At 46.1% G+C, this 57,671-nt stretch carries 41 protein-coding genes and 16 tRNA genes (1 of these 57 running past the window's edge); 53 read left to right on the top strand and 4 right to left on the bottom strand.

The window, feature by feature from the left end; genetic code table 11:
* Positions 1-227: 227 nt before the first annotated feature.
* From ACFQ2I_RS17215 to ACFQ2I_RS17385, 35 genes are all read left to right on the top strand, one after another.
* Positions 228-303: transfer RNA gene (locus ACFQ2I_RS17215), tRNA-Asn, on the top strand.
* Between the two features lie 3 nt (positions 304-306).
* A tRNA-Ser gene (locus ACFQ2I_RS17220) sits at positions 307-394 on the top strand.
* 40 nt (positions 395-434) lie between these two features.
* Positions 435-509 (top strand) — tRNA-Glu (locus tag ACFQ2I_RS17225).
* Positions 510-587: 78 nt separating this feature from the next.
* Positions 588-663: transfer RNA gene (locus ACFQ2I_RS17230), tRNA-Val, on the top strand.
* A 12-nt stretch (positions 664-675) separates the two neighbouring features.
* Positions 676-752 (top strand) — tRNA-Met (locus tag ACFQ2I_RS17235).
* Between the two features lie 35 nt (positions 753-787).
* Positions 788-864 (top strand) — tRNA-Asp (locus ACFQ2I_RS17240).
* Positions 865-934: 70 nt separating this feature from the next.
* Positions 935-1,010 (top strand) — tRNA-Phe (locus tag ACFQ2I_RS17245).
* A 15-nt stretch (positions 1,011-1,025) separates the two neighbouring features.
* A tRNA-Thr gene (locus ACFQ2I_RS17250) sits at positions 1,026-1,101 on the top strand.
* A gap of 3 nt (positions 1,102-1,104) precedes the next feature.
* Positions 1,105-1,188: transfer RNA gene (locus tag ACFQ2I_RS17255), tRNA-Tyr, on the top strand.
* Positions 1,189-1,194: 6 nt separating this feature from the next.
* Positions 1,195-1,268: transfer RNA gene (locus tag ACFQ2I_RS17260), tRNA-Trp, on the top strand.
* A gap of 23 nt (positions 1,269-1,291) precedes the next feature.
* Positions 1,292-1,367, top strand: a tRNA-His gene (locus ACFQ2I_RS17265).
* Between the two features lie 28 nt (positions 1,368-1,395).
* Positions 1,396-1,470 (top strand) — tRNA-Gln (locus tag ACFQ2I_RS17270).
* Between the two features lie 5 nt (positions 1,471-1,475).
* Positions 1,476-1,550 (top strand) — tRNA-Gly (locus ACFQ2I_RS17275).
* Between the two features lie 6 nt (positions 1,551-1,556).
* Positions 1,557-1,630: transfer RNA gene (locus ACFQ2I_RS17280), tRNA-Cys, on the top strand.
* Positions 1,631-1,644: 14 nt separating this feature from the next.
* A tRNA-Arg gene (locus tag ACFQ2I_RS17285) sits at positions 1,645-1,721 on the top strand.
* Positions 1,722-1,743: 22 nt separating this feature from the next.
* Positions 1,744-1,827 (top strand) — tRNA-Leu (locus tag ACFQ2I_RS17290).
* Positions 1,828-2,032: 205 nt separating this feature from the next.
* The gene (locus tag ACFQ2I_RS17295) at positions 2,033-2,251 is read left to right on the top strand and encodes a TetR family transcriptional regulator (RefSeq protein WP_377566361.1); all 219 of its coding nucleotides are present in this window, start codon (positions 2,033-2,035) and stop codon (positions 2,249-2,251) included.
* A 170-nt stretch (positions 2,252-2,421) separates the two neighbouring features.
* Positions 2,422-4,653 (top strand): helix-turn-helix domain-containing protein, encoded by a 2,232-nt coding sequence (locus ACFQ2I_RS17300; RefSeq protein ID WP_377566363.1) that lies wholly within the window; start codon positions 2,422-2,424, stop codon positions 4,651-4,653.
* A 173-nt stretch (positions 4,654-4,826) separates the two neighbouring features.
* Entirely contained in the window at positions 4,827-6,452 is a 1,626-nt protein-coding gene (locus ACFQ2I_RS17305) for an extracellular solute-binding protein (RefSeq protein ID WP_377566365.1), read from the top strand.
* Positions 6,453-6,547: 95 nt separating this feature from the next.
* The gene (locus ACFQ2I_RS17310) at positions 6,548-7,465 is read left to right on the top strand and encodes an ABC transporter permease (protein WP_377566367.1); all 918 of its coding nucleotides are present in this window, start codon (positions 6,548-6,550) and stop codon (positions 7,463-7,465) included.
* Positions 7,466-7,497: 32 nt separating this feature from the next.
* Positions 7,498-8,370, top strand: a complete 873-nt coding sequence (locus ACFQ2I_RS17315) for a carbohydrate ABC transporter permease (RefSeq protein WP_377566369.1) — start codon at positions 7,498-7,500, stop codon at positions 8,368-8,370.
* A 26-nt stretch (positions 8,371-8,396) separates the two neighbouring features.
* Positions 8,397-9,932 (top strand): CehA/McbA family metallohydrolase, encoded by a 1,536-nt coding sequence (locus ACFQ2I_RS17320; protein ID WP_377566371.1) that lies wholly within the window; start codon positions 8,397-8,399, stop codon positions 9,930-9,932.
* Complete coding sequence (locus ACFQ2I_RS17325) at positions 9,929-10,498, top strand: histidine phosphatase family protein (protein ID WP_377566373.1); 570 nt, start codon at positions 9,929-9,931, stop codon at positions 10,496-10,498. The genes ACFQ2I_RS17320 and ACFQ2I_RS17325 overlap by 4 nt, the downstream gene beginning before the upstream one ends.
* Positions 10,495-11,013 carry a DUF2179 domain-containing protein gene (locus tag ACFQ2I_RS17330; protein WP_377566376.1) on the top strand — a complete coding sequence of 173 codons (519 nt, stop codon included), beginning with the start codon at positions 10,495-10,497 and terminating at the stop codon, positions 11,011-11,013. The genes ACFQ2I_RS17325 and ACFQ2I_RS17330 overlap by 4 nt, the downstream gene beginning before the upstream one ends.
* Before the next feature lie 52 nt (positions 11,014-11,065).
* Positions 11,066-11,719 (top strand): transaldolase family protein, encoded by a 654-nt coding sequence (locus ACFQ2I_RS17335; protein WP_377566377.1) that lies wholly within the window; start codon positions 11,066-11,068, stop codon positions 11,717-11,719.
* A gap of 21 nt (positions 11,720-11,740) precedes the next feature.
* The gene (locus ACFQ2I_RS17340; protein WP_377566379.1) at positions 11,741-12,670 is read left to right on the top strand and encodes an ROK family protein; all 930 of its coding nucleotides are present in this window, start codon (positions 11,741-11,743) and stop codon (positions 12,668-12,670) included.
* Positions 12,671-13,145: 475 nt separating this feature from the next.
* Positions 13,146-14,705, top strand: coding sequence for an extracellular solute-binding protein (locus ACFQ2I_RS17345; protein ID WP_377566381.1), 1,560 nt, complete (start codon positions 13,146-13,148; stop codon positions 14,703-14,705).
* A gap of 84 nt (positions 14,706-14,789) precedes the next feature.
* Entirely contained in the window at positions 14,790-15,725 is a 936-nt protein-coding gene (locus tag ACFQ2I_RS17350) for an ABC transporter permease (protein ID WP_377566711.1), read from the top strand.
* 1 nt (position 15,726) lies between these two features.
* Positions 15,727-16,599 (top strand): carbohydrate ABC transporter permease, encoded by an 873-nt coding sequence (locus tag ACFQ2I_RS17355; RefSeq protein ID WP_377566383.1) that lies wholly within the window; start codon positions 15,727-15,729, stop codon positions 16,597-16,599.
* A gap of 62 nt (positions 16,600-16,661) precedes the next feature.
* Positions 16,662-18,176 (top strand): hypothetical protein, encoded by a 1,515-nt coding sequence (locus tag ACFQ2I_RS17360; protein WP_377566385.1) that lies wholly within the window; start codon positions 16,662-16,664, stop codon positions 18,174-18,176.
* Positions 18,177-18,193: 17 nt separating this feature from the next.
* Positions 18,194-19,291 carry a GNAT family N-acetyltransferase gene (locus ACFQ2I_RS17365; RefSeq protein WP_377566387.1) on the top strand — a complete coding sequence of 366 codons (1,098 nt, stop codon included), beginning with the start codon at positions 18,194-18,196 and terminating at the stop codon, positions 19,289-19,291.
* 29 nt (positions 19,292-19,320) lie between these two features.
* Positions 19,321-20,784, top strand: a complete 1,464-nt coding sequence (locus ACFQ2I_RS17370; protein WP_377566389.1) for a hypothetical protein — start codon at positions 19,321-19,323, stop codon at positions 20,782-20,784.
* A 14-nt stretch (positions 20,785-20,798) separates the two neighbouring features.
* The gene (locus ACFQ2I_RS17375) at positions 20,799-22,754 is read left to right on the top strand and encodes an FAD-dependent oxidoreductase (RefSeq protein ID WP_377566391.1); all 1,956 of its coding nucleotides are present in this window, start codon (positions 20,799-20,801) and stop codon (positions 22,752-22,754) included.
* A gap of 129 nt (positions 22,755-22,883) precedes the next feature.
* Entirely contained in the window at positions 22,884-25,085 is a 2,202-nt protein-coding gene (locus tag ACFQ2I_RS17380; RefSeq protein WP_377566393.1) for a helix-turn-helix transcriptional regulator, read from the top strand.
* A gap of 133 nt (positions 25,086-25,218) precedes the next feature.
* Complete coding sequence (locus tag ACFQ2I_RS17385; RefSeq protein WP_377566395.1) at positions 25,219-28,647, top strand: discoidin domain-containing protein; 3,429 nt, start codon at positions 25,219-25,221, stop codon at positions 28,645-28,647.
* Positions 28,648-28,823: 176 nt separating this feature from the next.
* Here the strand turns inward: ACFQ2I_RS17385 and ACFQ2I_RS17390 are convergent, their stop codons facing one another.
* Positions 28,824-29,492, bottom strand: a complete 669-nt coding sequence (locus ACFQ2I_RS17390; RefSeq protein ID WP_377566397.1) for an ArsR/SmtB family transcription factor — start codon at positions 29,490-29,492, stop codon at positions 28,824-28,826.
* 27 nt (positions 29,493-29,519) lie between these two features.
* Positions 29,520-29,858 (bottom strand): bacillithiol system redox-active protein YtxJ, encoded by a 339-nt coding sequence (gene ytxJ, locus ACFQ2I_RS17395; protein ID WP_377566399.1) that lies wholly within the window; start codon positions 29,856-29,858, stop codon positions 29,520-29,522.
* A gap of 237 nt (positions 29,859-30,095) precedes the next feature.
* Here ytxJ and ACFQ2I_RS17400 point away from each other — a divergent pair, with 237 nt between their 5' ends.
* The 8 genes from ACFQ2I_RS17400 (at position 30,096) to ACFQ2I_RS17435 (ending at position 48,435) form a co-directional block, all read left to right on the top strand.
* Entirely contained in the window at positions 30,096-30,812 is a 717-nt protein-coding gene (locus ACFQ2I_RS17400) for a class A sortase (protein ID WP_377566401.1), read from the top strand.
* A gap of 21 nt (positions 30,813-30,833) precedes the next feature.
* A complete protein-coding gene (locus ACFQ2I_RS17405) occupies positions 30,834-31,265 on the top strand; it encodes a DUF6526 family protein (RefSeq protein ID WP_377566712.1) in 432 nt (143 codons plus the stop codon).
* Between the two features lie 182 nt (positions 31,266-31,447).
* On the top strand, positions 31,448-32,197 hold the full coding sequence (locus ACFQ2I_RS17410; RefSeq protein WP_377566403.1) for a response regulator transcription factor: 750 nt from the start codon (positions 31,448-31,450) through the stop codon (positions 32,195-32,197).
* A gap of 13 nt (positions 32,198-32,210) precedes the next feature.
* The gene (locus ACFQ2I_RS17415) at positions 32,211-35,519 is read left to right on the top strand and encodes an ATP-binding protein (protein WP_377566405.1); all 3,309 of its coding nucleotides are present in this window, start codon (positions 32,211-32,213) and stop codon (positions 35,517-35,519) included.
* 103 nt (positions 35,520-35,622) lie between these two features.
* On the top strand, positions 35,623-36,042 hold the full coding sequence (locus ACFQ2I_RS17420; protein WP_377566407.1) for a DUF4870 domain-containing protein: 420 nt from the start codon (positions 35,623-35,625) through the stop codon (positions 36,040-36,042).
* Between the two features lie 159 nt (positions 36,043-36,201).
* The gene (locus ACFQ2I_RS17425; protein WP_377566408.1) at positions 36,202-36,945 is read left to right on the top strand and encodes a stalk domain-containing protein; all 744 of its coding nucleotides are present in this window, start codon (positions 36,202-36,204) and stop codon (positions 36,943-36,945) included.
* A gap of 98 nt (positions 36,946-37,043) precedes the next feature.
* Positions 37,044-45,170 carry an S-layer homology domain-containing protein gene (locus tag ACFQ2I_RS17430; protein WP_377566410.1) on the top strand — a complete coding sequence of 2,709 codons (8,127 nt, stop codon included), beginning with the start codon at positions 37,044-37,046 and terminating at the stop codon, positions 45,168-45,170.
* 172 nt (positions 45,171-45,342) lie between these two features.
* Positions 45,343-48,435 carry an S-layer homology domain-containing protein gene (locus tag ACFQ2I_RS17435; protein ID WP_377566412.1) on the top strand — a complete coding sequence of 1,031 codons (3,093 nt, stop codon included), beginning with the start codon at positions 45,343-45,345 and terminating at the stop codon, positions 48,433-48,435.
* A 72-nt stretch (positions 48,436-48,507) separates the two neighbouring features.
* Here the strand turns inward: ACFQ2I_RS17435 and ACFQ2I_RS17440 are convergent, their stop codons facing one another.
* The gene (locus ACFQ2I_RS17440; protein ID WP_377566414.1) at positions 48,508-49,341 is read right to left on the bottom strand and encodes a hypothetical protein; all 834 of its coding nucleotides are present in this window, start codon (positions 49,339-49,341) and stop codon (positions 48,508-48,510) included.
* A 249-nt stretch (positions 49,342-49,590) separates the two neighbouring features.
* Between ACFQ2I_RS17440 and ACFQ2I_RS17445 the strand changes: the two genes are divergently transcribed.
* Genes ACFQ2I_RS17445 through ACFQ2I_RS17475 form a run of 7 tightly spaced genes read left to right on the top strand, consistent with a single transcriptional unit; the run spans position 49,591 to position 55,603 of the window.
* A complete protein-coding gene (locus ACFQ2I_RS17445) occupies positions 49,591-49,977 on the top strand; it encodes a hypothetical protein (protein WP_377566416.1) in 387 nt (128 codons plus the stop codon).
* Entirely contained in the window at positions 49,977-51,323 is a 1,347-nt protein-coding gene (locus ACFQ2I_RS17450) for a right-handed parallel beta-helix repeat-containing protein (RefSeq protein WP_377566418.1), read from the top strand. The genes ACFQ2I_RS17445 and ACFQ2I_RS17450 overlap by 1 nt, the downstream gene beginning before the upstream one ends.
* Positions 51,320-51,901, top strand: coding sequence for a nitrous oxide reductase accessory protein NosL (locus tag ACFQ2I_RS17455; protein ID WP_377566420.1), 582 nt, complete (start codon positions 51,320-51,322; stop codon positions 51,899-51,901). Before ACFQ2I_RS17450 ends, ACFQ2I_RS17455 begins: the two co-directional genes overlap by 4 nt.
* The gene (locus tag ACFQ2I_RS17460; RefSeq protein WP_377566422.1) at positions 51,901-52,722 is read left to right on the top strand and encodes an ABC transporter permease; all 822 of its coding nucleotides are present in this window, start codon (positions 51,901-51,903) and stop codon (positions 52,720-52,722) included. The genes ACFQ2I_RS17455 and ACFQ2I_RS17460 overlap by 1 nt, the downstream gene beginning before the upstream one ends.
* On the top strand, positions 52,715-53,467 hold the full coding sequence (locus ACFQ2I_RS17465; RefSeq protein WP_377566424.1) for an ABC transporter ATP-binding protein: 753 nt from the start codon (positions 52,715-52,717) through the stop codon (positions 53,465-53,467). Before ACFQ2I_RS17460 ends, ACFQ2I_RS17465 begins: the two co-directional genes overlap by 8 nt.
* Entirely contained in the window at positions 53,460-53,999 is a 540-nt protein-coding gene (locus ACFQ2I_RS17470; RefSeq protein ID WP_377566426.1) for a redoxin domain-containing protein, read from the top strand. Before ACFQ2I_RS17465 ends, ACFQ2I_RS17470 begins: the two co-directional genes overlap by 8 nt.
* A gap of 35 nt (positions 54,000-54,034) precedes the next feature.
* Positions 54,035-55,603 carry a hypothetical protein gene (locus ACFQ2I_RS17475; protein WP_377566428.1) on the top strand — a complete coding sequence of 523 codons (1,569 nt, stop codon included), beginning with the start codon at positions 54,035-54,037 and terminating at the stop codon, positions 55,601-55,603.
* Positions 55,604-55,652: 49 nt separating this feature from the next.
* Here ACFQ2I_RS17475 and ACFQ2I_RS17480 read toward each other — a convergent pair whose 3' ends face one another.
* Positions 55,653-56,225 (bottom strand): C40 family peptidase, encoded by a 573-nt coding sequence (locus tag ACFQ2I_RS17480; RefSeq protein ID WP_377566430.1) that lies wholly within the window; start codon positions 56,223-56,225, stop codon positions 55,653-55,655.
* A gap of 262 nt (positions 56,226-56,487) precedes the next feature.
* Here ACFQ2I_RS17480 and ACFQ2I_RS17485 point away from each other — a divergent pair, with 262 nt between their 5' ends.
* The 3 genes in view from ACFQ2I_RS17485 to ACFQ2I_RS17495 are tightly spaced (at most 16 nt apart) and all read left to right on the top strand, a layout consistent with a single transcriptional unit that may run on beyond the window.
* Complete coding sequence (locus ACFQ2I_RS17485; protein ID WP_377566432.1) at positions 56,488-56,793, top strand: LiaF transmembrane domain-containing protein; 306 nt, start codon at positions 56,488-56,490, stop codon at positions 56,791-56,793.
* A gap of 16 nt (positions 56,794-56,809) precedes the next feature.
* Positions 56,810-57,493, top strand: coding sequence for a PspA/IM30 family protein (locus ACFQ2I_RS17490; protein WP_377566434.1), 684 nt, complete (start codon positions 56,810-56,812; stop codon positions 57,491-57,493).
* Positions 57,481-57,671, top strand: the beginning of a protein-coding gene (locus tag ACFQ2I_RS17495; protein WP_377566436.1) for a PspC domain-containing protein. The gene runs 301 nt beyond the window's last position; the window shows 191 of its 492 coding nt (coding positions 1-191); the start codon lies at positions 57,481-57,483; its stop codon lies beyond the right edge, outside the window. The genes ACFQ2I_RS17490 and ACFQ2I_RS17495 overlap by 13 nt, the downstream gene beginning before the upstream one ends.

Below are 57,671 nucleotides of genomic sequence, written 5' to 3' on the forward strand. Positions count from 1 at the left end.
CGAGGTTGATAGGTTCGAGGTGGAAGCACAGCAATGTGTGGAGCTGACGAATACTAATCGGTCGAGGGCTTATCCTACCTGCTTTCCGGTACTAATCGGGAGCAACCAGCTAAAGTAAGTAAGCAACTTTCGTATCCAGTTTTCAGGGTGCAAGCCTTGAACATCAATTGCATGGTTCAGTCTTTTCTGATGCGAGTCGAGAAGCCGAATCTGCGAAAAACTGTTATTCCCTGATAGCTCAGTTGGTAGAGCACACGGCTGTTAACCGTGTTGTCACAGGTTCGAGTCCTGTTCGGGGAGCCATATAGAGAGGTGTCCGAGTGGTCGAAGGAGCACGATTGGAAATCGTGTATACGGCAACGTATCGAGGGTTCGAATCCCTTCCTCTCTGCCAGTTACATTCAAGAAACAGCTTTTACTTTGCAACACTTTGAGGCCCGTTGGTCAAGGGGTTAAGACACCTCCCTTTCACGGAGGTAACAGGGGTTCGAATCCCCTACGGGTCACCAAAATCCCATTTAGTATTACTAAAAAAGAGTTGACGAATCAACTGAGAATGTGATAAAGTATAAAAGTCGCTCGATCATGGAGGATTAGCTCAGCTGGGAGAGCATCTGCCTTACAAGCAGAGGGTCGGCGGTTCGATCCCGTCATCCTCCACCATTAATTTAACGACGCGGGGTGGAGCAGCTCGGTAGCTCGTCGGGCTCATAACCCGAAGGTCGCAGGTTCAAATCCTGCCCCCGCAACCAAATCTTCTCGGACAAATAATCTGAGAGCAATACGTGGAGCTGTGGTGTAGAGGCCTAACATGCCTGCCTGTCACGCAGGAGACCGCGGGTTCGAATCCCGTCAGCTCCGCCACTGTACCCCAGGATATAGTGAGCCGAAGTGATGCTAATCATCATAAAGTAAGCTATTCATAAGGGCGTACGGCTCGGTAGCTCAGTTGGTAGAGCAGAGGACTGAAAATCCTCGTGTCGGCGGTTCGATTCCGTCCCGAGCCACCATTCAGTAATTTATATGCCGGTGTAGCTCAATTGGTAGAGCAACTGACTTGTAATCAGTAGGTTGGGGGTTCAAGTCCTCTCGCCGGCACCATGTGGAGGATTAGCGAAGTGGCCAAACGCGGGAGACTGTAAATCTCTTCCTTCGGGTTCGGTGGTTCAAATCCATCATCCTCCACCATTATGTAGGGGCATAGTTTAAAGGTAGAACAAAGGTCTCCAAAACCTTTGGTGTGGGTTCGATTCCTGCTGCCCCTGCCATTTCAATCGCATATGCGTTCATGGCGGTCGTGGCGAAGGGGTTAACGCACCGGATTGTGGCTCCGGCATTCGTGGGTTCAAGTCCCATCGATCGCCCCATTAACACATGAGATTGATACACAATTGTTGGGGATTAGCCAAGCGGTAAGGCAACGGACTTTGACTCCGTCATGCATAGGTTCGAATCCTATATCCCCAGCCATTTAAGCGGAAGTGGCTCAGCGGTAGAGCATCGCCTTGCCAAGGCGAGGGTCGCGGGTTCGATTCCCGTCTTCCGCTCCATAATACGGCGCCATAGCCAAGTGGTAAGGCAAAGCTCTGCAAAAGCTTTATCCCCAGTTCAAATCTGGGTGGCGCCTCCAGAATGAAATAGTGTGCGCCCTTAGCTCAGCTGGATAGAGCGTTTGACTACGAATCAAAAGGTCAGGAGTTCGAATCTCTTAGGGCGTGCCACCTTTCTTCAATTGAATAATGTGCCGGTGTGGCGGAATGGCAGACGCGTTCGACTCAAAATCGAATGGGGAGACCCGTGGAGGTTCGAGTCCTCTCACCGGTACCACTTACAAATCAAGGGTTCATTAGATGTTTTCATCTACTGAGCTTTTTTTGTTTTGTTCTGCTTTATTGTGATGACCGCATTGTGATCGTGTATTATTCAAATTGAAAAAAGCATATCACCCACACCTAAATAATACTATCGTATTATCTCGTTGTGAGTAATGAGAGCCTTTGCTACAATGGAGATATGACAAAAATTGTAGATCATGATCAAAGAAGATTACGGATTGCCGAGGCTGCTTTTGCGAAATATTGCCCGAGAGTCGGGATTGTCGCTAGGTGCTTTGTACCATTATTTCTCGACTCAGTATGATCTGATTGACTTCTTCATGAGGTTGGTGAAAGAGCGTGTGACATCCCGTATTAATGAACTAATCAGCATAGACATGCCGCTGTTTCAAAAGGTGCTAAAGATATTGCTATAGCTATTGCCTACGAATGAAATTAAGCTGGCAGAAATGGAGGGATTTCCGAGCATTTCTCCGCATCAGTTTCAACTAACCAGCGTGATCGACCTACTTTTCTTCCCAAATTCCCCCAACGACTATTTTCCGACTTATATGTGACGCATATAACAGCTTGGAAGGAGACTTCTATGAGGAATAAATGGCAACTGAGGCTATTATTTTCTTATATACCGGTATTCTTGATCATCGTATTATTTATTATGGCCATGGTATACTTAGTACTAATTGAAATATCCAAAAACCAAACCAGACGATCGCATGAAGTATTTACGAATCAAGTTATGCAATCGATTGACTTTCAATTAAAGGCAATCGATCAGCTGATGATGAAGGAAATAAGAAATAATAATCAGTTTCGCCAATTCCTCCAGGGAAATAATATGGATGATCCATATACTATATACGAAGTATCACGCGATTTAACTGCCATCGTACAAAGCACAAACTTAATTGATTCTATTTACATTGTTCGCTTATCTGATTGGATGGTCATCAGTGATCAACAAATGATTCCGAATATACATTTATTTGATGATGCTGATTATATCGAAGGAATGATAGAGCATTTGAATGTACACTCATGGAGTGGAGCCAGATCATACAAAGGCTATGTCGGAAGCGGTGAACGAAATGTAGTGACTTTAGTCCGGCAAGCGCCGCTATTTAGCGGTACGCAAGGAGTAGTAGCCATTAACGTAAACATCCGCTCGCTTCAACAATTAATAAATGAAATGTCCGGAACCAGATTTAGTTATGTACAATTGCAGGACGATAAGAGTCAAACCATTATTTTAACTAACAGAAGCGATAATCTATTAGACCATCGCGGCAAAACAGGTGAGGCCTATTCGACGTATACAGGCTGGATATTGATTTCCGGTTTTCAAGAATCAGGTATATTTGATTTCATGACAACGATATCTTATGTTTGGATTGGTTTAATCCTCAGTTCATTGCTAATAGGGGTTTATTGGTTTTGGTATTCAGTTAGGCGCAATTACAAGCCGATTAAGTCATTGCTCGATCGTATAGATTCTGAAGAGTTGTTCAATAAACAGGATTTCGGTATTGCACAGTCCCGCGATGAATTTTATACCATTGAATCATCTTTAAGCTATCTAGTTGATAAATATAATCATATCGAGAAAAAGTATGCCGAAGATAGCGTCTATAAAAAGAATCATATGTTTCTTCAATATATGCTTGGGAATGCAGATAGTATAAACAATGAGACGTTAACGGAATTAGGATTTAATAGTGACGAAGGTCGTTTTTGCTGCATTGTAGTCGAGATCGATCAATATACAAATTTTGTGAGTTGTTTCAACAGTAAAGATCAGGAGCTATTGAAGTATGTATTAAAGAAAACGACTGAAGAATCGGCAGAATCCTTTCATATTCCCAATTGGTCTGAATGGTTGGATCCTTTAAGGCTAGGCATCATTATTGAGCTGCAACAAGGGGGTTCAGAGGAGTCGATTGAGCATCTGCTGATTTGTGAACAAATTTCAAAATGGTGTAAAACCAATCTGAAATTTACAGTTACGATTGGTTTAGGCAACGAGGTGAATCAATTCAGTCAAGTTTCACAATCTGCTCATGAAGCTATAGAGTCTTTGGAATACAAAGCTATACTAGGTGATAATCGGATTATTCTATACAGCGAAATAGAACCAAAACGCTCTAATGGATCCCATGATCATATTCAACGGATTGTAGAGGCGATCGAAGCTTTTAAGCTGCGCGTTGAGCATTGGCAGACAAAGGTTCATGAAATGTTCGAGGGATTCCGTAATGATGTATTATCAAAAACAGAGCTCTTGCGCTACCTCAATTATTTTAATGTGCAACTAGATAATGAGATGATTCATCTGTCAAATGATATTCGGCATTACTGGAAAAACGGACCCATGCTACAACTATACGAATCGCTGGATAAGCTTGATGATTTATGGGAAGTTGAGCAGAGGCTAGTTGTTATCTTGCAGGATGTCGCGGAAAACATTATGAGGATAAACAATTCCCGTATTATTAATGATAAACATATTCGGATTAAAATGTTTATCGAAGATCATTTTTCAGATCCGAATATGTCGCTTCATATGGTTAGCGTACAATTTAATTTAAATCCAAGTCATTTAAGCCGATTATTCAAAGAAGAATTTAATGTGCGCTTTATAGACTACTTGACTAGCCTGCGCATAAATCGTGCAAAGCAGCTTTTAATAGAGACTGATCTCCCCATCAATGATATTGCTGAGAAAGTGGGATATATGCACGCATTTTCATTTATAAGAGCATTCAAGAAAAGCGAGAAACTCACACCTGGATATTATAGGAAAGTCAAAAATGGTGAATAGATAATTTTTGTGCAAAGGAGCTGGTAAAAGCTTCTTTTTTTTGTCCAAATAATTGTGTATAGGCGAAAAATTTATGTGGATTGACGATGTTAACGTTTGAAGGTTATAACAGGTATACATCGGTGGCCACCTGATGAACCCAAAAAGGACTAAACTTATGAGGGGGAAACAATGTGCTAAATTTTGTTAAGAAGAGCAATCTTATTATTTTATTATGCTTCCTCGTTACATTAGCAGCTTGCTCAAACAATTCAAATTCAACAGCAAAATCAGATCATGAAACGCCTGCAACACATACAGATGCTAAAGCAAATACAGAAACTAAAACGGAAGACTCGGAACCTTACTCATTTTCACTTGCACTCTCTAATGATAACTGGGATTATGCAAGGAATTTATCCAAGGATGATGTCTATACGAGCCGGTTAGCTGAATTAAGCGGCGTGCAGGTGGATTGGCAGTTCTTTGAAGGCGCAGACCGTAATGTAACGCTTGCTACTCGGCTTGCATCAAACGATATGCCGGATGTATTTCAATTGGATAGCTCCATCTTAATTCCCGAATTGGCAGGAGCAATTGATGGAGGAGCTATTCTGGCGCTGAATGATTTATTAAATGAGTACGGGAAAAACATTTTGGCAGCTTTTCCTGAGGAAGCTTGGAACAGTCCTAATGTAAGTAAGGACGGTAAAATTTTCGCAATTCCGAGAGAGGCGCCATCTTCACAACCTAGAGGGCTATATGTTCGCCAGGATTATCTGGATAAACTCAAGATGGACGCTCCACAAACAATGGATGAGTACTTGGCCTTTTTTGAAGCGGTGAAGAACACCGATTTGAATGGGAATGGCAAGAACGATGAAATCCCATTAGTTTTAACGAAAGAGCTTACTTTTTATAATTGGGTATTCGAAGGTTATTTTGGAGTGTTCCCAGATCAATGGCAATGGATGGACGGTCAAGCGTTACCAGATTTGATAAATCCGAAAATGATGGAAGTCGTGGCATTTTACAAGATGTTATATGATGAGGGTTATATAAACCAAGACATGTTTACTTTTACACTGGCTCAACGCGGAAGTTTTGTATTATCTCAGCCCGTGGCCTCTTACGTTCATGATTTCCATCACAGCGGGAAACTAGGTTATTATGGAAACCCTAACAATTACACGGAAGAAGGCGCTGAGATAACAGTATTGACAGGTCCGACAACATCGGAAGGCACAAAGCGCTTTGCGCCAGCAAGACTCCCATTTGTATATTTGTATATTATCAACTCCAAAGCAGATAGGCCTGAAGAAATCATTAAATATTTCGATTGGTTTTACTCGCAGGATCCAGAGGTGCGCGAATTTTTCCTTCATGGAGTTGAAGGGCACAATTTCACCAGAAATAGTGATGGTAGCATCAATTGGGACCCCAACGCGGAGCCTAACCCGGCTGAAAGAGGAGTTCATCAAGCTCTATTCTCACTGATTCGCGGCGACTTAAGGGCAAGCGAGGATTCCCTGGCTTTTGATCCAAACGCAGAGAAGGTTATCCAAGCCAGACGTGATACATTAGCAGCTGCAGACGATCGAGGAATATTCAAATATTTGCCTAAAATCAATGCATTAGTTGAAAATCCTCAATTGGGATATGGCGATGGCTCGTTATATGCCGATATGTTTGCGAAAGTTGTACTTGGCCGAGAGCCTATTGATAAAGCCTTTAATGAATTTGTTGATAAATGGAAGTCACAAGGCGGGGATGTTGCTATAAAAGAAGTAACAGAATGGTATAAGACAAATAGCAAGTAATGTTTCAGGAGAATCAGCTGTCGGTATATCTTTCAACCTCCGGATATACCGACTTGCTTTGCTGATGAGAATGAAAACTGAATGGAGCGAATGGAATGAATCGTTCAAGTATATGGAATAGAATTACATCGAATTCAAAGTTGAGCATCTTTATTATTGCTTTACCGGGAATGATTTATTTCTTGATGTTTAAATATTATCCTTTGATGGGAAATATCATTGTCTTTAAAAACTATGATTTATTTCAAGGTATTTGGGGCAGCCAGTGGATCGGATTCAACAACTTCGTTCGGATGTTTAGCTATGGAGAGTTTGTTGATGTACTTTCCAACACACTAATCATTAGTTTTTATATGTTGGTTTTTGGTTTTCCCGTACCGTTGATTTTGGCCTTGTTTATTAATGAAGTCCGTTCAATATGGTTTAAGCGAACGACTCAAACGATGTTGTATTTGCCTCATTTCTTATCATGGATTATTGTCGGCGGCCTATTTATCGAATTACTCGCGCCAAAGGGGATTCTTAACACAGTAGTGCTGAGTTGGTTAGGAATCGATCCGATTTACTGGTTGACGGACCCTCGATATTTCAGAGGTATACTGGTTATCGTTGGCATATGGAAGGAAGTCGGATGGGGTATGATCATTTATCTCGCTGCATTAGCCAGCATCAATCCCAATTTGTATGAAGCAGCGGTTGTCGATGGCGCAAACAGGTGGAAGCAAATGATTTATATTACACTGCCTGCTCTATTGCCTGCTATTGTCATCTTATTTTTACTGCGTATCGGAAATTTATTGGATCATAATGTTGAGCAGGTGCTTGTCTTTTTGAATCCGCTGGTTAGAGATGCGGGCGAAGTTATAGATACTTATATTTATCGCATCGGTCTTCAAGGCGCGCAGTATAGTTATTCGACAGCTATTGGGATCTTCAAATCTTTAATCGGTCTTATTCTGATCGTATCGGTAAATCAATTAAGCAAAAAAACCACAGGCGAGAGCATTTATTGACTCCGTTTGAATGCCTGAAAGGGGAAATCTTTATGCCTACTTATAAGTCAGAAAGATTATTTCTATTCATTAATAGTATGTGCATACTGGGGATAAGTCTGACGATGTTATTGCCCATGTTCCATTTGCTTTCCGTTTCCTTAAGCTCAAGTCAATATATTAGTTTGAATGAAGTTTTCTTGTTACCCAAAGGCTTTAATCTGAATGCGTATGAATATATTGCATCTCAGAATAGAATTTGGCGTTCGATGGGCGTGAGCATCTATATTACAGTTGTTGGTACATTAGTCTCATTATTGATTACAACGACAATGTCGTATGCGCTTTCGCGTTCCTATATGCCAGCGAGAAGCTTGATTTTAAAGCTGGTCCTGATAACCTTTATTTTTTCGATTCCATTAATCCCCTTTTTTCTGGTTGTCAGAGATTTTGGTTTTCTGAATTCACTTTGGTCCCTCATTATTCCAGCTGCATCCGGCGCGTATTACGTTATCATTATGAAAACTTTTTTTCAAGGATTATCTGCCGAGCTATTTGATGCAGGGAGAATAGACGGATGCAATGAGTTCGTCATGTTTGCGCGAATTGCGGTTCCTATGTCTATACCGGTCATTGCAACCATAGGTTTGTTTCATGCTGTTTATCAATGGAATTCATATTTCTACGCTATTATATTTATTCGTGACTCGTCCTTGTATCCAATTCAGATGCTGGTAAGGGAGATCGTTATATTAGAAAATTTGCAATCCAACTTAAGTAATTTTGGCTCAATGAATGAATTGACTCTTCCGGACCAGATCAAATCAAGTGTTATCTTGTTCGCGACGCTCCCCATTCTGATCGTATACCCTTTTATCCAAAAGTATTTTGTTAAAGGCGCGATGCTTGGTTCAATTAAAGAGTAAATGAGATAGAAAGTGGGGGAAACAATATGAAGCAGAAGAAAATCTATCATGATATCCATCCTGATGATAGCAATATTTTATTCGAAGTTGAGGCAAATAGCGATTGGATGGTATTTCGTTTTGATTTTGAAGAAAGTACAACCTACGGCGAGGTTCGATTCACAGACCCTAATGGACAGCAACGGTTTCTTTATTGGGATGTGTATTCGCCAAGAGAAGGGATTGTACACAAACATTTGCTGTACAACAGCTATTTAAGTGTCCCGGGAACAATTCCCGCCGGACATTGGGAAGTTGAATTTATCAAATTTCTTCCCAAACGTTTTGTATTGGAATGGGAGTTTGGAAATGGTGAGTTGCCCCAAAATATTCAATCGCCAAAGGCTGATCGTGATTATTGGACGGACGGCGCAAGTCCAGACGGGAAACATTTTACAATCAATCTATTCGACTGGAACCAATGTCATGATTCCAGGGCTGGTTGGTATAAAGGCGATTTTCATACGCACACCACACTATCTGATGGGAAGATGACACCGGAAGAACAAACAAAATTAGCGGAACAATTGGGGCTTGATTTCTTCGTCGTTACAGATCATAATCTACTGCCGTCTTCCTGGCCGAAAAGTCGTGTGCTTGTTATACCTGGTTCTGAGGTGACCTCTCATGGCAGAGGAGATTGGAATCTGCTCGGATTAACGCAGTCGCTTGATTTTTGGAGTATATTAGCCTTCGGAGAGAAAAAGCCTTCCGATCGTCAGTATCTAAAAAACCATAAACGTCTAAGGGAAATAACTGGACAATTGGGTGTAATCCGTTCTCTTAACCATCCTTTGATTGGCAAACACGGTTGGAACGCGCCGGATACATTGTTATCGATGGTTGATGCATTGGAGGTGTGGCAAAGCCCCTCAATGAGCAGACACATTAAGGCTAATGAAGGTTCATTATTGCTATGGACGTTGCTATGGAACGAAGGATACACGATAGTCGGTATCGGAGGATCGGATACGCATTATTATCCGGACGAACCCTTCGAAGAAGAAGATCTTCCTCAAGTTATAGGTGATCCCGCCAATTATGTGTTAGCCGATGAATTATCCCCGCGAGCCATCTTGAATGGCGTTAGCAAAAGACGCGTAATCGTATCCCGCGGACCTGAAGTAATGGCAACATATCAAGTTGGAAAGCAATTATTCCAAGTTGGTGATGACTTGTCTGAGGCGGTGCAATCGTCCGGAGAAATCGTCATTTGTCATATACAAATTAATAACGCGTTGGGAAGTACTGTGAATGTGATCGTAAACGGCACAGTGTTCATGCATGATGTAATTGTCAGTGACACTTATGTGCAAAAGTTTGAGCTATCCTGGCAGGATGATGCTTATAACTGGTGCAGATTTGATATTCGTGACATGCAAGGCAGATTGTTAGCTTTTACTAATCCCATATTCTCTGGATATAAACAACCGGACATCTTCACATGGCAGCACCTCTTGGACAAAGCGGATAAGATTGATACAACGATTAAAAAAATGTTGGATAAGGGGGCTGGGAAATGACAACAATTGGATTCATTAGACATGGGATAACGGATTGGAATATAGAGAAGAGAGATCAAGGGCAAATGGATATACCCTTAAACCAGGCAGGAATTCATCAGGCGCGTTCATTATCTGAACGTTTAAAGGGAGAAAGCTGGGATTTCCTGTATGCAAGCGATTTATCCCGCGCCAAACAAACCGCACAAATAATAGCCGATGTTTTGGGTATACAGGTGCAAACAGATGTTAGATTACGTGAGATTCACTGCGGTGAAAGGGAGGGGACTACTTTAGAAGATAGAATTTCGAAATGGGGGCCACACTGTGAAGCGATGGACCTAGGTGTCGAAACGCATGAATCCGTCATTAATCGCGGCTTGGCGGCCATAAAGGATATCATTGAAAGCCATCCTGATAAGCGGATCTTAATCGTTAGTCACGGGACTATGATTGAGTTGCTTTTGACACAGTTGATTCCACAGCAAGCTGCGGAAGAGATTAAAAATACGGCGTTGACGATGATTACTCAAATGAATGGCGGCTGGAAATGTGTGTTATACAACTGCATCGAACATATAGGATGAACGATGTGCTTATCACGATTATAGTTATTCTTATCATCAATTCGGCGTATATGTCTATTTTTACAATGCGTATTATGCTCGTAATGAAAGGTTATCGCTTCGGAGCTTCTATTCTCAGTGTGGTTGAGGTTTATATTTATGTTATGGGGTTAAAAATCGTATTGGACAATATCGATAAGCCATTAAATCTGTTGGCTTATTGTATAGGCTGGGGCGGTGGTGTTTATGTCGGATCAAAGATAGAGGAATTACTTGCACTGGGTTATGTTTCGATGCAGATTGTAGTAGATAGCGTATCGAACAGAGTTCCAATTATTCTTAGAGAGGGAGGATTTGGAGTTACAAGCTGGGTGGCTGACGGCAAAGAAGGTCAGCGTCTTGTTATGCAAGTATTGGCGAAACGCAGTGATGAAAAAAAACTGTTCAAGGTCATCGAAGAAAACGCACCTAAAGCTTTTGTGATCTCATATGAAGCTAAAAATTTAAAAGGCGGGTTCTGGACGAAACGGTTGTAAAAAGTTCTCCATTTTGCTTGGAATAAAAAATGTTAATGGATGGGGTGTAGAGATGAAATTGTGGATATGTGGGAATGATCTGCAGGAGATGAAGCGGTGGATGGACTATGGCATTTTCGAGGGTATCTTGACCAATCCGGATATTGTTGCGGCTTCCGGCATTAATCGCAAGGCTTATTTCAAGAAGCTATGTGCAATTTCTGATGGGCCAGTCTTCTACCAACTGGAAACAACGACAGAGGAAGATATGCATAAAGATGCGATAAGCATGTTGCAAGTGGACGAGAAAATTAAAATTAAAGTACCTGCTTCTCGCGCAGGAATGGGGGTTATGTCCACGCTTGCACGCGATGGCCATGATGTTCTTGCGACCTGTGTGCCGGATTTATCGACACTGTTGTTAAGTGTTAAGTTTGGTGCAAAGTGGATTACGCCTTACGGTTCACTATGGAATCCATTTGTTCAAGAGGATAAAGAATCCCTTTTGCGAGAGTTACAAGCTGTTGTATTGGAGAAAAATCTGGAAGCGGAAATTATCGTGGGTATCAAGGATCCTTCAGAGCTAAGACGGTTCGCATTAGCGGGAATTTCTTCTTTCTTTATTTGGGTGCAGGATTTACCGGGATTTTTTGATTTGCCGATGGTAATACGAGCAGAAGAGAGCTTTGCAAACAGTTGGTTGTCTATTCATGAATTCGGATTATAGGATTCATAGGGAGGTATCGGTATGGCATACTTAGGGTTCGAAAGCGGTGGAACCAAGCTTGTGGTTACACTGTCCATTAATGGCTCCGATATCGTTGAATCAAGAGTGATTAAACGTCCTCATGACGCGCAAGCCTTAGATAGCCTGCAAGCATTGATGCAAACCGGGCAAGCATTGCTTCGGGATCACCAGATTTCTGACCTTGCGGCAATCGGTTTCGGATTTGGCGGTAATGTGAATCAGCTATTGAATCAACCTTCTTTGTGTATGCATGAAGCAGGTTGGGAGTCTCTGTCAGCACGTGAAGTTCTTGAGGAAGCTTTTAGCGTGCCTGTATATGTCTTGAATGATTGTGATGCCGCGGCATTAGCTGAAGCGAAAGCGGAGTTGAATCGTAATGTCCAGCATTTCTATTATGTGACCCTTGGTACAGGAGTCGGAGGAGCGTTCTATACAAATGGTGATATATTCCACACTTCACCTGCCGGCAATGCGGAAATCGGGCATATCATGGTAGACGAAAGCGGGAATATTGCTTGCCCGTGCGGTAATAAGGGTTGCTTGGAAGCGGTTTGCTCCGGACCGGGATTGCTCCAGTTATCCAAGCTTCTTTATCCAAGAGCAGGGATTTCACGTGCGGAGGAAGTTACGCAAGGCTATGTTGAAAATGATGAGGCTTGTATTGCCATAATGGATAAGTATACAGAGTATCTTGGCAAGGGGATGGCTGCAGTCATTACGTTGTTTCATCCTGAACGGATTATACTTGGGGGTGGACTGGGGAGCTTCGTATCGACCGTGTTGCACGATAAGTTGATCAGAATTGTGGAAGCCAGATGTTATCCGTTGTTTCGTGGCAGTGTATCAATTCACCCATGGCAAGTTTGTGAGGGTGCGGTCAGCCTGGGTGCAATATTTTATGCGAAACAGCAACTAATGGAACGATCTTAATTTCTTGAAATATAGGAAAGCATAAGTTTCACACTATTCCCACGCCTATATTTCTATGAGAGCACGTACTTACTTAAATAAGGACGCGCAACGTTTCTTCTTGGAACAGATACAGCAGTGACAAAGTAAGTGTCATTGTTGCAGCTACTCAGTTGAACCGCTAAAAACTTTCTTCGGACGATGGAAGCGGTTCGTTTATCATTACCGGTACCACATTAACAACTGAAAGCTCATTAGATTGATATCTAATGAGCTTTTTGCTTTTCATGAAACGGATAGCAATATAGCGATACTTAAACGTTGGGCAAGGGGGTTGATTATACTTCGGCGATTGAGTCATAAGATGCCTGCCATTTAGCTGTTATGCTTAAATATACAGTTTTTTATAATCATCTTACAATTGTACGATTGTATTATGACGTAATACTCTCCATGATAGACGTGTAGCGCAATTAAAAATTCAGGGGGGAAGGCTATGAGGCATTTTTCAAAAAAAGGCAAGGTCAGCATCGTGATGTGCATCCTACTATTGTTGTTGGCAGCATGCGCAAACAATTCGGAAGGAGACAACTCCACATCAGTAAAAGAAACGGATGATGTTGAAACAAAACCGGTCAAACTGGTGTTTGTCAGCAATGATCCGGTAAATAACAATCGCCCGGGAGATGTGCAAGACAAGGTTCATGAAATCATTCTGGAGAAGCTCGGTGTAGATCTGAATGCGATATTACCGGCAACTAGAGATGAAGTGTCCCAACGGATTAACCTCATGTTGTCGTCCGGACAACAGCTGGATTATTTCAAAACTCAAATGGCTAAGGCTCTGGAGCTATATAAAAATGACGCCATTGTGCCTCTCAATGATCTGCTCGATCAACATGGGGAGAATTTGAAAAAGGCTATCCCGACAGATTTATGGGATAAAGCTACCGTAGACGGGAAAATAATAGGGATTCCCTCTATCCCTCAGAATACGACACCTAATGTCTTGCAAATTCGCACAGACTGGTTGGAAAATTTAAATCTGCCTATGCCGAAAACGATAGCAGATTATGAGAATGTGATGGATCAATTTGTAAATGCAGATCCGGATCAAAACGGAAAACAGGATACTTATGCCCTGAATGCAGGCAACGGCGGGACCATTGAAGAGCTGGAAAGGGCATTTGGGCCCTTCTTCATGGAACAAGGGATGGAATGGTGGCAGGATGAGCAAGGAAAACTGCTTCCTCCGGAAATGAATCCCGCATACAAAGACATGATGGCTAAATTTATGGAATGGAACAATAAAGGATATATTTGGCCGGAAATGATTTTATCGAAACGCGACAGTCGGGTGAAAGCTATTGCCAATAACAAGATAGGCTCGGTTGCCGGCTGGTATACGTCTACGATCGTCGGCGGATTGGAGGTTCTGGTCAAATCGGTTCCGGAGGCCAATTACGTACCTATTCTACTGCAGGGATCGGGCATAAATAAACTGGATAAGGTCCCTGTCGATCCTAGTGTTGTTGTCATTACAAAAAGCAGCAGCAATCCGGAAGCGGTCATGAAATTTTTCGACTTTGCCGCAACTCGTGAAGGATTCGAATTAACGACATTGGGCATTGAAGGAGAAAGTTATAAGAAATTACCGAATGAGTTGACGGAATATATTGGCGAAGCCAAGAACGATTGGAATAAAGCAAAGTACTATTACTTGTACGCTCCATTTACGTATGTCAAATTTGAAGGTGTTCCGCCTTGGACCATGGATAGCTGGCTGGAGTCCCAGTATAGAAAGGTATTGGATCTTACCGAACAGCTTCCAAGCTTTCAGGCCGTTGATTACAATGTCGTCTATGATAAATCGCAATGGAGCTCTTTCTCCAAACTGAATGACCTGGACACCTATTTGTTGGAGCAGAAGGTCAAAGTGTTTTTAGGAGAGGTTCCTCTGAGCGATTGGGATACGATCATAACAAAATGGAACGAAATTGGCGGCAACCAAATGATAGAAGATCGCAACGCTCAATTCAACGCATTTAAAAAATAACGATATAAGATCATGCTTTCACTTGCCTCATATAGGAGGCAAGTGGAGCTGATCAGTTATTGAGGAGTTTTTATATTGCGAACAATGATGAAAAGGTCCGGAAACGGTACGTTCTTTTATAATCTTCGGAAATACAGGCACCTCTATTTTCTTATATTGCCGGGATTCGTTTACTTTATTGTATTCCACTATATCCCGATGTTTGGCGTCGTGATTTCTTTCCAGAACTTTCAACCATTCAGCGGCCTTCAGAAAATGATTTTTCAACCTGAGTGGGTGGGATTAAGACACTTTCAAACCTTTTTTAATTCCTTTTACTTTAACAGGCTTCTGACGAACACGCTTCTGATTAGCGGTTACAAACTACTGTTTGGTTTTCCGGCAGCGATTATTTTGGCGCTTATGATCAATGAGGTCACTCATAACGGATTCAAAAGAATGGTGCAAACGATATCCTATTTGCCGCACTTTTTGTCATGGGTCATTATTACAGGAATGCTAGTGACGATGTTGGCCCAAACGACGGGACCTATTAATACGATTATTACTGCTTTTGGCGGCACACCAATCGCTTTTTTAGGAGAAACGGGTTATTTTCGCAGTATTCTTGTAGCCAGTGATATGTGGGCCAAAGTAGGCTGGGGGAGCATTCTATATTTGGCTGCTTTGTCCGGCATCAATCCGGCATTATATGAAAGCGCGCGCATGGATGGAGCTAATCGATTGCAACAGGCAATACACATCAGTTTACCGGGAATATCCCATATTATCACGATTACGCTCGTTTTATCTGTAGGTGACATTTTGAATGCGGGATTCGAACAAGTGGTTCTGTTGTACTCTCCTGTCGTGTACAGTGTCGGAGATATTATTGATACGTATGTGTATCGTGAAGGCTTGTTGAACAGCAATTTTTCTTATGCGGCGGCGATAGGCATGTTTAAGAATGTGGTAGGTTTAATATTCTTGCTGGTGACCAACTATGCCGTGAAACGGATGGGTAAAGAAGGGATCTGGTGAAATGAAGAAATTAAAAATATTCGATCTTATAAATGGCGCCGCGCTTATCGTATTTTCATTGCTCATCGTGTTCCCATTCATTATCCTGATTAATCAGTCCTTCATGTCCAATGAGACGATTATGAGTGAAGGCTATACCTTATTTCCGAAAGAGATTGTATTTCATGCCTACAATTATTTGCTCGTAGAAAACGCCTTTATTTATAAAGGATTGTTCGTTAGTGTGTTCATTACTTCAGTTGGCACTTTGTTTTGCTTATGCTTTACGTGCTCGCTTGCCTTTGGTTTGTCAAAAAAGCATTTGCCTTATCGTAAATTCATTACGATCGTCGTTCTAATCACCATGTTCTTCAGTGGAGGATTGATCCCGAATTATTTGCTGATAACGGCAATGGGGCTTAAAGATTCGCTTTTGTCGCTTATTGTTCCCGTTCTCATCAGCCCTTGGTATATGTTCCTGATTCGCAACTTCTTTATGGAAATTCCGCATGAAATTGAAGAGTCTGCTCAAATGGACGGAGCAACCGAGTACTATATTTTATGGAAAATTGTCGTTCCGATCTCTCTTCCCGCGATCGCCACAATAGGTTTGTTTTATATGGTGTGGCATTGGAATAGCTGGTTTCCGGCATCCATTTACTTGGATTCCCAATCGAAATTCCCGCTGCAGCTGGTTCTCAAGCAAATCATATCCAACCTGGATGTTTCCGATAAGGGCGAATCGACCGAAACCCTGGATCGGATTATGAGATTGCCTGAAGAAAGCGTGAAAGCGGCGGCTACATTAATTACAAGCCTTCCAATCGTTTGCGTCTATCCATTTATTCAAAAGTACTTTGTCAAGGGGATTGTAGTTGGATCGATCAAGGGGTAACGATAAAAAAATACAAAGCGATGTATGCAGCTCGAAATCATGAAACTGAGGAGTGCTTAAACATGATAGAAAATATAGGTTCAAGAAGAGAACTATTTCTGGATGATGATTTGATTCATTCAACAACAGCGAGATTGATGCTGCAAAAACCTGTGAAAAGGGATGTGTGTTTTCGTTTTGACGCTCCTCACGAGGGGAACGGCAACTTATTCCCCGTCCTGATCAAGGATAATGACAAATACCTTCTCTATTATATAGCCGCACATCGAAATAGCGAGGATGGGAAGGTGGACTACACGACTAAAGAAAATCGGGATAACTACCCGTTATATGCCTGCTGCATCGAAAGCCAAGATGGCATCAACTGGACTCGTCCATCTATAGGCGCTGTAGAGGTTAATGGGAGCACGGACAATAATATTGTGCTGTATAAGGCTGATCTGGACAACTTTGTGCCGTTCATAGACGACAATCCTCATTGCCCTCCCGACGAACGATTTAAAGCGATTGAAGCCAATAGGAAGGTGCCGTTCGATTACAGCATGCGAAGAAAATTGTACAGATTTAAATCGGCGGACGGCTATCAATGGAAGCCGATGTCTGATGAGCCGTTATCCGTTCCCGGAAACTTTGACTCTTCGAACTTGGCGTTCTGGGATGCCGAGCGGCAGAAATATTGGGCGTATGTGCGCAACTTCCACAAAATTTCCGTCGATGATACAAGCGATGAAGCCAATGAGGATGCCGTCGATGATACAGGCGAAGGGATTCGCGATATCAGATGGTGTGAATCGACCGACTTCCAGAACTGGAGTGAACCAGAGCTGCTTGATTTCGAAGGAGGTCTCGATATTCCGCTCTATGTAAGCGCAGTAACGCCATATTATAGAGCGCCGCATATTTTTCTGGGATTTCCGGCGCGGTATGTGGAGAGAAAACATTGGTCTCCCGCTTTTGACCAAATGTCGGACCCGGAACATCGCAAAAATCGTATGCTGCACCATCCTCGCTATGGATTGGCAATAACGGATTGTCTGCTGATGTCAAGTCGCGACGGGAAAAGGTGGAGAAGGTCTGATGACGCGTATCTGACGCCTGGCATCACAAGCGACCATAACTGGGTGTATGGCGATTGTTTCCTGACGATCGGAATGCAGGAAACGAAATCGGATACGGTGGGAGAACCGAACGAAATTTCAATGTATGCGTTCGAAAACAACTGGAAAGATCAATGCTTGCTTCGCCGCTATACGATACGCCAGGACGGATTTATGTCACTTAGGGCCGATGCTGTCGGCCATGAGACATTAACGAAACCGTTCACCTTCGAGGGCGGACAACTGACATTGAATGTGTCGACGTCAGCTGTAGGAGGCATGAAAGTTGAACTGCAGGATATTAGCGGCAAGACGATTCCAGGGTATTCTCTGGAGGAATGTGACGAGATCTTCGGTGACAGATTGGACTATATCGTATCGTGGAACGGAAAATATGATGTTTCTCCTTTGGTTGGCCAAGCGATCCGCATGCGATTTTTTATGAAAGACGTTGATCTGTATTCCTTCAAATTTGATTGAGTAAGCAGGAGGAGATTATGATTAGCTATCAGTCGATTGACGGTCCGCGAGCCTGTGAAAGAACGGAGTTGTCCGATGTCATTCAACTGGTCGACAGCATTATGCGTTCCGGAAGCGAGCAAAGCGTGTTGACCGATTACCCTTTGGTGTATGAAGATCATAACTTGGACAATGTGCGCATCATCAAGGCGGACAACCAGGTTGTATCAGTTGTCCCTTTTATTCCGCGGCAAATAGAACTGGAGGGGTGCGAATGGACTGTCGGGATCATCTCCCCAACGGCAACATCGCCCCATCACAGAAGAAAGGGTTATGCGTCAACATGCCTGCAGGATTGCATCAATCTGATGGATGGGAAGGGGATAGAGCTGTCTGTATTATGGACAAAGGTCGAAACCTTCCCGTTCTATGAATCTGCAGGTTATTGCGCGGTTCAAAATCAGGGATATCAATATAGATGCGAAAAGAATGACGTCCATCGCTTCAAAAATGATGGCGATGAAATTGTAGAGCTGGAATTGTCCAGAAATCCCGAATGGCTCGAAAGCATTCAGTTCATGCATCAGAAGGAAGCTAGTCATGTTGTGCGAAGGACGAAAGAATACCGATACTTATTTACTCTTCCTGAGATGAAGACATTGCTTGCGGTACGCAATGGAATACCCACCGCCTATCTGGTTGTAAGTCAAGCCGTCAATAAGCCCGGTCTGATCGAAGGGGGCGGCGATGAAAACTCGCTTGAGTCGCTTTTGCATTTTGTACTGCAAGGTCTGGGAGACACTGCGTCCATAACCGGATATGCTTACTTGACATCGAGCGTATTAGGCAATGTATTGGAGAGAAAGCTGGCAAGTAAACGTAGGATCATGGATGAAGCTCCAATGATGATCAGGATAAACCAGAAGGAAAAGTTTATTGGAAAGATAAGCAAACTTATCGAATGCAAGAACCAAGGAAGGGGATGGGGGCTTTCTCATCAAGATCTCATGGGAATGTCAAGGAGAGACTTGACTTCAGTCCTATTTGGACGGTATGGGGATGGCCCCGTTCAACCAGCAGAGCGATCAGAGCGTTTTCCACTGGCTTTCCCTATCTGGCTGCTGGACCGCAGTTGATGAAATCTAATACGGGGAGAGAAAAATGAATGAAGACGTTGTTTGTTTTTGACGATCACGCGATACCCTTCCGATCCAATGTGGACCTTACCTTGCTTCAGGGGGTCAAATATTCCGGAAATCCTGTTCTGAGACGGGGAAAGCCTGGCGAGCCCGATGCCCGCTGGGCAAGGCTGTGGGGAGGAACCGTGCTGCGGGACAAAGGGAAGTTCAGGATGTGGTACAGCGGTGCGGGTTCCGTACAAGAGTGGATGCTGATGACATTCAAAATGCTTTATGCGGAAAGTGATGACGGCATTCATTGGGTGAAGCCTGATCTCTCACTGGCCGAATACAATGGCTCAAAGTCCAATAATATTGTCAATATCGAGTATCCTGTTGAGATGCCGGCTGTCATGATAGATGAAGGCGAGGATATACCGGCAGAGGAAAGATACAAAATGTTCTCTGAAAACCTCAAAGGAGAAAAATCACTGCCATTCGTTGCAGTTAGCCCGGATGGAATTCATTGGGAGGTTGTTGCGCATCCCAAACATCGAGGCGTCGCCTTATACAAGTTCAACGGCTATTACCATTCCTCGTTTGTTCTGTATACCCCTGAGTTGCCGGGCGGCTATCCTGGAGGACGGGTTATGGGAACGATCAGGTCAAGGGACTACAAAAATTGGACCGGGGAACCATGTGTGGCTTTTCACAGAGCCAATTATTTTATGAATCCGCCTGATATATCCGAGCAGGTACATACTCCGGCCGGATTCTGGAATCGGGGAAATGTGATCCTGGGCGTCTATGGACAAATTCATCAAATAGAAGCAAAAACCGGGACCAAATTTGCGAGGGCAGGCAGCGGAATGGAAGATACGACCGAGGATCTTGGCCTTATATTAAGCAATGACGGTATCCATTTCAGAGAGGCCATACCTGGATTTAAATTTGTTGGCAGAGGGGAAAAGGGCGAATGGGACGGAGGTTCGTTGGTACCGGCCAATTCATTTGTAAACACCGGTGATTTTACTTATTTATATTATGGGGCATGGCAGAATGGCATGTGCTTTGATAATTCCGCGGGGGACGTTGGTTTGGCTTATTGGAGACGTGATTCCTTCGGATATGTCAGAATTAGAAATGCCGACGAATCGGCTGTCATCCAGACGGAGGCGATAGAGGCTACCGGAAGAGGAAGAAAAATTTATGTGAATTTCGATATGGACAGTTTCCGGGAAGGCTGCGGCTTGAAGTTCGAGCTTGTGGATCCGTCCGGACGAGTATTGCCGGGATATTCGGAAGAAGAAAGCGTGATGTGCAGTAATCCCGGTCTTTTCCGGCAGGTTCGATGGAAAGAGCATCAAGGTATTGACAAGGATGTACTTGTATCGGTGGAATTACGAGTGATATTGGTAACCAATGGAGATCGTACTCCCTATCTTGATACATGCTCATCGCCTTTATTGTATTGCATTTACATTGCTGATGAAAACGAAAATTTGGAGTAATGGAGAAGATAATCATGGGTCAGGATTACGATGTAATCGTATATGGAGCGACACCTGGAGGAATTGCCGCAGCTATTTCGACTGCTAGAAAAGGGAGAAGGACGCTCCTGCTGGAACCTTCAGCCTATATCGGCGGTATGATGACAAGCGGGTTAGGACGTACCGATATTGATGATCTGAAAGCGTCGGGCGCCATCTATCGGGAATTTGCCGACAAGGTGCTGAAGCATTATTCCGAAAGCTACGGGTTACATTCAAGTCAAGTAAAGGATTGCAATAAAGGCATGTACTTCGAACCGTCGGTCGCTCGCATGATATTCTGGGAAATGACCGATGTCGAACAGTTGTTGGAGGTCAAATGCGAGCATGAGATAGCGTCCGTCGCCATGGAGGATAATAGATTAACAGCCATTCGTGTGAAAGTGATAAACCAACTTCCCATCCTCCATCGGTCAGCAAGCGTGTTTATTGACTGTACGTATGAAGGCGATCTTGCAGCTATGGCGGGGGTCCCTTATTGGAGCGGAAGAGAATCGCGCGATGTCTGGAATGAGGAATATGCGGGAAAAATATATATGAATTTCGATGAAACGAAGGAAGTGCTGCCTGGGAGCACGGGAGTAGGCGATCATCGGATTCAGGCCTATAACTATCGACTTTGCCTGACGGATATGCAGGATCGCAAAGCAGAGGTGACCAAGCCGAACGCGTATAGACGTGAGGATTATATCAGTCTGGTGGAAGATGTAGCGGCCTCCAGAGTGAACTCCATACGCGATGTACTTAACATTCTTCCGGTCCCTAACGGGAAGACAGATGCCAATAATCATCACTATTGTATGTGCTCCAGCGACCTCCCCGATGAGAACGGCGATTATTTGGAAGGGAGCGGAGAAGTCAGGAGATCTATAGCTGCTCGCCATCGCACTTACTTGCAAGGCTTATTATGGTTTCTTCAAAATGACGAAGCGCTTCCCGCAGCCTTCCGAATAGATGCCGGAAGATGGGGGTATGCAGCCGATGAGTTTGTCGATACCGATCATTTTCCTCCACAGATCTACGTGCGGGAAGGGAGACGAATTCATGGTGAATACGTGTTTACGGAAAATGACGCTCGGCTTGCTCCTGGCTTGGGTCGATCACCGATTCACTATGACAGTATCGCGACTGGCGCTTATGCCATCGATTCCCATGCTGTTCAAAAGCGAGAGCCTGAAGGAAAGAACATCGCTTTGGAAGGCTTTCTCGGATTGGGCTGGCTTACGGAAATTTATCAAATTCCATACGGCGTCATGGTGCCGAGGCAAATGGAAGGACTTTTGGTCCCCGTTGCGGTGTCTGCTACGCATATGGGATTCGGTACGATACGCATGGAGCCCTGTTGGATGCAATTGGGATACGCAGCGGGTATTGCGGCCGATCTATCGATTGAAGGTAAATTACCGCTCAGGGACATTCCCATCGATCTTTTGCAAGATGAACTGTTGGACCACAACCAATTGATCACATTTTTTGAAGATATCGATCCGCTGAGTGATGAAGGAAAGGCCATCCAATATTTTGGGGCAAAAGGGGTTTTTACAACCTACAAGGCTGAAAGCGATCGTCCAATTCGCATTCACGAAGCCTCTGGAATACTCGCTAAAGCTCGCAGCTTGCCAGGCGGTCAACGGATGCCTGTATTGCCAGCTACAGACCGCCTGCTTCCAACCGGAACGGATATGGGACCTCGGTTTCATAACAGTGAGATATCACCGGAAGCCTATTGGAAAGAGCATCCATATTTAAGTCGTGTTACCTACACTAATTGGCTTCGAGTTGCAACGGCACAATTATGTGGCGAGGCATTGCCTGACAGGTCCGAAGAGAGGGAAGATGTATCGATCGGTGAGTTCTGTAATCGTGTATATGCCATTTTAAAGAGTCAACGTAAAGGCTTGCTAGCTAATGCCTCCAAAGGACGGCGATAGCCGTTTACCCTTGACCATCAGCACATTTGGCACAATAATGTAGGAACACCTCTTCTTGTTGGTAGAGCTGCTCGTCACTCTCACTTTACCAAACGAAGCGGTGTTTTCTACTAATCATAAAGGAGGCAGATGTCTATATTGAAACGACCGACTGTATGGAGACTTTCGCTTAAAACCTATCATCTGAAAATTGTTATCATACTTTTGCTAGTATCAATACCGCCATTTATCATTTCCGGGTTTTACAGTATTAACATGTATTTAAAGCAGTCCATTCATTTTATTCATTCAAAAAATGAAAATGATTTGGCCCAAACGGGTGTTTCTATGGGGAAGACCTTGGAGTCTATATTGGGGGAGCTTTATTCTGCTATGCTGGACAAACAGTATTCAAAAACAACATTAAACTCGGATCGACTAGCCATTTTGAACGATTTGTCCCGTTTTTTCAATAAGAACCAGTATAGCCATTACCTGTATCAGGTGGCCTTTTACAATGAAGATATGGATTATTTGCTGGTAGGCAATTATGGCGTTCTGGAAGAAGTGAATCATTCGCCTTATGAATGGCTGAGAGACGATACGGAAGGGATGTCGAATTATCAAATCAAAGCGACGCCGACAAGAGGCTGGATGGAGAATGGGGAGGAGAAGAGCATTGTTTCTCTGATCGCAAAACTCCCCTTATACGAACATCAGTCTTACCTGATTTTCAATATCGATATGAGAAAAATTCACAACGATTTTCTGCTTGGCTTGAATAAAAATGAAAGCGCTTATCATTATTTCATATCAGACGCAGCGGGCTCTATCGTGTTTGATAAAAATGATAGGAAAGGCGATGTGCCGAACATGCAACTTAGGAGCACCGTAAAGCGGAGCGATCAGGTTGAAACAAACAGCTATCCGTTAGGAACCATTGGGTGGAATTTAGTCTGTGAAGTAGACGTGAAAAAATTATATAGTGGAGTCTATGATACACGCAATAAAATGGTGGGCCTGTTCGTGCTTGTCACTTTATTGATATTGGCGATTATATTGCTATTGGCGAGACAGCTCTATGAACCTGTAAAAAATATCATTGCCCAAATTGCAGGAATGATTAATCGAAAGGATCGTACGCAGGGAGAGTTTGATTTCATTAGTTCCGTCATTGATGAAGTGATCCGAACGAATAGTCAATTGCATTCTCGCCTGAGTAAAAGTGAACAATCGCTCAAGAAAACTCTTATTCGCAATTTAATTGAGAACAGATTTGTCAATCGGTCTGACATTCAACTGCATTTACAAGAATACCGCACTCCACTTGTTGTTGTTATCTTTACGATGAATGCCAAAATGAACCTGAATGTGGAAGAGCGGGAGATGCGTGAGAAAGTAAATAATAGCATGGGCCAGTGGTTAGACATTGACCTGTTCTTTGCTTCCGAGAAAGAATTTGTCGTTTTATTTCGGTTGAAAGATCAGGATATCGACACTTTTACCACTCAATTGGTGTCGTCTCTTGATCCATTAATCATGGAGCACTATATTGCAAGTATAGGCGGCATCCATCAGATAGAAGAAATTAATAATTCATACATCGAAGCGCTATATGCTTTTAACATGGGAATGATCTATTCGCCGGAACTTCAAGTCTATTGCTACAATAAGTTGCCAATGGATATTCAATTTCATCAGTCGAAGAATCCGACTTTCGATGAATTGGAAATCGCTATTCGCCGACAGGATGAAGCGACTTGCAGCGATTTGATCAATTTGATGTTCTCGGAAAATCGAAGTTTGACGGAATACCACAGCAATTTTTATACATGCGTCTCCTTGCTGATCCGGTTATATGAGCATGAGAGTGTGAAGCTGCTTGACGAGATTAATGAATTTATGACAGCCAGGGGAATGATGAATTCTACTTTCATTAAACAGTTTTTTATAAGAAAATTTACATCTTTCACAGAAGATCAACGGGAAGACTATACCGAATTCATTAAAAACAGTTATGTGGATCATATAAAAAAATATATTGCGGACAACTACGCCTCCAACTTCTCGATGGATGATGCAGCTGAGCATGTAGGAGTGACCCGTCAATATATTAGCCAATTGTTTAAAAAGCGCTATAATACAACGATGATCGATTATTTAAATCAGTATCGGATCGAACAAGCGAAAAAAATGCTCGTCGAAACCCAAATAAAAGTGGCGGACATTGGCGAGAGAGTCGGATTCAACAGTAAAAGCTATTTCACGAAAGTGTTCAGGCTGACCATGGGGATCACTCCTACGGAATACAGGGAATTGTCGTGGAGCAGAAATAAAGGTTCAAGCGAATAAAAAGGACATGAAGTCTCGTCATCTACTTGATTTTCCATTATTTTATAGCCATCTTACAATTGTATGATTGTATTCTGCTGAATGGCCCTCCATGATGAACATGCACAACATTAAAAAATCAGGAGGTTACGCCATGTGGAATTGTTCAAAAATGGTGAGGCAGGGAAGGGGGCAGATGATGGGCGGCAATAAAACAATCGTTTTGTTATTGACCTTATTGCTAATATCCAGTCTGTTTCCTGTAAGCGGTTTAATTGCGGAAGCGGAACAATCGGCCGTATTGGTCAATATTGCCGGGTCCGCCGAGCTTCAAGTTGATTCGGTAACCGAAGGCAATACGGCAAATCTGGCTGTGGACGGAAGCAAGTCATCGCGGTGGGTATCTGGAGATACTACATATGAACATACTTTCGAGATGACTTGGGGAAATCCGCAGTCTTTCCATGAAGTTAAAGTCTGGAGCGGCAATGTGGGAACAGGCAATCACAATTGGCATATTCGCGATTACACGCTGGATTATTGGAACGGGGCCGACTGGATCACCATTGCATCCGTTGTTGACAATGACAAGGACAATAACCTCGGGCTTTACAATCACTTCGTCTTCGAAGCGGTAACCGCTTCCAAACTGAGGCTTCATATTACAAAGCCGAGCTGGGGCGGCTCTTACGGCCCGGAGGACAAAATCGCCCGGCTTGCGGAAATGGAAGTGTTCGCCGATTCCTCCTCAGGGCTCAACAATTTTGTTACCCGGAGCGGCGACAAATTGATGGACGGCTTGTCCGAATTCCGATTTATCTCCATAAACAGCTCCAATCTGACCTATATCCCCGCTCCGGAATGGCATCGCGCCGATCCTTGGGAACAGGAGGATGTGTTCAAGTCGCTGCAGCAGATGGGCGCAACTGCAACTCGGTTGTATACCTTTACGATTAAAGGCAGTATTGCGTTCGGAAGCGAGAAGAGGCATATTAACGGGTGGAGAGATTATGACGAGGATTACTTCATGGATCTGGATTACGTGCTGAAGCTGGCTAATCAATACGGAATACGTGTGATCATTCCCTTTATCGATACATGGGATCATGTCGGTGGGGTGAAACATTTCGCAGCACTGCGAGGCAAGACCAAGGACGAATTCTATACAGACCCTGAGCTGAAGGAAGATTACAAGCACTTGGTCAACTATGTGTTGAACCGTACGAATACGTATACGGGAGTCAAGTATAAAGACGACAAAGCGATTCTCGCGTGGGAAACGGGGAACGAGCTATATGCTCCAGACGACTGGACAAGCGAAATGGCTGCCTACATCAAAAGCGTAGATCCAAATCATCTCGTCATGGACGGTCACTATGGCATTTCTGCGGCTTCACTGGATGATCCCAATATCGATATCGTCTCCAACCATTATTATGAGGGCGGAGGCGCCGACTACGCTGTGCGAGCCGAAGCCGACAGAGCGTTGAGCAGAGGAAAGAAAGCACTTATAATCGGCGAGTTCGGAGGCTCAACTACGTCGAACTTCACCAATCTGTTCAATGAAGTGATCCAGAACGGGACATCGGGCGCTATGCTGTGGACGCTGAAATTCCATAACAAGGACGGCGGATTTTACAACGGAGATTATCGTTGGCCGGGATTTCCTTCGGGGGATACTTACGATGAAACGGCTGTCATGCAGTTGATTCGTGCAAAGGCATACGAGATACGCGGCCTCTCTGTGCCGCCGAGAGAAATCCCGGATGCACCTAGCTTGCTGCCGATCGAATCGGTTCTTGGAATATGGTGGAGAGGATCGGCAGGAGCCGAAACGTATAGGATCGAACGAGCGACGAATCCGAACGGTCCATGGGCCGTTGTAGGCGACAATGTGCTGGACAGTGATATTCCGTTCGTACCCTATCAAGATGCAGACTTCATTGAAGGGGAGATGTATTATTACAGAATCAAGGCCGTTAATACAGCCGGTATTTCCGAACCCTCCAACATGATAGGTCCGGTGATGGCGTCCAGCGTGCTTCCTGTTCCCATTGCACCCGTCTTGTATCCGTTCGAATCCGTATCATCCATAACATGGGGGAAGGTGAAATGGGCGGAATCGTATGATGTGGAACGGGCGACCGATCCCGGTGGCCCCTGGACGGTGGTAGGTTCGAATGTCTTGGCATCCGAAATACCGTTCAAAGACGCTTCGGCAAATAGCGGAATGCCATACTACTATCAGGTTAAGGCGAAAAATGCAAGCGGCACATCGGAGCCTTCCGGCATGTTCGGTCCGATCATAGTCAATAACGTGGCGCAATTGGCTCAATTAACTGTCGATTCCACAGATGGAACACATGTGAAGGAAAATGCCGTTGACGGCAGATTGCATACCCGTTGGTTGTCGCAAGCCACTACTATGAATCATTTCTTCCAACTTGATTGGGCCGTTCCTCAGATGATCAACCGGGTCAAAATATGGAGCGGAAACGTTGGAGGAAGCAATTGGCATATTCGAGATTTCACGATTGAATATTGGGAAGATTCGGAGTGGAAAGTGCTTGCTTCCGTTACAGATAACGAGAAGGACGGGTATGACGGTCAGCATAATGACATCTCATTCACGCCGATTCAAACAACGGCCATGAGAATGAACATTACAAAACCGTCCTGGGGCGGCTCCTCTGCCAATACAAATGATAAAATTGCGCGGCTGATCGAATTCGAGGCAAGCTACTCATCCGATCCACCGCCAAACGAAGCATCCGCAAGCCTTATTGGCCCGGATTCGGTCGATGCGAACGAAACATTCACTGTGCAATACGACTTGTCAAATATGGTCAATATATCGGCACAGGATGTCACCATCACTTATAATCCTGAGCTGTTCGTCTATCAGAATGCGGTGCCCGCGAATGCCCAGACGGTCATCCAGTCCGTATATCACGAACCGGCAGCGGCTGCGGTGCGATACATCCTTGTGCATCCCGGTGAAGACAGCACGATGAACGGCGACGCTCCCATGCTCGATATTGTGTTCACTGCCACAGGGGAGGCGGGGTTCGGTGAGATCGAACTCACGAAAGCCGCTCTGGCAGATGGAAGCGGGGGAACGCAGCTGGCTAACCTGACAAGTGCGAAGCTGTCGGTGCAAATCAATGCGGACAAATCCGCATTGATTGCCTCGATTGCCGCGGCACAGGCTGTCGCGGAGACAGCGGTTGTCGGTATCCAGGATGGCCAGTATCCGGCGTACGCTCATTCGGCGCTGCTTGATGCGATTGTCAACGCGACGGCCCAAGCGGATGATCCTGCTGCAACATCGTCGCAGATTATGCTCGCCAAAGAGAGCTTGGATGATGCGGTTGCAGTGTTCCAGAGCTATATCATTACAAGCGATACCGGCAATTTGAACGGCGATGGCGTCATCGATATTGGTGATGTTGGAATTGCGGCCGTACACTACGGCAAGAGCGAAGGCGATGCCGGATGGAAGCCGGAGTATGATCTGGACGGGGATGGCATGATTGGACTGTATGAACTGGCCTTCATCGTCAACCGTATGCTGGAACCATAAAGTAAGTCATGGCTTGAATCTTACGTAAGGTATCTGTGGAGTGTGCCGGAACGTGAAGAAGATCGCCGACCACCTAGATGAACAGGTTGGAGAGGCGATCTTCTTAAGCCGACCTATCTCGCTCATGTCCAGAGCATGAGCGAGATTTCAATTTTCAAAGAGATGGACTCGTCATTCTAGAGAGCAAAATGTTCCTGCCATTCATTCAATCCCTCATCCATCCGATAGGCCGTGAATCCTTTAGACTGCAATTTTTGTGCGGCGATTGCAGCGTAGACACAGAGTGGACCTCTGCAATAAGCAATTATTTCGGCCTCCTTAGGCAATTCATGCATATAATGCTCTAATTCCTCTATCGGTACAGATATCGCGCCTTCAATATGGCTGATCTCAAATTCTTCTTTCGGACGTACATCCAATAGTAGGATAGATTCTGTATTTAATTTCTCCATGACTTCATCCATCGTTAGAGTTTGAATATGATCCAGGTTATGCAAAAAATCATTTTTAAGCTTTGCGATATCTGGAAGTTGCTTCTCACTGATCCTCCACAAAGAAGCTAGTAAATCCACAATGGCAGGATCGGCCAATGAATAAATGACATGGGTGCCTTTCTTCGTGAATTTGACAAGTCGAGCATCCAATAGAACCTGAAGATGACGAGAGACATTTGCAAAATGCATACCTGAAGAAGCAGCTAGCTTTTCTACCGTTTTGGATCCTTGAGACAACAGAGTCAGAATTTCCAAACGCTTATCGCTCGACAGGCACTTTCCGATTCTAGACACTTGTCTATACAGTTCCTCTTTCAGGATATTCGCGGAGTCCAGCATGTTATCAATCATATGAATGACCTCGATTTTTTGAAAAGATTAATCTAGCACAGCGCTCATATGCGCCTTTGTAACAGACCAATGCGAGGCGGCCCAATATTTTGATTTATCCTTTACGTAAATGACTTGCGGAGATTCGTGCTTCACATTCAAATCTTCTGCTATTTGGTTGGATACCGGTCGAGATTCGATGACTTTGACCATCACATAATCCAGGTTTTCATTCGGTTTATCTTTCAAATACTGCTCAAACTCTTGCAGTGCATTAGAACTCACGGGACAAGTTGTACTATGCTTGAGAATAACTTGTCCCCGTTCAGATGACTTTTGCATCATTTCATTCCACTCTTGAATAGTCGTAATTTCATTCCAATTCATCATATAAGCTCCCTTCGTTATTGAACCGATCATTAAAAAATAAAAGTTGTTTTTTTATAGTGTACATGAAGATGTTCAATTATTCAATTGAGCAGCTTGTTCTTTGAGAGCGATATTAAAGGGAAGGTTATAAACTTGACGTAGTGAATATTCGAGACTATAATTCAATAGAATAATTGATTAATAAGACATAATAATGATACTTGCATAGTAGTTTAAAATAGAGAGGGAAGAAAAATGAAGAATAGGAGTCGAAATCGCTTCTATAATGTCCTTTCCATTATGCTGCTCCTGATAGGTGGAGGTTTGATTGCTTACAAACCAATTATGGACTACTGGGTCACTCCCAAACATTTGGACACCTTGTATCAAACGAGTCTGGGTGCCGAAGGGATCAAGCAAAATATGGAGAAGCTGCATGTACAGTATGAGCAAGTGAAAGTGGAGGCTTTTGATTTCTCGGAAGTGGAAAGTCTGGGGTTTCTTGATGAGAAAGCAACGATCCAAACTGAGAATGTGATAGGTGGAATTTACATACCTAGTGTAGATATTAACTTGCCAATCTTGTATGGAGCAACCAATGAGAATTTAAAAGCAGCCAGTGCAACTATGAAGCCTGAGCAAGCGATGGGGGAGGGCAATTATGCCATTGCCGCTCATAACTCTCGAAATCCGGACATTTTGTTTGGCTCATTAAAGTATGTAAAAGCGGACGATGAAATGTATATTACGAATAAGGACAAGGTATATAAATACAAGATGGTTCACCGTCAAGTCGTTATGCCTGAACGTGTCGATGTCATTGATGATGTGGAAGATAAAACGTTGTTAACCCTCGTCACATGTTACAGCGCAGATGGCTCTGATCGTTTGATCGTGACAGGTGAGCTGACAGAAGTCATTGATTATAGTGAAGTGGAGAGTTCCATTTATGAAGCGTTCGAGCCATTATAAAACGGAGGAAAGGTGAATTTGATGAAAAGCAATCCAACTCAGAACTATCAAAACCATAAGAAAATAACCCCTTTGCAACATTACATTTTAATGCCGTTAGCACTGATTTTATTGATTCTATCCATTGTTTATGTCATTACGAGTAAGGGGAGCTTTCCTGCCTTCCTGTTCTTGCTTACATCCATAGGTATCCTTATTCTAGGAATGCTAGTGCGAATTAATGCGTTGAAGCTTCAGGATCGAATCATCTGGAATGAAGTGAATTTTCGGCATATCCAATTAACGGGCCAGCCCCTTGATGACAAATTGCAGTTGAGGCAAGTAATTGCACTGCGGTTCGCGGAAGATGATGAGTTTCTTACGCTTTGCCGTCGTGCTGCTTCAGAGGGCATGGCGCCTGATGCGATAAAACGTGAGATTACCCGGTGGCGTGCTGATCATTGGAGAGTTTGATAAGGAAAAAACTGATATGCCTGAATGCTATTTCTTTGACTGCCATATGGCAGTTTTTTTGTGGGGGAATCACTTAAACAAGTCACACAGCCAGCATCCTGTTGGCTGTGTGACTTATTTATATGGAGCTAAAATTATACTTCAGTATAGTATTCAAACTTGGGATAAGAAGGTATGATGATGTGAAATTTCAACTTCTAAAAGAGAGCTTTAAAACGACAGAACGAGGAGGGGATACGAAATTGGAGAGCGCAACAATCATGATTGTGGAAGATGAAGCGGGCATTCGGGAATTAACGAGCATGTATTTAAATAAAAAAGGTTATGCGGTGATTACAGTTGAAAACGGTGGGCAGGCGTTGGAGCAATTGGATGAAGCAGATCCGCAACTGATTTTGCTAGATATTGAGATGCCGGAGAAAAACGGGTTTGAAGTGTGTCAGGAGATTCGTAAAAGACGGACAGTCCCGATCATCTTTCTCAGTGTTCGCCGCAGTACGTGCGATAAAGTGAAGTGCTTCGAACTGGGCGGCGATGATTATCTCACCAAGCCTTTCGACTTTGCGGAGTTGGAAGCTCGTATTGGGGCCAATCTCCGACGTTATCAAACGCAACAATTTGAGAAAGAGTTAAATCGCTTGCAATATGGCGAGTTGGAAATCGATCTTAATTGTTACACATGTTCTTTGAATGGCGAACGTAAGATGTTGACGGCAAAAGAGATGGAACTGTTGATTCAATTGGCGAAACGTCCGAATCAAGTATGGAGTCATGAGCAGCTGTATGATCGAATATGGAGTCTGGAAGCGACCGGGAATCTCGACACGGTGAAAGTGCATATCGGAAGTTTGCGGCGCAAGCTGGAACGGAATCCAGCAAAGCCGGAACGCATTAAAACCGCTCGTGGGTTTGGATACTTCTTTGCGAATTGAAAGGGGGGCTTTAGTGTTTCGGCGGAAGGTCAACATTCGCTTCATCATCATGCTTTTTCTTTGCTTCCTGTTTCTATTGCCGAGTGAGGCAAACGGAAATCAACTTGCACCGCTCGTTCTGGATGAGACGACTGAAAAAGTGGATGTGTATCCGGCCATTGAGATGATGAAAGACCAATCCAGGCAATGGACGGTTCAGGAAGTGATCTCCGAACCGCTATCCGCACAGTTTCTCCCGGTCGATGAGATAAAGCAACTCCCAGGTTTTTTTGAAATGGCGACCTGGGTTCGTTTTGATGTGACCAACCAAACCGATAAGCATGAATGGCTGTTGGAATTTGCGTTCCCTCTGATTCATGAACTCCGGATTTATACGGTCAGTGAATCGGGGGTGGAGGAACTTCATAACGGTGGCGTTGATTATCGGTTCGAACAAAGGAAAATCGATCATCGTCATTTTGTGTATGATCTGCAGATTGAGCCTGGAGAGACGAGAACCTATTATGCGTTCGCTGTAGGCGGAGGTGATTTGCATCCGCCGATCAACATATGGAACCCTGAAGCGTTTATCGGGAAAACCGGGCAGGAATCAACACTTCTCGGAATTTTTTATGGTATCGTACTGGTCATGATCATCTATAATCTGTTTCTGTATATCAGTTTGCGGATTAGGAGCTATCTTTATTATGTGGTGGCCATTACGTGTACGTTGATGGGGAAATTGTCGATCAATGGTCTCGGTTTTCAGTATTTGTGGCCGGATCAGCCGGTGTGGAATAAATTAGCGCCGTCATTTTGGGTGGCACTGGCATGCATTTTTATTCTCATGTTCACCAGAAGTTTTTTGGAGGCTGATCAGTACATTCCTTCCTTTAAGAAATGGATGTACGGGCTGATTTCACTGAACAGTATCGTTCTTGTTTTATTGCTCTCTTCTCCTACTATTGAATTCGTTACCCATTATACGGCGCAATATGTAATGGTGTTGGCGGCGATGTCTACCTTTGTCACGGTGCTAGTCACCGCTTTTGTCTGCTTGAATCGCGGTGCGCGGCAAGCGCGGTTTTACATCGCCGGCTGGCTCATCTTTTTAACTGGAGTAACGCTGACGATCTTGCAAAGAACGGTCGTCTTTCCCTACTCGTCGTGGCTGGAATACGCAGGGCAAGCTTCGTTAACAGTGGAAGTCGTCTTGTCATCCCTCGCTTTGGCTGACAAGATCAACATTATCCGCAGAGAGAAGGAAGCGGCGGAGTACAAAGCGCAAGAAAGCCAGATGCTATTGATTCAGAATCTGGAAGAAGCAGACAAGTTGAAAGACGAATTCCTGGCCGTGACCTCCCATGAGTTGCGGACGCCGTTATACGGCATGATCGGGATTGCGGAGTCGCTGCAAGACGGAATTGCGGGAAAGGCGACAGCAGAAATGAAAGAACAGTTGTCGATGATCATCAATAGCGGGCAAAGGCTGACGCATTTACTAAACGATATTCTCGATTTTTCCCAGTTGAAACACAACTCGCTTACGCTGCAGTACAAGCCAGTTGATGTAAGGGCGGTTATTCATCTCGTGTGTGCGATTTCCATGCCCTCGTTGGAGCATAAGCCGATTTCATTGCGGTATCAGCTTGATGCTGAGCTGCCGCTTGTGTGGGGGGATGAAAACCGACTCCAACAAATTTTTTATAATTTGATTGGCAATGCGATCAAGTATACGGATGAAGGTGAAATTGTCATTGCGGCACAGCATACAGCGGATGGGTTGATGATCAAAGTATCGGATACAGGACGAGGCATTGCCGCAGACAAGATGGAACGGATTTTTCAACCCTATCAACAAGGAGACGATTCACTAGACAGAAAGGAGGGGGGAGCTGGGATCGGTCTCAGTATCGCGAAACGGCTGATTGAGTTGCACGAAGGGAAATTGGAGGTTGAATCGCAGGAGGGAGCAGGCTCGACCTTTTGCGTTACACTGCAGGTCTGCGATACGGGAGAAGCGGGAAGTGAGGAAGCGGCGACAAGCGAAGAAATATTAACAGAGGCCGTCGTGATCAAAGGAACGTCGGAATTGATCCTGTCGAAACCACTGGAAATGATGCCTTTGGCTGCTCCTGAAGCTAACAAACGGCCCATTGTTATGATCGCGGACGATGAACCTGTGAACATCCAAGTGTTGACGAATCAGCTTGCGCTTCAAGGGTATGAAGTTCGAGCGGTGTTCCGGGGGGGAGACGTGTTCAGCAAACTCGCCGAGCAAGAGGTAGATCTGCTCATTCTGGATATTATGATGCCGGATCTGTCCGGCTATGAAGTATGCCGACGGTTGCGTCAAACCTATTCATTGATGGAATTGCCGATCTTGATGTTGACGGCGAGAAATCAGCTGCAGGATAAGCTTGCGGCCTTCGAGGCGGGCGCGAATGATTACTTGGTGAAACCGTGCGACAAGCAAGAGTTGCTGTCGCGAGTGCAGACGCTGGTGCGTGCGAAAACGTTAAATCAACAATTGATTCAGTTGAATCTTCACCTGGAAGAGAAAGTCGAGGAGCGGACACAGGCGCTTGCATCCGTCAATCAGGAGCTCAATCGAAGCCATGAGAAACTGCTGGCCCTCTCGGCTTCGAGGAGAGAACTGTTGGCGAACATCGCACATGAGCTGGGAGGTCCTGTAACCCTCGTTCACAGCTATATACAGTCTTTGCAGGAAGGGTTGATTGATAATAACGACGCACATTACCAACAACTGGTGATGGACAAAATGAACGTGTTGAATCGATTGATTGACGATTTATTTGACTTATCCAAATTGGAGGCGGACCAGGCCAGTTTTAATCGCAAAAAAATTCGTCTGGATACATGGATGAATCGGGTGTTTGCTCATTGCGAATTCGCCGTTATGCAAGCCAAAAGGCAGTTTGAACGAGGGGGATTGCCTGACTCGTGTGCTCATTATGTCAGTGAGATTGATCTTGAACGTATGGATCAAGTGTTCACCAATGTGATTTCCAATGCGGTGAAGCACACGATACCGGGAAGCGGGAAAATCATCGTTGAAGCGTCAATGCTTGATTCGTACCGGCTGCTTATTCGGGTGCAGGATAATGGCGTAGGCATCTCTGAGGAGGAACTGCCCTATATTTTTGAACGGTTTTATAAAGAGCAGCGGGCTTCCTCCTCATTGACGCCGAGTGGAACGGGACTTGGGTTGGCAATTGTGAAGCAAATTGTTCACGGACATCAAGGAGAAGCTTGGGCGGAGAGTCGTGTGAAAGAAGGAACCGCCATTTGCTTTACACTGCCTGTGTCGTCAGTTGATTAACTTGTACAGTCGAAACTATGACTATGGTATTTTACTTACATTTTACCTAGCTCTTCTATAGTACAAATTAGGGTGCCATACCCAAAATAGGAGGGATTTAAAATTGAGTGAAAATAAAATGAGCGAAAAGGGTCAGACGGTGTTCAAAGAAGAAACAGCAGAACAGGAGTCTGTCGGTTCACAGAAAATGAAAACCTCAACCGGATTGGAAGAAAATATCGCCGGGCTGCTAAGTTATGTATTCGGCGCGATTACTGGAGTTATTTTTCTGATCCTTGAAAAGGATAACCGATTCATTCGGTTCCATGCTTTACAGTCTACGCTCACGTTTGTTGTTCTTCTCATCTTTAATTTCATCTTGACCGCTATTCCGATTATTGGCTGGTTAATCGGACTATTGATTGCACCAATCGGGTTTATTCTATGGATCGTCTTAATGGTCAAAGCGTACCAGGGGAAATGGTTCAAGTTGCCTGTTATTGGGGAGATCGCTATGAATCAGATGAAGAAGGGAAATGGATAAAGTTGTGTTATTCCTCGAAGATCCGAGTTGTAAGTCATATAGGTATTTAGACTTGTTTATCTGATTACATCGCTATACTTTACTTGGATTTTACTTTAATGAGGTAATATGATACTGCTTGAAATTATTTTGGTATTATCAATGAGGAGGATGTAAAGAGTGAAAACTTATTTTAAGAAAAGTTGGTTAGTTACAAGCCTGGCAGTCATGCTTATGTTGAGTATAGCAGGACACGCATTTGGATCGGGCACTCTACGTGAAATTAAAGCAAACTTAAATTCAGGGTTAAATATTATCCTGCATGGCGAGCGATTTATTGCAACGGATCCGGATACCGGAACAGAACTGTTGCCTATCACTTATCAAGGCAGAACATACTTGCCTCTTCGTTCTGTAGCGGAAGCGAATGATTTGGAAGTGGAGTGGGATGGTCGCACGCAAACAATTTATTTGGGTGATTCAGAAGGTAGTGCTGAACAAGGGGATGAACGGGTTGTTCAAGTGAACACGGAGTACGCGAAACCTGCCGATAAGTATCACACGGCGAGCGGAACACCGCACATCCTTAATCGAGGTCCGGATAAAACCTTTGCCTATGGATTCGCCGGTTATAAAGAATTTCATTCAACTTTACAGCTTTATATCGATAATGATTTTGAATTTGAGACTTTTAAAGCGACGATCTGGGTGGATGCTAATTTGGAGAACTCTTCGGGCATTAAAAGAACACCAGAACCACGTATCGTGGTGTACAATGAACGAAATGAAGTGATTTACAGTGTCCCGAACGTGGAGTATGCGGACTACTATGATATTGAAGTGGATATCAGCAAGGTAGAGACGGTCCGGGTCATCGTGGACGGAAATTTAAGTGTAATTGGCGATCCGGTGTTGGTGAAGTAAACTGGCTGTGAGAGCGGCAAGCTTTATATCTGAGCTTGCCGCTCTGTTTGTATGGAACAAAACAGAGCGTACGTTACTGAAATGAAGGAGATGAAGGAATGTTACATAAGCGTTGGACGAAGCCGTTTATAATGGCCATTATTTTCAGCATGATGCTTTCATTCATGCCTCTCCCGATTCAGCAGGTACAGGGAGAGAAAGGGCGACAAGCAGCAGTGACGGTTCAATCGGCTGTTTATCAAGCCGGCTTATTCGGTGTGGAGACAACTGGTCTTCCTGAGTTCGATTATACCGCCTACGATACCGGCGTGTTGTTGACTTGGAAGCTCCCGCTATGGCAAGAAGGTGCTACAAATTGGAGACTGCTGCGCGATGGTGAGGAAATTGCCGATGGGCAGCAAGATACGCTGTATTACGAAGATATCGGTGTGACGCCGGAAACGACTTATACGTACACGCTGGAAGTCGACAACCCGCTGGATGCCAGCATGGAGTCGCTAAGTCACGATGTGATGACGTTAGCGCCGGGCGCAGGGGTGCAAAGCGAGATTATCACCACGTCGACAGGGCAAACGGTGAAGCTTTACAACCGTGATAAACTGGATATGACACCGGACGGGCGCACGATTGCCTTTTCCAGCAAGGCGGACGATCTGGCTGTACAAGACAACAACGAGGAGCGGGACATCTTCGTCATGACGGAAGATGGCGTTGTAGAGCGAGTCAATCTCGGCATCGGAGGAGTGGAAGCCGATGCGGAAAGCGAGGCGCCGAGCATCAGTGATGACGGGAATCTCGTTGCATTTCATTCCTATGCCACCAATCTGGATGATCACGAATGGACCAATGCCAACCAAATTTACTTACATCATAGGAATACCGGTACAACTGAACTGATCAGCCGCTCTGTCGAGGACAAAAGAGGTAATTTCAATAGCGACTCTCCGGTAATCAGCGGAGACGGAAGTACAATTGTCTTCCGCTCAAGAGCTACAAACCTCGTAGAGCATTATCCAGATCCTACTGATAAGGGTATTTATAGTATTTATGTGTACGACCGCATGAACGATGAGATGATATGGATTACGCAAGCGCATGACGGCCAGGTGCCGGATGCAAGTAGCTATAATCCGGCGGTTAGCGAGGACGGACGCTTCGTCGTCTTCTCTTCGCAAGCCAACAATCTCGTGGAAGGCGGAACAAACGGCGGGACGGAGTCTTATGATCGAGCTTCTCATATTTATGTTTGGGAACGAGGTCAAGGCATCCGCATGGTCAGCCAACAGCCGGATGGGACATTCCTTGGAGATGGAAATTCGGAGCCTTTCATCAGTGCTGACGGTAACAAGGTGATCTTTTATTCTCGAGCCTCAACTGTCGGACAAGAGCAGCTAGGTCTAAGCGAGAATGGCCTTGTCGTCTGGGATCGTGATCACGATTCACTGGAATCTGCGGTTTATAAAGCGAACGGCAGTCCTTTATCTGAAGGATTAATTAGTCAGTTTCATCACCTGAGTGGAGACGGCCGATACGTGTCCTTCCATTCCTTACTCGGTCAACAAATTACTCCACAAGATGTGGCTGGATCAAGCAATGACTGGGCGCTTTATTTGCGAGATTTGCAAACCGGGAAAGTGTGGCTCGTTAATCTGAATCAAGATGGTACATTGAACGAGATTGATCAATATCCTCGTATCAATCACGACGGAACGGTAATGATCTACATCGGCCGTGAGGACGGTTACCGTGTTATGCACCGCGTCGAGCTTGGAGCGACAATGGCCCCGCCGGATTGGGGAGCTGAGGCGGCACTTGCCGCAATAGAAATCGGTCAGACGTATGTGAATTTATCTTGGGATGCAGCCGAAGGAACTGTAGATGCATACCGCATTTATCGAGACGGCAACCTGCTCGCTGAGCAATCAGCTGAGATGTATAGGGCTGAGGGGCTGTCGCCCGGCACAACTTACACATTCGCCGTAGAAGCGGCCGGACTTGGTCTCACAACATCTCAGTTGGAATTGACGGTGTCCACCGCCGAGGAGATTGACGGAGAAGCCGGTCTGACCGTCATCGCCGAAGCCGGCGGCAAAGCCGCGTTGGTCTGGGAAAGCCCGTCAGACACAGCATCGGCGCAAGGCTACCGGATCGAGCGTCGCATCGCGGGAGATGATGCGTGGCACACCGTGCAGGAGCTTAGCGGACTGGAGACAACATCGTTTGAAGACAACGGTATGCTTGCAAATACGTTGTATGAATACCGCATTCTCCTGCTGTTTGCCGGCCAAGATCCGCAGGAGCATACTGTGACGCGTCAAATTCAAACACCGAATTTATATGTGGATGAAGCTTTCTGGAACTTTGCCGAACGGCCTGTCGTGACAGGATATGCAGCTCCCGGAAGCGAGCTTCATTTCGTCGTAAGCGGCGAGACGAATCGGACGGTGAATGCTGTCGTAACGTATGACGGATGGCTGGACAGCCAAGATCAATACGTCGATGCGCAACCCGTATCCCGACAATCCGAGATACCCTTGATCGAAGAGGAAGCCGGCTCCGGCATATACCGAGGAGCCTTCACAATTCCGGATCACGCTGCAGCCATCCGCAGCATCGATGCCGTGCTCACGGACGGTGCGCAGCAGCTTGACCGTTCGTTTGGGGACGTATCCATCGGCATATTGGGCGAGCTTGCCGTGGAGGTTGCGGCAGGAGCAGACTCTCTGCTTGCAGATGGTCCCGCTCGTTTACGCGTGTGGAGCGACGAAGCTCAGTTTGGAGAGACGCTCCAGATTGATGCTGCGGGCACATTTACTTTCAGCAATCTGCTCCCTGCAGACGACTACCACGTACGACTGTCGCAGGACAGAACACTGGCCACGGTAGATTCGATCACCGTTCGAGGCGGACGCGGACATCCGCTCGATGCGCCCATCCAGCTTGAGGATCACGGGCCTGCCGTCATCTATGTGGAAGTCGTTGCAGAGCAAGGTCTCGCGCCGCTGCATGATATGCCGATTACCGTAAAGGATGCCGATACCGGGCAAATTCTTAAACGGGCCGTCTCATCGCTGGACGAAGCGGTACGCGTGTTTCATTCCTACGATTCCGTGCGGCATGAAAACGCCGAACGCATTCACATCGAAGCGAATCCGAAGCTGGGGCAGCAATTCCTGGCATTCGGACAAACGATGGATCTCGTACCGGGTGAGCAGACGATCCAGCTTGTCATCCCTGAGCCGGACACCGTTCCGCTGACCGGCAAGGTTACGGATGAAGACGGCAACCCCGCTTCCGGGATTGAAGTCACAGCAACGGGCTACGGCTATCATTCCACCGGTGTTACGGATGCTGCCGGTGAATATGCCTTGCAGGTCATACCAGGTGAAGTGACAGTATCAGCTATCCTCCGTCACAATGCCGTTCGGGTCGACCAGAGTGAGCCAATTCAGCGTACGGTAGTTGCGGGGCAGCCTTTGCAAGATGTCAATCTTGCTCTTGTTCAAACGTACCGTCATTTCTTTTTCATCGACTCCATCCGATACCCTGGTGAAGGCGGAGGGGAGCAAGTATTAGAACAAGTTGGGCGAAGCGAAGCAAGCCGACTGAGGTTTACTATTAATCATGAAGGCAATCCTTTGATCGGAGCAAAGCGGGAAAGTGCCTATCCGATGGAGCAGCAGTTTTCTTCATCACAATATAACAGCACAGTCACGGCATGCATAGATGGGGATGTTATGGGGTTGCCTGAATTGTGCAAAGAGATTGAATTGGATCCATCCAATCCGAGCGTAGGCGTTGATTTCGAATATGATTTTTCTGAAGACATGGGCGGTTTGCGCGCAGTCTTCGTGAAACCAGACGGCATCCGGACAGTTGCTTATGTTCGTTTATATGATCATCAGGGGCAGCTTGTTGCAGAGAAAATAGCCATGCCGACAACAGACTATATTTTTAGTCTCTACCCACTGGAACCAGGTGAATATACGCTTCAGGCTACAGGAGCTCGAACGGGTACGCCCTATGTGCTGGAGCAACAAACCGTTTTGATTCCGGAAGGCGAGATTGTCGATCTAGGGACATTGATGCTGCAGGAGCTTGGAAGCTTCGGCCAGCAACCGGGCAACACGATTATGGTTAATGACCCTGAGGTCACACATGGCGGAGGAACTCGCTTCCGCATCACGTACCAGCATCATGGCGACGAAGTGGTTGAAGACGCCAAGCTGCATATCCGTCTGCCTGATGACCTGACAGTAGAAGACTCGAGCATCTCACTGAATGGAGCTGCTGCTGTGACAACACGTGCAGACAACTCGATCATCATCCCGCTCGGCTCGTTGGAACCGGACGATCAAGGGAGAATTCATTTCTTCGCCAATGTAAAACAATCGGCGCATACAGGGAAGCATACCGTTCAAGCTGTCATCTCCTACGGAGCAAGCGGGGACATCCGCAAGGAACTGATCGGCAGTGTGAATTTACATGTCGGCGGAATATCGATGATATTGCCGGATACGATTCATGAGCGCTCGCTCATCGCACAAGGAAAGGCGCCGGCGGGAAGCATTGTGCGTGTTCTAGTAGATGGACATCTCATTGAACAAACGGTTGCAGCTCCGAACGGATACTGGCATGCAGAAGTTGAGATCTCCGGCGATGACGAAGCGAGATGGTTGCTTGTCGAAGCCGTTGCAATAGCGGATGATCAGGAGTGGAGAGCTACGCCAGCAGAGGTGCTGTTAGATCCCGATATGCCGCGACTGACGAAGGTCTCGTTTCGGCAATTGACCGATGACGAATATTGGGATTCCTCCATGCCTAATAATCTTAGAGTCGCATCAGGGGACTGGACCTCTTTTCAAACTGGAAGCGGTGTTGTGCGGTTCCCTCGTACGATGCTTGCCGGACTCCCATTCGAATTCAAGCTGCATTTCGAAGAGCCGCAAAGCGTAACGAATGTGCGAGTTCATGTGGAAGGACCTGCTGGCGGTACCGCTGAGGCGATGTACGACGAACAGGAACAGGTCTGGCATGCGATCATCGAAACGCGTCGGGATGTACCATGGATTGCTGGGATGATATATGTGGATTTCGATCATGATCACACTGTCATTCCTTCAGATACCAGAACGATGTTGACGGGAGAAGATGCGCAGGCATATATCGAAGAACCAATCAATCCGGCGGAGTGGGATTGGCCAGATTACGCAGAGGATCATGAGACACCTGACAGTGATGACAATCGATCAGGACCAACGTTCAATATGTCCTCTGACTTTATTCAAATGCGGGGCGGTATCACAGGCAAGCTTGATATTGAGCTCAAGACGACGGAAGCGGCAGACTCAGTGCCTGAACAACCGTTTCAGATCAACACTGCCTACTATGGCAGCGAGGACTATGAAATTCCCGAGCCTTGGATTTGGATGAAGGCATCCTTGTTCCAGCCAAGCAAGAGTAAATTGGGAGTGCGTATAGTAGGAGAGGTGCCGTTTGACGCCTTCCTTGAGCAAAATGTAACAGCACCTTATTGGGAAAATGACGCCGCTCTGATCGTAGAGAGCACCGAGGATTCCCGCACGACTTTGAGCTGGCATCCAGCCTATGATGATCTATGGGTACAGCGATATGAGCTGGAGCAGCTAGACGATTCAGGCAATGCAGTCCGTACCTATGAAGTGTTAGGCGATACGTTCCAGCTAGAGCTGGACGACTTGATTGCAGGACAGTCATATACGTTCCGCATCATCGCAGAAGACCCTGCAGGATTACGCACGGCCGGACCGGAGTTGACCTTCACTGCCGGCAATCCCGGCGAGCAAGCATCCGCAGAACAGCAGCAAGCACAAGCTTTAGCTGTGGATCAGCATCAAGAACCGGACTGGATGAAGACGGTGCGCATTGCGTCCGTAGAGGTTAAGCCGACTCGCGTCAAAGTCGCTACAGACTTTATGCTGGATGGTCTCGGTCCAGTTGGAGATATGCTTGGTACTTTCATGGGCGGAACACAGCTTGAAGACGCTGTAGATGATCTCAACGAACTGCTCGAAAAAGCCAAAGATCGCTGTCATGGCGGAGCCCCCCCAGAACTGCAAAAGGCTGTAGATGAAGCCATGCTCGCGCTGGCAGCGGGTTATACGATGTCAACTGCCTTTGCCGTGGGTGGTGTCGGCCTTGGCATGACGGGCGTTGGCGCACCGGGCGCAGCCGCATTTGCTGTGGTCGGAACGATATCGGACTTCGGCATGGCCGCCGTAAGCGGCATTCAGCAGGACCAGGCAAAAGAAGCTTATAAAAGAATCAATCTAAATGATGATTGCGAGGAAGAGAAGGACGAAGATGACAATGATGAGCAACCAACTGGAGGGCCGACTGGAAAGCCAGTAGCTGCTCCGTCCTGGAAAATCGATCCGAGCGGGTTCATCTATGAAATCGTCGAAGAAAACCGTGTCGCAGATGTGACCGCTACATTGCTCTACAGCGAAAACGGAACCGATCCCTATGAAGTATGGGACGGCGAGTGGTGGGGCGAGGAAAACCCGCTTTCATCCAACGCTGACGGTTGGTACGGCTGGGACGTGCCGCAAGGCTGGTGGCAGGTCATCTATGAGAAGGACGGATACGAGACGACTTACAGTCAGCATACGTATGGACCGATCGAAGTGCCGCCGCCGCACTTCGAAGTGAACGTGCCGATGAAATCGTATGCGCCGCCAGAAATAGCGCACGTCGATGCTGCTCTGGACGGGGAAGCTGTAGAAGTCAGCTTCAATCGCCACATTCGTATGCGCACCATTGGTGAGCACACGGCACAACTGTGGACGACGGGCGATGATCCGCAGCAGGTTGAAGGAGAATGGATCGCCCTCGACGCGGTATCCAACCCTTACAAGGAAACGGCTGAAGATGTTGCTCAGACGCTAAGGTTTGTTCCGGCTGAACCGCTCGTGCTAGGAGACGAATACCGCCTGTTCATCCGCGATCTGGTCGAATCGTATGCCGAAGTTTCATTGCTGACGCCGCATGATGCAGTGATTGTCGTGGAAGAGAAACCGGAGGAGCCGTCTAACCCGGGCGAAGGTGACTCAGGCGAAGGCGATCCGGGTGATGGCGACCCGGGTGAAGGTGACTCAAGCGGCGGCGGATCGACACCGATCTATCCTCCGTTTATTCCAGAAGAGGAAACGACCGATGAAGGACTATTGTTCACGAGCGAGGATCAAGAGCTTGCATTCGACAATGGTAATATCATCATTCGTCCGGAAGGCGTTGCCGATCATATTGAAGCAGATACGCTGAAGATGGTTGTGGAACATAGGGATCCATTACAGCAAGATGCACCAGATTCCTTCACGATGTTGAATTTCAACCTACGGGTACAACTGATGGAGAAAGGGCAGGACGACGCGAATTGGCAAACCATCAAACAACTGCCATCCCCGATGGTAATGGAAATCGATCTTTCCGCCTATGATATCGTCTTGCATGATCCTGATAAGACTGGCCTTTACTTTTATGATGAGGGGTCTGATTCCTGGCAGTACATGATGGGTCGTTATGATGAGTCGACGGGCAAGCTGATCATTATTTTAGATCAGTTAGGTGATTTCAGCTTGATACAAGGTGCTGTTTCCTTCACGGATATGGTCGGACACTGGGCACAGCGTCAAGTAGAAGTGTTGGCCGGGCAGGGCATTATTAAAGGACGAAGCGAAGAACGCTTTGATCCGGATGCTTTCATTACCCGAGCCGAATTTACAGCGCTTTTGGTCAGGATACTGCGGATGAACACAAATGGGACGAATTCCAAGGCGTTCCAAGATGTGGAAGACTATCACTGGTTTGCTTCAGAGATTGCGGCGGCGGCCCAAAGCAAGCTTATTAATGGGACGACTGAGCATACATTTGCTCCATTCCGCATGATAGCCAGACAGGAAATGGCTGTGATCATGACACGCGCATTGAAGCAATTAGGAATTGTTGCCGACATCCAAAGTCGTGATGTGGACCAAGCGCTGGAGCGGTTTGAAGATCGTCATCAGCTCGCTGACTGGGCAAGGGAAGACATGGGATGGCTTGTGCAAAAGGAATGGATAAAGGGAAGAAGCTCGGCGATGATGGCGCCGCGTGAGTCCTTGACTCGAGCGGAAGCTGTAATGATGCTGTCAAGATTGCTAGAGGCGTGGTGGGAGCATGATCCTGTGGCGCGAATTACAAAGTAATATTTAGGTTAATGCAAGCCAAGATGACCAGTAAGAAACAGGAAGTACCAGGCTCTTCTCGAGCCAGACACTACGGAAAACTTCCGTGGTGTCTGGCCTTGCTTCAACGATGATGCAATGAAATGACTTGAGGATGTCAAGATTCATACCTAGATCATATGGAGGTTTTATTATGTTGTCGGTACTTAGCAGACAGAAAAGAATGGGCGCTATTTTGCTCATTTATAGTATGGTTTTCGCCATCCTGGTCTTTCCCAGTTCAGCACAGGGTAGTGAGATAAATCGATTAACTCCTGACAATCATTGGGATATGTATAAACCACTAAGCGTCACACAAGATGTCTATGGAAGTTTCTATGTCACAGAGTCTTACATTTTTACAGATCATTCTCTCTTAAAAAAGTTTGATGCGGACTGGAACCTTGTTCAGGAGTGGAGTGGCTTTGATCGTATAGGTACGGTGACAGCTGATGCTTATGGCAACGTCTATGTGGTTGATCAAGGTCCAGGGAGTAAAAGGATTGTGAAAATGGACAGGGATGGCAATGAAGTGCACTCCGTGAATACCCCTGAGCGTGTGCATGGTATCACAGTAGATGCCAATGATTATCTATATACCTCCATGAGTAATGGTCTTAATCAGCAAGTGTACTTGTACGACTTGGAATTAGAGCCGTTAGAAATAGAAGGAGCGCTTGTTGATCCACTTGGCGAATTCGGCTCGGGAGAAGGGGAATTTAGAAGTCCGAAAGGAATTGCCGTTAATTCGGAAGGATATATCTATGTTGTTGATTCAGATAATCAACGCATCCAAAAATTTGAGCCCTTGCCCGATCCGCAGTTTGTCACAGAGTGGGGGTTGGGTGTCGAGGGAGCGGGAGAGGGAGAATTCGACGATCCAATTGGCATAGCGATAGATTCTCAAGATTATATATATATTGCTGACAAGAACAATCATCGCATTCAAAAATTCGATGCTGACGGTGCGTTTATATTAGAGTTTAATGTGGCTACTGACGCTTACAGTGAAGGATTTACTCTTCCACACCACATCTTTATCGATGCCAATGACCATCTCTATGTGACAATGCAAGGTACTAGTAGCGCTATCATGCAGTTTACTGCCGATGGAGAGCATCTGCGCACTATCTCTGCTTCCGGAGAAGGAATAGGACAGTTTATCTATCCTGAATCTATAGCCCTAGATCAGCAAGGAATGTTATATGTCTATGACTATGGAAATCATCGTGTGCAGAAGTTTACTGGCACTGGAGAATGGGTGGATTCGTGGGAGCTAATAAGTGGCTCTGCTCCTGGAGAAGCAGACTATATTTCTGACATGGCAATAGACGGAGATGGATATATATACGTCCAAGATTATTCTGAAAATAGAATTCAGAAGTTTGATCATCAATTCAACTATGTTACATCCTGGGGGGAGGAAGGTGCGGCTCCTGGTCAATTTAAAGACATGTATGGTTTAGTGTTAGACTCTGAGGGGGATCTATATTCCTTGGATAGGGGGAATAACAGAATTGATAAGTTTGATGCAGAGGGTAATTATCTCTTAAGCTTTGGAGAAGCGGGGACAGGAGCAGGACAATTTGACCGGTTAACGAATCTAGCTATTGATGCAGAAGATCATCTTTATGTTGTCGATCGGACTTCCGGTTATTCACGTATTCAAAAATTCACCTCTGCTGGAGATTTTGTTGAGCTCTGGGCAAGTGGAGATAGTTCCCCTGAGTTTCAACTTATAGACGGGATAGTTATCGATCATCAGAATAGGGTGTTCCTATCTGAGCGTGAAGAAAGACGTATTCTCAGCTTTGAGATCGATGGTTCGATCATAGAGAAGTGGGTCGGACCACCGCTCGGTATATTCACCCCTACACGCATGGCGGCAGATAGAGCGGGACACTTATACATCGTGAGTGATAGGGGTCATGCAATCCATACTTTAAATTACTGGCCGCCGGAAGTAAGCGCCACTCTGCCAACTCATCAGGATACTCATGTAGCCGTAGAATCTGATATCCAGGTCATTTTTGATAAAGCGATCCAACAAGGAATGACTTGGAATGAGATGACTCTGAAGAATGGCGATGCACAGGAAATAGATTACTCGGCTTCGCTTAGCGGCAATACGCTTACGCTTCAACCGACTGTTGATCTGGCGTATAGCACCACTTATACCGTTCATATTCCAACTGGAGCCGTAGAAGACAGCAGAGGGAAATGGCTGGCCGAAGCTTATGAAATTACATTCACGACGCGAAGTAATAGCAGTTCTAGCGGAAGCACGGGAGTTATCTATATCCCATCGAATACCTATATGGTTCACCCAAGCGGTACGACCGTCGATTTTAGTACGGGACAGATCATCATACCAGAAGGAGCAGTTAGTCAATCCACTCAAGTCACCATAGAGGAAATCAATCAGACAAACAATCTGCCACTAAATGAGGGTAGTCAGTTCCTGGGAGAAGTAATTGAAGTATCGATAGCCAGTACAAAGGATTTGGAGCAGGAGATAACGGTAAGTCTACACTTCGATCCCTCTTCAGTAGAGGAAGAGCAAGAGGTAAGTATATTTATCTTGGATGAAGAAAGCGAACAATGGATCGAGCTGGATGAAGTAACCATCGACTGGGAGAAGGGTATCGTCAGTGGAGGGATTGATCATGCCGGCACCTTTGCCATTATCTCCTCGAAGGCAGAGGAAGAGTTAGGTTCAGAAGAGCAGATTCGCTTTAGTGACCTAGTTGGACACTGGGCTGAAGAGAATATTCATCAGCTCGTCAATAATGGAGCCATTAGCGGTTATTCAGATGGCACTTTCCGGCCCGATCAATCGATAACCAGAGCCGAGTTTACTGCTATTCTCGTAAAAGCATTCCAATTAGAACAACGCAGTGGGAAGGTGTTCAAAGACACAACCGACCATTGGGCCGAAGAGGTTATTGCTACGGCAGCGGCTCATGGGATCGTCAGCGGCTACGATGAACACACCTTTGGTGTAAATGACTCGATCAATAGAGAGCAAATGGTTACGATGCTAGTAAGAGCGGCACAACTGACTCCAGCACAAGGAAATCTATCGTTTGTGGATCAAGCGAGTATTTCTGCTTGGGCAGAGCAATCGGTAGCTGCTGCCCTGCAATCTGGCTTATTGAGTGGTTATCCAGATGGCACCTTCCAGCCTCAAGCTCAGGCTACGCGGGCAGAAGCAGTTGCCGTCATCTTAAGAGCATTAGAACAATAAAGTCTGGATTTACAAGTCACGGCAAACGAATTGATTTAGAGCAGCAGCCTCTTGGAATGTTCCAAGAGGCTGCTATTTTCTATTTAACTCTAACCTTTTGTTTTTAATCAACTGTTGTATGTGGTCTGTATTATTCTGCTGCTCCATGGAGCCGTGTCTCGTTCTCCTCTGCGTAATCTCCTCGTACGACACCTCATTCGTATTGCCCCACTTCATCCAAGGCAGCTTGTCAAATTGATGATGAAGGATGTCCTTCCATGGATAGGGGCTGCCAGGCGCATAATTATAGGTGCCCATGTTAACGGGATCGGTCACCATCTGTCCCGTCTTCGTATGATAGACCGCTTCGAAGCGACCGTTGTCCGTTATAAACTTCACCTGATAGGCAGCATCCAACTCCTTTACTTCATACCGGTGATACCTGGCACTGTACAGCCGCCATTTGCCCCATGCTGCAAGCGCAATCATCTCTTCCAATCGCTCAGGGGCTTCTCCATACCGATTCAGTTCATTGCGGAAATAATGAATCTCCTTCGTAGTATATGAAAGTTGCCTGACAGCCCTGTCGAATGTATCGAAGAATATCTCAAAGTGATCATGCCCATACAGCGCTTCAGGGTCACTCCTCAGATCGTACATCATTCGAACCAGGATGGCGTGTGCCGCAATGGATTCGGAATGGTCAAATACATACCATCTCCGATGCTCCGAGCGAATGCGAGCATATTGCTCGGCGAGCTCGGAGAAGTAAGCCTGAGATAAAAATGCTGATTGAATCTCAACAGGTATGGAGGGATAGTCGAATTGATCCGTTGACCGAAAATATCCGACAAACGATACACTTAACGCTATAAGAAAAAGGATGATAGCCATTTTGGGCAACCGGCTTTTGATGACTGTTTTCATTTTTCATCACCACCTCTTCTTATTTACCACATTTGGTTCTACTTCTATCATTTCCAGAATTGTAATCGCTTCATTCTTACTACATTCTATGGCCATATTCTACGTTTCGGACATGAAATTATCACAAAAACGATTTGTTTCCGGATTGTCATTTTTCCTACGCATCCATAGCTCTTTGTAGTCATGTGGAAATAAGCTTCTGCTCGCTATAATGACTAAGGGAATAGAAGAGCAGGGGGGTGATATGCAGTGAAATTGAAATTATTCATAAGCAAAATGTCCCTTATCGTTCTTGTCTTGTTCGTCATGGCGGGCTGCTCCGAGCAAGCGCCAGCAGGAGTAGATCCCATGGACGTTGAAGCGAAGCTCGATACGAATCCCGACATTGTCATGGCCGGAGAACAGGTGGAGATGACGACGTCATTCACGGGTGCGGATTTCACAGAGACGGCTGAGGTACAATTCGATATTCGGGTGGATGGCAAGGTGAAGCTGGTCGAGGCAGCTTATACCGGGAATGGACAGTTTACCGGAAGCTTCACTTTCCCGAAGAAGGGTATTTACGACGTGTATATTCATCTCTATGAGGATGAGCTACATGTGACGAAGAAAAAGCTGCTTGAGGTGAAGGAATGATGAACGCTAAATGGGAATGGAGAAGAAGTGTGGCTTCTCTGCTCATTCTGCTTTGTCTTGTAACGATTCCATGGCTGCTCCATCCGTCTGAGACTGAGGCAAGCGGATCTTCATTACAAGCTATCATCGATCATGGGGATCCGGGAGCGACAATTGTGGTTCCTCCTGGCTCGTACAATGGCCCTGTTCGTATTGCCAAGACCATATCGCTCATTGCGGATCAAGATGGTACTGTAACGGTGACGAACGACAGCGAGGAGCCGGCAGTAACGATTACTGCCGACGATGTAACGATAGATGGCATCACGATTCAAGACGAGTCTGTGAAAGAAGCGCCAAGCGTGTTAGTGGAAGGTGACCGTGTCCATCTTAAGGAGTTGAGCATTGCCACAGGCTCTGACGGCATTCAGCTTAGGGGGACACAGGATGGCATAGTGGAGAGCAGCAGCATCACATGGGGAGCTTCGGAGCGTACGAAAATGTTCAATAGGGGCAATGGCATCGATCTGTATGAGGCTCATGCGGCGGTGGTGCAAGGCAACCACATTACGTCGATGTATGACGGTATCTATATGGAGAATAGCGACGAAACGCTGGTTACGGGTAATGAAATCCGCCAATCCCGTTACGGTGTGCACTGCATGTATACGAAAGGGACGATCGTGCAGGACAATGTCGGGACGAAGAACATTACTGGAGCCATGATTATGTCAGTGCAAGATGTAATCGTGGAGCGCAACGTATTCGCCAAGCAGAATGAAAACGTCAATTCGCAAGGCATTTTGTTGTATGACGCACATCATTCGATCGTGCGTTCCAACATTGCGGAGGGGAATCGTGTCGGCTTGTATGTGGAGCAATCGACGAATAACACGATTGAGAAGAACGAGATGAGGGGCAATTTCACCGGACTTCAACTGCTCTCTTCGGAAGAGAACATCGTTAGGCATAATTCTTTTATTGGCAACGTCCATGCTGCCGGAGCCAGAAGCAGCAGCGGCAACGAACTGAGGGGGAATTATTGGGATTCCTTTCAAGGCCTTGATGCAACCGGTGATGGAAGCAGCGATATCGGATATGCCATCAATCCATTTTTTGAGAAGTTGGTGAAGAAGAAGCCGGTATTTCAATTGTTTTTTCAATCACCCGGCATGGTTTTTCTGGAGGGGTTGTATCAATCGCAGCGAAGCGACTGGGCGACAGACGAGGCGCCGTTAATCTCGCAACCCACTAGTGATGGAAGGCCGCAAACAGCGGGCAGCGATTGGATAACCGGACTCATCGGTGGCGGATTGCTGCTCGGAGCTGGGACTTTATTATTTGCGATGAGAAGAAGGGATAGATGAATATGAAGAGATGGACGGTTACTGTCATGCTGATCACCGTTATTGTCCTATTGGGGGCTTGTGGCAAGCAAGGGTATAAACCGGAAGCTATTAATGAAGAAACAGATCGTTGCGCAGTTTGTAATATGGCAGTGAAGGACGATCAGTATGCGACGCAAATTATTACGACGGACGGACAATCGTTGAAATTCGACGATATCGGCTGCATGAATACTTGGAAGAAAGAGAACGATACGACAACGATCGGAGCGTCCTTCGTACGCGATTACTACAGCAAGCAATGGCTTCATTACGAGAAGGCGTATTATGTATACGATCAATCGTTCAAGACACCGATGGCCTACGGCATCGTCTCGTTCGAAAAGAAAGAAGACGCCGAGAGCTTCGTCAAGGAGCAGGGCAAGGGTAAGCTAATGACGGCTGACGAGCTGGCGGATCATTCATGGGAAGTGAACCGCGACATGATGCAAGGTCATGGCGATTCGCATAGTCATTCGCACGATATGAAGGGCAATGATGCGGATCAAGTGGAGCATAGTGAGATGGAAGAGCATAAAGGCAAAGAAGGTCATCAATAATGCGTCACTCCGCTCAGATCGCTTTGAGAGAAATTCGGATGGGCTTGCGCAATCCATGGTCTTATTCTTTCATGGCGCTATTCTCATTATTCATGCTGAGCTTGCTTCTGATCAACGCGCAAGGCTATGCGGAAGGTTATTCCGGCATTACGGGAACGATGATGAACCTAATCCTCTATTTGCTGCCATTAATGGCGTTAATGTTGGGCTCCTTCTCGATAACGGGCGAGAAGGAAGAGGGGAACGGGGAGCTGCTCTCCACGTACCCTCTTCGAACGAGCGCATTTCTTGCAGGCAAATACGCCGGTCTGATTATCGTCATGATCAGCATTGTATCCATCGGCTTTGGGCTCGCGGGCTCAATCAGCTTCCTCACGGGTCAAGGCTTCAGCTTGCAGGCTTACACACTGTTGCTTGCGCTGTCCGTCTCATTGGTGCTGATGTATACGGCGATCGCGTTGCTAATCGGTACGCTTGCGAGTAATCGTTGGCAGGCATTGACCGTGTCGGTCGGCATATGGTTCTTCACTGTTATCGCTTGGCCTGCATTGCTCATTGCCGCATTGGGCATGATGCCCTACATGTGGATTAAGCCAGCGGTATCCGCGCTGACGGTGCTGAATCCGGCAGAGCTGTCTCGATTATTCATTGTCGTCAAGCTGGGTGGAGGGGCAGTGCTAGGGCCAGACTACTATGAGTGGGTGAAGTGGGTGCGCAAGCCGTCCGGTACGCTCGCATTCTTCCTCGCGGTTAGCTTATGGATTGGCATGCTAACGGGAATGTCGATTGGGCTATGGGAGAGGAGGAGGAAGCGTGTCTGAAGCATTCGTCACGATAGACGGGATAGGGAAGACGATAAATAAGCAGCTTGTGATCAAGGACTTCAGTCTAAGCATAAATAAGGGACAGATTATCGCGCTTTGCGGCGGCAACGGAGCGGGCAAGAGCACGATGCTGCGCATGGTGGCCGGGATCATGCAGCCGGATTGCGGCAGTATCCGAATCGACGGGCAGGAGTGGAGGCGGGATCGCATCCGATACGCCGAGCAGATCGGCTACATGCCGGACGACTATCGCTTCAGCTCGGGCTTGACTGCGATGGAGACAATGACGTTCTGGGCGAAGCTGAAGGGACTGTCCAAGCAGACCGCTATTGAGCGGCTTCAACAGGTCGGACTTCACCATACGGGCAGCAAGCCGGTCACTTCGTTCTCCAAAGGCATGCGGCAGCGGATACTCTATGCGCAAGCACAGCTTGCAAAGCCGCCGCTGCTGCTGATGGACGAGCCTACGAACGGACTTGATCCTTACTGGATGGATGAATTCGTCCGGCTTGTGCGCCAGGCTACCGGACAAGGGCAGACCGTTTTGTTCTCCACCCATCAATTGCAGATCGCGGCGGCGGCGGACAGAATTATATTTTTGAACGAGGGAGTGGTTGCCCTGGAAGGAACTGCTGAGCAACTAAGAGAGCAACTGGGCGCATCGGAATGGCTGCCGGCTTTCTCTTCCTTATATATCGGTTCTAATCCGGAGGCCGGTGCAGCAGGAGCAAGAGATGATTAACGCGAAGCACAGACGATGGCTGCAGTGGAGCCTGTTCCTTGCATTAGCAGCCGTATGCGCATGGGTCGTCTTCAAGGGAGAGGCAACCCCTAAGCCGCCTGCAATCGGAGACATAGCGCCTGACTTCATACTGAATACTTTGGACGGTGAGTCGGTGAAGCTGCAGGATTACAGAGCAAGCAAGCAGCCTGTACTCATTAACTTCTGGGCTTCCTGGTGCACGCCTTGCGTGAATGAGCTTCCCATGATAAACGAAGCGTACAAGCATACTGAAGGAGTAGAAGTACTGGCCGTCAATGTAGGAGAATCCCTGGAGAAAGTGAACCGCTTCATGGAGCGCTACGAGTTGACATTTCCAGTACTGATGGACGGGCAGCAAGAAGTGAAGAAGCAGTATAGCGTTACCGGCTTGCCGCTCAGCCTGTTGCTGGACCGTGACGGTCGTATCGTCGATATCGTTAGCGGCGAGATGACATTTGACGAGATGATGAGGTTGCTTGCAACATTAGCGCGATTCCCACAGTCTAAATAATATGGATAAATAATGGAATAAGTGGGGGGTGCTCAGTGAGAGCGGGAAAGATCGCGATAGCGGTGTCTATCATCGTACTTGCAGCAGCTTGCCAGAATGGAGGGGATGACCTTCAGAGAACATTCCATCATGACCCGATCTTAAGGGCAACCGTTCAGCCTAATGAAATGCCTTCGTTGAAGGAAGTGCCTACAGAAGAAGTTACAGAAGAAGTGTCAGAGCATATGGACGATAAGCTGCGGTTGCGAAAGTTGGAGGACGGCTTTCAGTTACTGTATGAGGAAGATGAAGGTGAAGAGATCCATGTTATGGAGACATTTGTTTCCCCTGCTGTCGCCGGACACTCCTATGCTGTTCATATTGTCCGAAGGACAGTTGATAGTGAAGACTATTTAGTCAGGGAAGCAGTCGTTGTGAATGCCAGTGGGCAGTCCTACAAGGTCTATCAACTATATGAAGCAAACGTTGAGGATATCTACAATCCAGATTCTGTCGCCAAAGCGTATGGTTTTTTGGATGATCGCCACCTTCTGTATGTGGGAGTGGCAAATGAGCAAGAAGGTAACGGGTATTATTATGAAGTGAAAAAACTCAATATTGAAACAGGTGAGACAGAAACCATTGTTCCCATGATTCCAGATGTGCCACATGACGATTTTTTCTCCAGGGGATGGTTGAATGAGAAGAAGGATAAATTAATTCTGATCACGCACGGGACAGGATTAATGTGGAGCATTGATCTGGCGAATGGCAATGCTAAACGTACTGAGCATCGTTTCAAGCAACCTTGGCCTTTCTTCATGACAACTCCTTCTGCAGACGGTGATGCATTCTGGTATTACAATTATGAGACAAGTGTGTACACTTTGCACGATTCTGACGGCAATCTGCTTGCGGAACGGCCACCAATCGAAGGTTACGATACTTATCCCGCATTTATGTGGAGCCCGGACAGCCGATACGCTGCCTTTCATCATACGAAGGACAGAGATAGTTCGAAACCGATTCAAGATGTCGGCGAGTGGCAGGTGGTCGCTATGGATAGAATCATATTCATGGATAAGTTCGGGAACGAGGTCGCTACTGTGGAAGCAGTTCCCGGCACAAATGTAGAAGCGGTCGGATGGCTTGAAGGGAATGGTCATCTTGTACTCATCCGCCAGTATGAGTGGGAGCTTGAAGACGATGAAGGGAATAGTGGAATAGGAGCGAAGGGGAATTCACAATTTTATCTGTTCAATATCGAATCTGGCCACAGAACAAAATTGCGAATGGTTGAGGGTGTCCCGCGAGCAAGAGGATTGCTTCCGATACGTACGGCCAATCCAGTGACAGGTCTTGATCAAGCGCTGTTCTTGGTGAATTTAGAGCAATCGATCGTCATAACATCGACTGACAGCGGGAGATGGATTACCGACGATTCGGACACTTCCTTCTCTTGGACGGCGGACGATGTCGATTCCAATCGATATATTCATTATCGGTACGACACGGCGACAGGCGAGACTACCGTTCTGTCCACTACGAATTCTTCAGATGTGCATAGCATCGGTCAAGATTGGCTTGCTACTAGCGATATGAGGTATGTACAATTAAGCAGATAATGAACCGGGTCAGCGAATTTGATCGCTGACCCGGTTGTTTGTGCTTGTCCTACAGTACGCTGCCGCCGAAGATCATGCGGTATTCCCACTGTGTGCCTTTGACGGAATCGACGCGTACGCCGCCGCTCTTCTTGGAATACGTATGCAGGATACGACCGTTTCCGAGATAGAGCGCCACATGAGTTACGGTTTGCTTCGACTTGTTGATCTTCGTATAGTTGGACTTGGAAGATCCCTTGTACGACATGAAGAAGACGAGATCACCGCGCTTCAAGCTGGACCAGCTTGTTTTTGGCGTGGAGTATTTTTTCACATAAGCGGCTTGTGTACGGGATGAGCCTGGAATTGTCTTGCCCGCTGCTCTCTTGAATATATGCTTAACGAAGTCGGAGCAATCGAAGGTTGTCGTCGTATTGCGATTGGAACCGAATTCGTAAGGCGTTCCTAGATATTTGCCGCCTAATTGAATCGTCCGTTCGATCTTCGCCGATTTCGATGAAGTACTTGCCGCATAAGCTGCTTGTCCATGTCCATCTAATGGAAGCGGCACGATGCCCGTTGTAAGCAATGCTGTCGATACGACTGCTGCAATAATCGTTTTCTTGAATATATTTGGTCTCACGATGTATAGCACCTCCTGGTTGGTAGCTATACCGTAACACAGCTCCTGCAAGCGATTTAAGCTGCAAAATATGGTCTCGTTTCCATTACTCCCCCTTCGGGCGGGTGAGAGACTCGACCTAGGTCTAGTGCATAAACCGCCAAAAGTCTGTTTTATCAAAGGGTTAAAGCATCTATACTAAGTACATAAGCAAGAACAACAGCAACTGACTCAAGAAGCTTTATGAGTAAATTCTAATCGAGGGAAGGGGATGGGATTTCCGATGAATGGAAAAAGCGCCTTAGGCGTGCTGCTCGTGATCATCGGCGCTCTGGCAGTACTTAACATCTTCAACATTAATATCGGAGCCATATTCGGCTGGATGCTTCCGTTCATCCTGATCGGATTCGGCATATACGGTTGGATGAACCGGAAGAAGGTGATCGGCGGGTCGTTAGTCGCGATTGGAGCGATCATGCTGATGAGCAAGCTGGGCAGCGTTCTACTGTTGCTCTTGGCGATAGGCCTGATTATAGCTGGCATCACATTGTTCAAGGGCGGCACAAGCAGCAACAGAAGATCATACTGATTGGAGGATATGAGGGATGAGCATCGTACGGCGAATACGTGACATTACTGCAGCAACATTGAATGAGCGATTGGAGAAGGCGGAAGACCCCGTTCGCATGATTGATCAGTTCCTCTGGTCGACGCGCGAAGAGATTATCGCAGCGGAGAAGCTATATCAGCAATATATGAACCACAGCAGTCAATTAAAATCTCAGTGGCTGAGCGCCGAGCAGCAGAGAGAACGCCGCGAGCAGCAAGCTTACACCGCTCTGAAAGCTGGCGAAGAGAACTTGGCTCGTATGGCTCTGCACGAAAAAGCAAGCTGCGAGGAAAGGGCGGCGCAGTATAGAGATTTATACGAACAAAGCAGACAAAATACATTGGATCTTGAAGAGCAGCTGAGACAGCTGAGAAGCGAATATCAGACGGTATACGATAAGCGTGAATATTACGTGGCTCGAATGGAATCGCTCAAGCTGCAGCAGCGCATGAACCAGCGTATGCAGAACGGGTTAAGCGACGGCAGTCATCCCGGAACGGTGTTCAGGAAAATGGAAGATCGTATCACCGATTTGGAACATGAAGCCCGGAGCCTGCGCGACATTAGACGTGCGGGAACGGGACTGGGAGAGCCTATCGGCCCATCGATTGGCTCGGTGATTGAACAAGAGCTTGAGGAATTGAAACGAAAGCTTAAGAAGGAAGGATGGTCAAGTTGAGGAAACTATATCGCTCCAGACGGGACAAAAAGCTGTCCGGACTGTGCGGCGGATTGGGCGAGATGCTGAATGTCGACGCGACATTGCTTCGAATTCTGCTGATCATCATCACCATATTGTCCAGCGGAACGGTCATTCTCATCTACCTGATTGCCGTTATGGTGGTGCCGAAGGAGCC

Origin of the sequence: Paenibacillus chungangensis, assembly GCF_042675905.1 — a bacterium.
GTDB lineage: Bacteria > Bacillota > Bacilli > Paenibacillales > Paenibacillaceae > Pristimantibacillus > Pristimantibacillus chungangensis.

Coding starts and splice junctions, on each gene's coding strand:
- ACFQ2I_RS17295 (WP_377566361.1), top strand. CDS start 2,033: ATGATCAAAGAAGATTACGGATTGCCGAGGCTGCTTTTGCGAAATATT.
- ACFQ2I_RS17300 (WP_377566363.1), top strand. CDS start 2,422: ATGAGGAATAAATGGCAACTGAGGCTATTATTTTCTTATATACCGGTA.
- ACFQ2I_RS17310 (WP_377566367.1), top strand. CDS start 6,548: ATGAATCGTTCAAGTATATGGAATAGAATTACATCGAATTCAAAGTTG.
- ACFQ2I_RS17315 (WP_377566369.1), top strand. CDS start 7,498: ATGCCTACTTATAAGTCAGAAAGATTATTTCTATTCATTAATAGTATG.
- ACFQ2I_RS17320 (WP_377566371.1), top strand. CDS start 8,397: ATGAAGCAGAAGAAAATCTATCATGATATCCATCCTGATGATAGCAAT.
- ACFQ2I_RS17325 (WP_377566373.1), top strand. CDS start 9,929: ATGACAACAATTGGATTCATTAGACATGGGATAACGGATTGGAATATA.
- ACFQ2I_RS17330 (WP_377566376.1), top strand. CDS start 10,495: ATGAACGATGTGCTTATCACGATTATAGTTATTCTTATCATCAATTCG.
- ACFQ2I_RS17335 (WP_377566377.1), top strand. CDS start 11,066: ATGAAATTGTGGATATGTGGGAATGATCTGCAGGAGATGAAGCGGTGG.
- ACFQ2I_RS17340 (WP_377566379.1), top strand. CDS start 11,741: ATGGCATACTTAGGGTTCGAAAGCGGTGGAACCAAGCTTGTGGTTACA.
- ACFQ2I_RS17345 (WP_377566381.1), top strand. CDS start 13,146: ATGAGGCATTTTTCAAAAAAAGGCAAGGTCAGCATCGTGATGTGCATC.
- ACFQ2I_RS17350 (WP_377566711.1), top strand. CDS start 14,790: ATGATGAAAAGGTCCGGAAACGGTACGTTCTTTTATAATCTTCGGAAA.
- ACFQ2I_RS17355 (WP_377566383.1), top strand. CDS start 15,727: ATGAAGAAATTAAAAATATTCGATCTTATAAATGGCGCCGCGCTTATC.
- ACFQ2I_RS17360 (WP_377566385.1), top strand. CDS start 16,662: ATGATAGAAAATATAGGTTCAAGAAGAGAACTATTTCTGGATGATGAT.
- ACFQ2I_RS17365 (WP_377566387.1), top strand. CDS start 18,194: ATGATTAGCTATCAGTCGATTGACGGTCCGCGAGCCTGTGAAAGAACG.
- ACFQ2I_RS17370 (WP_377566389.1), top strand. CDS start 19,321: ATGAAGACGTTGTTTGTTTTTGACGATCACGCGATACCCTTCCGATCC.
- ACFQ2I_RS17375 (WP_377566391.1), top strand. CDS start 20,799: ATGGGTCAGGATTACGATGTAATCGTATATGGAGCGACACCTGGAGGA.
- ACFQ2I_RS17380 (WP_377566393.1), top strand. CDS start 22,884: ATGTCTATATTGAAACGACCGACTGTATGGAGACTTTCGCTTAAAACC.
- ACFQ2I_RS17385 (WP_377566395.1), top strand. CDS start 25,219: ATGTGGAATTGTTCAAAAATGGTGAGGCAGGGAAGGGGGCAGATGATG.
- ACFQ2I_RS17390 (WP_377566397.1), bottom strand. CDS start 29,492: ATGATTGATAACATGCTGGACTCCGCGAATATCCTGAAAGAGGAACTG.
- ytxJ (WP_377566399.1), bottom strand. CDS start 29,858: ATGAATTGGAATGAAATTACGACTATTCAAGAGTGGAATGAAATGATG.
- ACFQ2I_RS17400 (WP_377566401.1), top strand. CDS start 30,096: ATGAAGAATAGGAGTCGAAATCGCTTCTATAATGTCCTTTCCATTATG.
- ACFQ2I_RS17405 (WP_377566712.1), top strand. CDS start 30,834: ATGAAAAGCAATCCAACTCAGAACTATCAAAACCATAAGAAAATAACC.
- ACFQ2I_RS17430 (WP_377566410.1), top strand. CDS start 37,044: ATGTTACATAAGCGTTGGACGAAGCCGTTTATAATGGCCATTATTTTC.
- ACFQ2I_RS17435 (WP_377566412.1), top strand. CDS start 45,343: ATGTTGTCGGTACTTAGCAGACAGAAAAGAATGGGCGCTATTTTGCTC.
- ACFQ2I_RS17440 (WP_377566414.1), bottom strand. CDS start 49,341: ATGAAAACAGTCATCAAAAGCCGGTTGCCCAAAATGGCTATCATCCTT.
- ACFQ2I_RS17450 (WP_377566418.1), top strand. CDS start 49,977: ATGAACGCTAAATGGGAATGGAGAAGAAGTGTGGCTTCTCTGCTCATT.
- ACFQ2I_RS17455 (WP_377566420.1), top strand. CDS start 51,320: ATGAATATGAAGAGATGGACGGTTACTGTCATGCTGATCACCGTTATT.
- ACFQ2I_RS17460 (WP_377566422.1), top strand. CDS start 51,901: ATGCGTCACTCCGCTCAGATCGCTTTGAGAGAAATTCGGATGGGCTTG.
- ACFQ2I_RS17470 (WP_377566426.1), top strand. CDS start 53,460: ATGATTAACGCGAAGCACAGACGATGGCTGCAGTGGAGCCTGTTCCTT.
- ACFQ2I_RS17485 (WP_377566432.1), top strand. CDS start 56,488: ATGAATGGAAAAAGCGCCTTAGGCGTGCTGCTCGTGATCATCGGCGCT.
- ACFQ2I_RS17490 (WP_377566434.1), top strand. CDS start 56,810: ATGAGCATCGTACGGCGAATACGTGACATTACTGCAGCAACATTGAAT.